The organism is Clostridium sp. YIM B02506 (assembly GCF_022324845.1).
GTDB classification, from domain to species: Bacteria; Bacillota; Clostridia; order Clostridiales; family Clostridiaceae; genus Clostridium_T; species Clostridium_T intestinale.
The window spans coordinates 1-57,671 of record NZ_JAKGTG010000007.1; the positions used below are offsets into that span (position 1 = coordinate 1).

The window sequence follows — 57,671 nt, forward strand, 5'->3', positions numbered from 1 at the left end:
GTTCAATACAGAAATCATCTTTTATGTGCTTAACACTCTTTTTTATATTGTCCTTGACACAGGTGTCAGATTACCCTCTCTATTGCTCTTTTTCATTCAATAAATATATTAATGTAAGTACACTTTCACTTAAGTGAACATTTTCTATTGTTATATCCTCTGGAGCATCTAAATCAATAGGAGCAAAATTCCATATTCCTTTAACTCCGCCTTGAACTAATTTATCACATACCTTTTGAGCATTATTTTTAGGTACACATATTACCCCTATATCAACTATATTATTTTTCAAATACTCAGGCACTCTATCTATATCTTGTATCTCTATGTCTCTTATTTTTATTCCTACAAGTTTAGGATTTGCGTCAAAAATACCAATTATATTAAACCCAAATCTATCAAATCTATAGTTAGCAATTGCCTGACCTATATTACCAGCACCTATTATTATTGTATTATAATCTTTATTTAATCCTAAAATAGAGCTGATTTGAGCATGAAGTTCTCTAACATTGTATCCGTAACCCTGTTGTCCAAAATCACCAAAACAATTCAAATCCTGACGTATTTGTGATGCTGTAAAGCCTATCTTTTCGCTTAATTCTTTTGAACTTATTCTATCTACATCGTTTCTTAGAAGCTCTCCTAAGTATCTATGGTATTTAGGCAATCTTTTTATAACTGCCATTGATATATTTTTTTTCTTCTCCATATTCGCACCTCTTTCAATATTTCTCTATACACTAAATGTCAAACTCTAAACTGTAAAATTCTTATATATTTTTACTCATATTTATATCCTTAAATATAATTATCCTTATATTAATTCTTAACTATACTATTTTATCATAAATACTGCATATTATCCAGTATTGTAAATGTTTAATATATATATTACTATATTAATAATTATATATCAATATCCATATAATAACAAAATTTTTGTTTTAAATTTATATTAATACTACTTTTTTCATAATCATTGAATAATAATTCTTCAAATAGTATAATTTAACTAAAGAATATTTTGGAGGTGTTTTCATGTTAATTGATAAATTACAAGCCGCTTTAAATGAACAAGTAAACTATGAACTTTATTCTTCTTATAGCTACTTAGCTATGTCTGCTTATTGTGAAACTTTAGATTTACCTGGTTTCGCTAATTTTTTCAGAGTTCAAGCCCAAGAAGAACTTTCTCATGCTATGAAGTTCTATGATTACATATTTCAAAAAAATGGAGAAGTTAAACTTAAAACTATTGAACAACCAATTTTAGGTTTTGATAGTGTAATCCATGCTTTTGAAACTGCCTATGAACACGAACAAGGTGTTACAAAAAGAATTTACAATCTAACAGATTTAGCTACAGAAGAAAAAGAACATGCAACTATAAGTTTATTAAAATGGTTTATAGATGAACAAGTTGAAGAGGAAGATACTTTTAACAAGCTTATAAAGAAGTTAAAAAGATCAATAGAAAATCCTGCTGCACTTTATATGCTGGATGATGAGCTTGCTCAAAGAGTGTACACTCCCCCAACTACTACTGTATAAAATTTAATTATTATATAAAAAAATGAGACTTATATATAGCTCAACCCTTGCTATATATAAGTCTCACAATTTTAATTAAGATTCAAACCTAATTGTTGATAATCTAAAACAGGAAATTCCTGTAGCTACTCCCTTATGCCTGAAAGTATTCTCAACCAAATAGATTATATTTAAAATATCATAGTTTGTCAATATAAATCGAATTATGACTTTTAATATTTATCGGCTCTTCTTAATCCCATAATAGTAAAAATGATTCCTAACATTATAATTATAATGCTCATATTAAATAACATAAAAACACCTCTATATTTAATTCATCTAAAGTATATTACTTACATTTATTTTCTTCAATAACTATATATTTAACTATTAAACTTTAAATCTTACTATAACTAGCTATTAAATCAAATACCTTCGTTTTTCTCAATATAGCAGTATTTTTCTATCTTTCTGAAAGACTATATAAAGAAGCATATATTCCATCATTTTTTATTAACTCTTTATGAGTTCCTTTTTCAGCTATTCCCTCTGGAGTTAATACAACAATCTCGTCTGCATTCTTTATCGTTGATAGTCTGTGAGCCACTATTAATGTTGTTCTACCTATTGTTAGTTCTTCTAATGATTTTTGAATTATCATCTCAGTTGTGTTATCAAGTGCAGATGTAGCTTCATCTAAAATAAGTATTTTAGGATTCTTTAAAAACACTCTAGCTATTGATAATCTTTGTTTTTGTCCACCTGAAAGCTTTAATCCTTTTTCTCCAATATAAGTATTATATCCCTCTGGTAAATTTATAATAAACTCATGTATATTAGCTCTTCTAGCAGCCTCAATTACTTCTTCTTCTGAAGCTTCTGGATTTCCATAAAGAATATTTTCTAATATAGTTCCAGTAAATAAGAATACATCTTGCTGAACTATTCCTATATTTTTTCTTAAAGATTCTCTATTAACAGTAGTTATATCTACTCCATCAATCTTAATTATACCTCCGTCTAGTTCATAGAACCTAGGAACTAAGTGACAAAGAGTAGTTTTTCCTCCACCAGATGGCCCAACTAATGCAACTGTTTGTCCTGATTTTATATTTAGATTTAAATCTTGTAATACATGTGTTTCTTCATCATCATATTTAAAACTAACACCTTCAAATTCTATATTTCCGTTTACAGTTCCCATCTCAATAGCTTTTTCAGAATCTTCCTCTTCTTGTTCAGCCATAAGTTCTTGGAATCTTTCAAATCCAGTCATTCCTGATTGTAACTGTTCAACAAAATTTATCAATCTCTTTATCGGATCCATAAAAAGTTTTATATATAATAAATATGCAACATAATCACCAATTGTTATATATCCTTTAAATGTAAAGAACCCGCCTATACTTAATACTATTAGATTAAGTATATCAACAATAAAAAACATTCCAGAATAAAATTCTGCCATAGCTTTATATGCATATTCTCTTGCTTTTCTAAATTTATTATTACCTACTTGAAATTTGTCTATTTCGTATTTGGTATTTGTAAAAGCCCTTGATACTCTTATTCCTGCAATAGAGTTTTCTAACGACGCATTTACATCCCCTATTTCTATTCTAGTTTTCTTAAAAGCATCATTCATTTTAATTCTTTTCTTTATTGCATACCATATTAAAACAGGTATAAATGCAAAAGTTATAAGTGTCAGTGGTATATTTATAGTACATAAAACTATAAATGATCCTATAAGCATTATTAATGATATAAATAAATCCTCTGGACCATGGTGTGCTAATTCTGATATCTCCATTAAATCATTCATTATTCTAGACATTATAACACCAGTTTTATTATTATCAAAATAATTAAATGGAAGCTTTTGTAGATGTTTAAAAATCTTTTTTCTCATGTCGGCTTGCATTCTTACGCCAACTACATGTCCCCAATATTGAATGAAATAGTTTAATACTAATTTTAATGCATATATAAATATTAAGGTTATACTCCAAACAACAAGTAACCTTAAATTTTGATTAGGTACATAATCATTTATTATATTTCTGGTAATCATAGGATAAAACAAATCACATATTGATACTAAAAACGCACAGAACATATCAATAGCAAACAATTTTTTATGTGGCTTATAATATTTTACAAATTCTTTAATCAAAATATCCCTCCTTAGTTAGATAATTTCATCATTCTATTATAGCATTTTGAAAATTTATTGCAAATTTCAACAAAATAAAAAAATAGCTATAAAAGCTATTTTAATAAATGTAATTATTCACATTTTCACATAATGATATATTGAGCTTATCATCTTTTAATATCTTTTTATATGAGCATAAAAATTCGTTTAATTCATTATCTGTTAAATCTATTTTTCCTGAGCTATTAATCATAACTTCATTATTATCTAAATATATTGTGATATCATTTTTACTATTTTTTATAGAATAATTTTGTATACTTTTAGTAGTAAGTCTATTTTTATACTTTTCCTGAAAACCTATTACTTTCCTAGCTTCTTCATAATTTGCTCCATTTAAATCTACTCCCATAGTCTTCATCTGCGCTTCTAGGTTTTCAGCATCAAAACCATATCTTTTCATAATTTCTTTTTGAATATTTACTAACTTTTCCTGAGATATGTTATTTTCAGCAGTATATTTATTAATTTCCTTCATCATATCTGCCATAGTTATTTTACCTTGCGTTAAGTCATAATATAATGAATAAATATATGTTTCAAATTTATCTATATCTTTATCTCTAGCTTTGTTCTTGAGGTCATTAAAGTCTATAATTCTATCATCCATAGCCATTCCTCCAATACTCTGTATACTAACTATTATAATAGATTTTTATGTATAATGGAACTAATTGAAATTTAATAACATTTAATTTAAGCCCTCTATTATATTATATTCCTTATTTGCTTCTGTTTTTAAAATTTCTTCAATATCTACAAAAACGATAGAAAACTTATTTTTATTGCCTTCACTTATCTTAATTGCCTTTGCTTCAACTTTCCCGCAATATACTATTACACCCTCGAATATATTATTTTTTATCATAGCCCCTATAAAATCCAATACCACTTCACTATCAACAGCTTCCTTACTGCATCTTAATAGTACTTTCTTATCTTCTTTTCTACACATAATCTCTTTTACTGTATTTTTATTATTAAGTATTCCAAAGTTCTCATATCCTAGTTCCTTAAAATAACCTTCACAAAATAATATATACTCGTAATCAGTTAATCTATTTATTTCCTTGATATTTAGTCGTTTATTCTTAAGCGATTCTAATCTCTCTTCTTTTCCTCTAATAACTTTTACAATATTAATAAAGTTTTGTAGCAAAATTATTGACTTTAAAGATACTATAACTAATAGCGTTCCATATATAACTCCATAAAAACTATCTAAAATACTCATGACACCCTCCTTAATACCACAATTGTCTTTTTTTATTGCATATAGAATCTCCATCAATTAAACTTATATTAAATTTATCTGATATTGATTTAATATACTCTTTAGATTCGTCATCAAAGGCACTCGATGTTATAAATACTCCTTGAATCAAATTCTTTGATGCCATAAACCCTACCTCTTGCTGTAAGGATTCTACCCCTATCTTACCAGAAGTACTATAGAGCATTTTCATCAAGCCTAATGAAGAGTTTTTTTCGTAAATAAACTTAGTTTCACTTTTATTTTTATTTGCATACTCACGTATGAACTTGTATCCCATTTTATTTACAAGCTCTGTAATCCAATCATAGAATTCATACTCATCTAATTCTTTTAAATCCTCTATAGATATAAAACCATACTCTAAAAAATCTCTGTTAAACTGCTTTTCTTTGTATATGTTAAAATTATTAAGACTTTTCTCTAACAGATTAATTATAAATATAGCAATTAATAAAATAATTATTTTAGTCATTTATTTTCTCCTTTTTCTGAATAGCTAACTTCACTCTCTCTATTCTCTTATCACCTAAAGTATCTACGTTTATTAGTAGATTATCATATTCTATTAAAGTATTTTCTGTTTCTTTAGGTATGTTTCCTAACTTCTCCAACATAAATCCACCAATAGTTTCTGCATATTGAGAAATTATCTCTGTATGTAGTTCTTCATTAATATCTTCTAGTGAACACTTGCCATCTATACTATAGGTATTCGCATCAAGTTTAATAATAGAATTTTCCTCATCATCATATTCATCAGATATATCTCCCATAACCTCTTCTATTATATCTTCTATAGTTACTATTCCCGAAAACCCTCCATACTCATCTATTAAAATAGCCATATGATTTTTACTTGTTTTCAATTCTTTAAACAATTCGTCTATGTTTTTATTCTCTGGTACAAAATAGGCTGGTTTTATAACTTTTCTAATATCTGTACTTTCTATGTCCCCTTTTAACAAATGAGTTAGTATATCTTTTATATTAAGGACACCTATTATATTATCTACATCCTCTTCATATATAGGTATCCTTGAAAATTTTTCATTTATTAACTCATCAATAATTTCTCTAAAATTTTCTTCTGCATTAATCATATATACTTCTGTTCTAGGCATCATTATTTCTCTTGCAACTTTATCATCGAACTCAAATATTCCATCTAACATGTCTCTTTCAGTCTTATTTATAACTCCATGCTCTTCTCCTATATTAATAAGAGACTTTATCTCCTCTTCTGTTACCTTCTCCTCCAAACCTTCTGTGCTTATCCCTAGTATTCTTATTAATAGATTTGTGGATGCCGAAAGAAACTTAACAAATGGCTTAGCTATTTTAGATAAAAATACAATTATATTAATTGAAAACATAGCAACAACTTCAGCCTTTTGCAAAGCTATCCTCTTAGGTAACAGTTCACCTAAAACCAAAGTCAAATATGATATGACTATAGTTGTTAGTATTAATGCTATTTGTTGACTATAGGGAATATTATAATAGCTTAATTTATTAGCAAAATTATTAGAAATGCCAGTAGCTGCTGAAGCACTAGCAAAAAATCCAGCTAATGTAATTCCAACTTGTATAGTAGCTAAAAAATTACTTGGTTCATCTAGTAGTTTTATTAATGCTTCTGCTTTTTTATTTCCTTCAGCTGCTAACATATTTATTTTATTTTTATTTAAAGAAACTATTGCCATTTCTGAGGCAGCAAAAAAGGCATTTATACACACTAATATCAAAATTATAATAATACTGCTTAACGAATTTTCTTCCATTAAAAACACTCCCTCATAATTGCATTTTACTATTTTAAGTATTGAACTATTTAGGCTTTGTTATTCAATATTATCGATTAATGTTATAATATTTATGTTAATAAGAAAGGGGCTTTAAAAATGTTAGGAACTATAGTTAATTTTTTTACTATTTTTGTTGGTGGAATAATTGGGGTGTTATTAAAAGGTGGACTACCTAAGAGATTTACCGATACTATTATGAGCGGTGTAGCTTTATGTGTAATATACATAGGTATTTCAGGCACTTTAAAAGGGGAGAATATGTTACTAATTGTAATTTCTATAGCCATTGGTTCATTACTTGGTGAATTAATAAATATTGATGAGAAATTAATTCTTTTAGGTAACTTCATAGAAAATAAAGCTAAGAGTTTTTCTAAAGATACGTCTATATCATTAGGTTTTGTCACTGCTAGTTTATTATTTTGCGTTGGAGCTATGGCAGTTGTTGGTTCACTTGAAAGCGGACTTTTAGGCAAATATGATATTTTGTTTACAAAATCAATTTTAGATGGGGTTACATCGTTAATTCTTTCTTCTACCTTAGGTATAGGTGTTATATTATCTGCTTTTAGCGTATTAGTTTATCAAGGTCTTATCACTCTAGCAGCATCATTACTGCAAAATATTTTAACTACCCCTATTGTAAATGAAATGAGCGCTGTGGGTAGTCTTTTAATCATTGGGATTGGGCTAAACATGTTAGGAATTACAAAAATCAAGGTAGCTAATATGTTACCTGCTATATTTATACCTATCATCTATGGGTTATTCTTTTAAAATTAAAAGCGAGCTATATTAGCCCGCTTTTATTATAATCCTAAAAGTTTAAGTATATTATCTATTCTTCTTAATCCAAAATCTACTGGTTTTATGTCTAAATATTTTACGCCTCTTTTGCTTAAATCCTCTTTTACCTTTGCTTGTACTAATATCATTTCTGGTGACATCAAAACCACATCTACACCGTCTAGCACGTCAACATATTCATTTTCATCAGCGAATACCCATTCAAATGGCAGATTATTATTTTCTCTATAAGCTTCTGCATCCTTTTTAAATGCCTTAGATTGTCCTGTTTTTTTGCACATTACTAATACTTTATTCATTTAAATCATCCCTTCTTGCTACTAAAATTATAAAAATATTTTACCCACTACTATTTTATCACTTATAATAACATTTACAAAGAGTTCCTGAATATTTTTTATTATTCTATTGAAATTATTAATTTCTTAACAATATCCTCAATAGATTGTCTTTCTTCTATAGTAATAATATTATTTTCAGCTTCACTTTCATTGTATATTTTTATAAACAAAGCCTCGTTTTCTCTTCCTTTATTACTTAACATCATGTAGCACATTCTTTTATCTGATTCCGAATATTTTTTTTCAATTAAATCATATCTTATAAGCTTATTTACTAACTGAGTTACTGTCGACTTATCTTTATTTATAAAAGAAGCTATCTCTTTCATACAAAGTCGTTTTTCTTTAGAAAATATTATTCCAATTAATATAGCAAAATGTGATGCTCCTAATCCAATAAAATTTTCTTGTTTTAATTTGTTTTCTATAGAATTATTATATTTGTCCAAGAATTTACTAAATAAAACACTTATTTCTCTATACACTACGCAACCCTCATATCTATATGTATTTATTTTCCTATAATACTATTATCGTACATGTAGTAGAAACTTTAGCGTAAAAATTAGCTATTACACCAACATTAAATAGCTAGTGTAATAGCCTCACATTATTTTATCAGCAATTAATTAAATATCTTAGGTTTTATTGTTTTTAATAATTTTCTTTTCTCTTTCTCTTGATAACAAATATCCCAGCCAATGTTGCCATCATTCCCAAAGCTAATAATCCATTCATGTCAAGGGTACCACCTGTTTGAGGAAGTACTTCACCATTATTACTATTGCTAGCCTTTTCAGCTACTATGAATTTTGAGAAGTGTGAAGTTGTAAATATAACTTTATTTCCATCAATCTTAGTATCCATAACTTCAAACTTGTTTGTTTCTTCATTATAATAGAATACAGCTAACTTTGATTTATCTAATCCCTTTAATTCTTCATCTGTTAATGTTATTGTTATCTCTGCAATCCCATCTTTAAAGTTATGCACTTCCAAAATACTATCTCCATTGACTATGGATAGGCTGAAGTTAAATACTTTCTTTAGCCCTTTGATGTTTTTAGTTAAATCATTACTATCTTCTATAGAAGTTTTAAATATAACTTTTGATCCATCCGTAAGAAGGCTTCTATCTATTAAGGTAAATGGTAAACTTATATTTACCTTATCGCTCTTTATTTCTAAACTTCCTTTACCATTTCTTATTGCTTCTATATCCGTTATTTCTACTATAACATCTTTGCCTTCATTTTTAACTTCCACAACATTTTTACCATCTTTGTTGCTTATCTTAGAAATTTCAACAACCATATTTCCATTTTCATCTATTATGATTGTTACAGGTTGTTTTACTGGATTTTCCGGATTTGTTGGGTTGCCTGGATCTGGATTTCCTGGCTCCTCTGGATCTGTTGGGTTGCCTGGATCTGGATTTCCTGGTTCTTCTGGATCTGTTGGTTCTGCTGACTTTTCTACTTTAACAGATCTTTCAAGAGTTACTACATTACCATCTTTATCTACTATTTTATATACTACTTTATATTCTCCAGCTTTTGATGTATCTACATTATTTGATAAAATTTCTATAGTAGAAGTTAAATCTTCCCCGTCTATATCATAAGCCTTAACATCTTTAAGTGGATCGAAAATTTCTCCAACCTTTATTGTAATGTTTCCTGCTTCAATAAACCCTTTATCAAGAACTCTAACTATAAATATTCTTTCTGATTTATTTCCTGCATTATCCACAGCCTCAACTTTTACTCTAAACACACCATTTTTTGACGTATCTACAACGTGAGTAACTACAGCCTTTGAAGTAATATCTCCATCTTTATTATCAGTAACTTTTAATCCTAAATCGGCTATTGGATCAAATTTAGATCCTAAAGCTATTATAGCATTGTGTCCTTCGATAACTGGTGCTGTACCATCTTCTCTTATTGTAAGTTTAAATATTTTTTCAGTTTTGTTACCAGATTCATCAGTAACTGATGCTGTAACCACATATTCTCCAACTGTATCATACTTAACTTTACTATCATCTATTATAACTTTAGAAGTTATATTTCCATCCATATCATCAATGGCTACAATCGATAATACTTTTAGTAAATCTACAGTTTTACCTTTTTCTATAGCTGCATCCTTACCTGTTAATTCTGGTGCTCCACTGTCCTTTACTGGTTCAAAAGTAACTGATCTATAATTATATCCATCACCATCTACATAAACTCTAATAGTTTGTACACCTTTTTCAAGAGATACATACATGGAAGTTGTTGTGTCAACAAATTTACCCCAGTCTCCTGTTGAGCTTAATGGCAATCTTCCTAATTCTTTACCTTCGCCAGTTTGTATAACAGCTACTGCTCCACCAACGTTTGTTGCATAATTAAGGTTTACCTTATACTTTCCTGCTTCTGCTACATTTACTGAATAGTCAAGATAAGTTCCTGCTACAGTACATCCAATATTCTTTATATTATTCTTAGTTTCAATAGCATATCCCTTATCCTTAGATGCACTATAGAAACTATCAGCTAAAATAGTAGATTTTTCTCCTAGAGTTCCACTAATAACTTTAGGTTGTGCTTTTTTCTCAATTTTAATTGAGCTTAATGTGAATCCTGGGTTTACAGCTTCAAATCTCAAAGTTTGAAGTCCAGACTCTAAAGTTATAGTATCCTTAAATTCATTTGTTCCTCCCCAGAAATTACCCATACTATAAGTTACTAGATTGCCTGCAATATTAGTTCCCATTCCTTGACTCACTTTTATCGCATTAGTTACTCCGCCATTATTATTGGCTGTGTAAGTTAATGTATAAGCCCCAGCATCTTTTACATCTAGATAATAATCCACTCTATTTCCTGCAACTACATTTGCTGCTAAAGAACCTTTTGTCCTATATGCATTAGTTTCAGTTAAAGTCACTGCAGTATTTTCTATTACATTTGCTGTAGGTAATTGAGTTCCCTTTTCACATGTAATGTCTGTAGTTAATGCATTATTGCCTGTAGAATCTGTATAAGCCTCAACTGGTACACTTACTGTTAAAATTAAATCTTCATAATAAGTTTTCCAGTCTTTTAATGTAACTTTTACATGAGTTGGATCCACATATTGAACTGAATCTAATTTAACATATCCGCTAGAGATTATATCTCCTGATAACGTAATGGTATTTACTTTATCCTGTACAAAAGTTCCACCATTTAAAGTAATAATTAATTCTTTTGCTTTAAGTTCTATCTTATTAATCGATGATAAAGATTCACCGTCGTTATTAGCAACTATAACAAAATCATCAGTTATGCTATAAGTTTTAGATTCTCCACCTACTAATTCTTTAGCTGACATTGAAACTGTAACAGTTTTATCTAAATCAAAATCAACAGTTCTTTCACCTAAAAGAGTTATTTTTGCATGAGTTGCATCTATCCGCTCTACGTCAAAATCTACTCCTGATGGAAGATTAGATATATTCCAATTGCTCTTATCTAAACTAGCTACAAAACTTGCATCTGTAAGATTAACTTTTATTTCTTTTCCATTTAAAGAATTTTCAGTAATTGTATTTTCTTCTAATTCAATTACTGGCCCTATAGAAAACCAATTAAGATCAAACCCTACTTTATTTACTAATTTAATTATCTGTTCCCCTTCTGTAAGACTTATACTTACAGTTTGAGTTTGCCAGTTATTCCATCCACCAGTAGTATTTAATTTAATATCATTACCTATCTTATTGCCATTTGAATATACTTCAAATGTAGGTTTTTCATTACCTGATGTAATATTTAAATTAAAACTATATTCTCCGGCTTCTTGAACATTAACTTTGTATTCCACAAAATCATTAGGATCAAAATATCCTACATGTCCATTTTCTATTACAACACCTTGTGAATTTACAACATTCTCAGCTTCAATCTTTCCTGGTAAAGATTGTACTTCCTTAACTTTTTCAAATTTAATATTTCTAATATTAAATTCTCCATCTATTTTAAGTCTTATTTTCTGAATTCCTGTTTTCTCAAATTTAATTAAATTTTGAGCTACAGAATAAACATTCCAATCATTATTCCATGATGTTTGAGCTACCTTTACAGTTGATAAGGTTTTTGTTCCATCTTCTGAAGAAACTACAATACTCTTATCTCCACCATATGGATTTGCCACCTCGAAAGAAACATTATACGATCCAGCTTCTTTGACATCAAGTAAATAATCTATAAAAGTATTTTCTTTAAGGTACCCAATATGATCTCCTTCTATTTTTACATTATCAGTTGCCTTAATAAAGTTTGTTGAACTAAATTTTCCTGAAACAGAATTAATTTTTGAAACGTCTACTGGATTCCATATATAGGTTGCAACATTTTTAGCTGGTATTACATCACCTATTTGAACTCCTTCACTTAACGCTTTAAACTTTTGAGCTTTATCAGTTTGATTAATAACAATCATAGCAATTGATCCATCTGGATTCTTAAATGCTACATTTGTAACAGTATCTGCTGATCCATAGTTAGTATCAATTCTTACAGCACCAGGTCTTATAAACTTAGAGAATTGACCAGAAATATAATATTCTGGAGTTGCCCAATAATTTTCTCTATCATTAGCATCTTGTACCCACATAGTTGGATCTGGAGTTCCTGTCCATTGTTCAGGAGCTATATTACTATCTAACATGGTAACCCATGAAGTATAAGTTTCAGCATAGTTTCTAAAATATTGAGCTATTCTATCAGCACCTTTAGTTCCCCATACCGATCTTTCTGTTAAATTCATTGATTTACTTGGAAATAGGTTGTGAACTTGAGTCATTGCTGTTGGCTCTCCACCATAATCATGGAATGCAACACCATCAACAGCAGCAAACCCTTGTAAATCATTTAATATAGGAGATACATAACTTACTGCACTACTAAAGTTATGGTCAAATGCCCAAACCTTAGGATCTATATTTTTTGCTTTAAGAACACTACTCTTTGCAACTTCAGCTTTAATAGCTATAGCTAACTTTCTTTCTTGTTCTGAAGTCATTTTACAGCTTGGATAGTTAATTTCTAATTCTGGTTCATTTTGAAGAGTCATAGCATACATAGGTATTCCTAACTTCGCATACTCTTCCATAAATCTTATATAATATTTAGCAAGATCATCTATATAATCATCATTTAATGCACCACCTTTTAAAAGTTTTGCATTATTTTCATAGCTTTTACTGCTTGATGTTTGAACCTTCATCCACCCTGGAGGTGTCCAAGAAGAAGCAAATATTTTAACATCTGGGTTTATAGCTAAAGATTCTTTTATTGTTTCTACTATCTTATAATCTATATCTTTTTGAATTGAGAATCCTTTACCAGTTTTATTATACCAATCTGGATTGCTCGGATCTTGAATATTGTCATAATAAGTGTAGAATTCTTGTCCAGTGAAGTCAGCTGTTCCTATAGTAACTCTTAATAAACTCATTCCTGCTCCATTTTCTGGATCTAAAAGTTTAGTTAAAAATTCAGTTCTTTTTTCTTTAGACATTTTAGCTAAGTTATTAACTGTAGATTCTTCCATAGATGTTCCCATACCTACAAATGTTTGATATTCTTTTGAAGTATCAACAGTTATAGTTGTAGCTTCTTGACCATCAGGTGAAGTAATATCTAAATTATCTTTTTGACTAAGTGTATTTGATATTTCCTTTGGAGAATCATACCAACTCATACTACCTGATTGCTCAGATGAACTCATATATACTTCAACAGCACCATCTTCAATAACTTGTCCTTGAGGATTATAAATCACATCGTCATCATCTGGAACTTCTGGCGCCTCATAGTCACCTATTTTAGTAAAGCTCATCCAATTGAAATTGAAGTTACCACTTCCAGCTCTAAATCTTAATGTCTGCTTCCCTGCTTTAAGGTTAGCTATGCCTTTTACAGTTTGCCAATTCTGCCATCCCGTTGTATCAGGCACGCTAGTCTTTGTTAATAATGTTGATCCTAGTAATAATTCAATACCTCCTGTTGACCCACCAGGACTTGCAACTCTAAATTCAACTTCATATTTAGCATCTTCAGCAACATTTACATAATAATCTAACCAATCTCCAGCATCAGTATAACCTGCATTTTGTCCACCGCCAGCATCGCTGGTAGTTTCAAACTGGAAACCACTTTGGGTTGAATAAGCTTCTGTTTCTACTTTTCCTGGTACTGCAATAGAAGGTTTATCTTGCTTCTCTGGTTTTGCTGGTAATTCTTTATTTTCACCTTTTTTAAGTCCAAAACCATAATTGAATAATGCTCTTCCATCTTCATGTTTTGAAGTTATATCTTCTGCATACCATGGCCATGTCATAGTAAGCTTTCCTGTAAAATCATAGTTACCAAATAACACATCAGCTACTCCTTGACCTTCAGTCCCTGGTAACCATGCTTCAACTAAACCGTCAAAATCTTCTACTTGATCAGCTATAGTAATAGGTCTTCCTGTTACTAAAACTGCAACTACTGGTAAATCAGGATTAGTTTCTTTTATATTTTTTAGTGTTAATAAATCATCTGCATCTAATGTCAGCTTATCTGGAGTTCTATCTCCATCTGTTTCTGCATAAGGTGTTTCCCCTATAACAACTATTGCTACATCATTTTCAGCTGATGCTCTACCACGTTTGTTATAACTTACCTTAACATCTGAGCCCACAGATTCTTGTATACCTTTAAGTATAGTTGTTCCTGGAGTAATATTACCTGTGCTTCCTTGCCAAGTTATAGTCCATCCACCACTTTGTATTCCTATATCATCTGCACTTTTTCCAGCTACAAGAATATTTTTCTTATTCTTCAACTGACCAACTATATCGTTATCATTTTTGAGTAAAACTAATGATTCTCTAACAGCTTGTCTTGCTATTTCTCTATTTTCTAATGAACCAACAGTACTTAATAAGTCTCTTTGAGCATATGGATCTTCGAAAAGCCCCATTTCAAACTTAACTGTTAGTATTCTTGTTACAGCATCATCTATTCTAGTTTCCGATACTTTACCCTCTTTTACTAAAGCAGTTAGATCAGTTATAAAGTTCTTCCATTCATTAGGTTCCATAGCCATATCAACACCTGCGTTTATAGCTACAGCTATCTTATCTTTCTGACTACTTATACCATTTCCTGTTATTTGTTTAATACCCTCATAATCAGATACGACAATACCTTTAAACCCTAAATCTTGCTTTAATACTTTAGTAATTAAATCAGCATTACCATGACACTTTACTCCATTTATACTATTGTAAGATACCATTACAGATCTTACTCCTGCATTAACTGCTGCTTGATATGGAGGAAGTAATTCTTCTTTTAATACTTTTTGGAATTCTTCTTCACTCATTACAACATTACCTTGATTAGTTCCGTTTTCTGTTATCCCTTCACCAATATAATGTTTAGCAGTAGCAATAACCTTATCATCCCTCTTAAGAGTTCTAGCAGGATTTTCTCCTTGGAGACCCTTAATATAAGCTTCACCCATCTTAGCTACTAATTCTGTATTTTCTCCGAATGCCTCATAGGTTCTCCCCCATCTTTCATTATGAGGTATACCTAAAGTTGGAGCAAAAGTCCAGTTTACTCCAGTTGCTCTTACTTCTTCAGCAACTGCTTGACCTACTTTTTCTACTAATTTTTCATTTCCTGTTGCACCTAACCCTATGTTATGTGGAAATATTGTTGCGCCATAAACATTATTATGTCCGTGCACCGCGTCTACTCCATACAAAATAGGAATTCTTAGTTCAGTAGATACAGCTGCCCTTTGATAATCATCAATCATGTCAGCCCATCCTTCAGCAGTATTATTAGATGGTAATGATCCTCCTCCACTTAACACTGAACCTAATTGATACTTCTTTAAATCCTCTGCTGTAGTAGTTTTTCTTTCCGATTGCACCATCTGAGCTACCTTTTGCTCTAGTGTCATTCTTCCAAGCAAATCTTTAACCCTATCTTCTACTGATGCTCTTGAATTAAGGTAAGTTGGCACATTTCCCTCAGCGGCACCTGCTGGAAAAATATTTCCTAAAAGCATTGTAGTTGTAAAAGTTGTGGTTACGAATCTGGATAACCATTTCTTTAACATTATATAGATTTCCCCCTTCAATTAATTTATTTTTCATGACTCACTTTTTTCTTTAGCTATTTCTTTATCAACTTCCAAAAGAAAATCCTCTATATTTTTTCCACCTAAGGCTAATTGGTAGCTTAAATCTTCAATGGAAGCCTTAAAATTTGGAGTTAAGCTATCATACCAAGGAGTTCCACTTTGAGATTCAGCATTATTAAGAATATTAACTATTTGTTTTTGTAATACACTTTCATTCTTATATCTGTTATCTTCATTTTTTTGTGCTGGAACTATAAGTCCATTTTCCCAACCCATTTTGGACCAGTTTTCTGGCTTCATCATATACTCCAATAACTTAATAGCCTCATCCTTCACTTCAGATTTTGATGAAACAGCATATCCACCTCCATTCCAAGCTACTAAACCTCCCCCATTACTTAATGGTAGATTTGTAACTCTAATATTTTGTTTGAATCTATCTGAAAGGGTAGGATTATTTTCCATTCCTACTTCCCAGGATCCCATATAGTACATTGCTGCCTTTTCTTGAGTAAATAAATTCATTGAAGCATTAAAATCTTCCTGAGATATCATTTCTTCTTTTCCATTAACTTCAATAAGCTTTTTTAAATCTTCAGCAGCCTTTTTTAAAACAACATTTTCAGAAAACTTTATATCTCCTTTTATCGCGTTATATATAAGATTTTGGTCTCCTCCCTCCATTAAAACTAAATTTTGATATAAAAGTGCTAAAGGCCATTTATCTTTAGCATTTATAGAAATAGGTATTATTCCTATTTTGTTAAGCTTATTACATACTTCTATTAACTCTCCAAAAGTATTAGGTACATCAATAGCATACTTTTCAAATAGCGCTTTATTATAATATAAAACCATATAATCACTGCTTTTTGGTACTCCATAAAGCTTTCTATTCAAAGTAAAACCCTTCAATGACTCTTCCATGAAACCAGTCTCTTTAAAACTATCCTTATTAAGTTCTGCTGCATAGCCACCTTTCATAATTGGGCTAAAAAAAGATGGTTGTCCCCAAGTAAAAAATATATCTGGCAAATCGTTACTTATGGCATAAGCTTTAAATCTCTGTTTATAAGGTTCATCCTGATAAGCTTCCACCTCAATAGTTACATTTTTATTCTCTTCCATGTATTTATCAATAAGTAGCTGCTCTAGCTTCCCTTGACCTGACCATCTCTCTGGCAAATTTGATAAAAATTTTATCGTTATGTTTTCTTTTCCCGAATTTTGCTCTTCAATACTGTAATTTGATCCCATGGAACACCCCCATAGATAAATAGGTATTAAGAACATAAAAACTACTTTAATTAGATAAGATTTTATTTTTTTCATTATTCTATCTCCAGTTAAAATATAACTTATTGCTTTGTAATAATCTTCTATAAATAAATTATATAAACCTTTACAAAGTTTTCATAGTATACAAATTTAATAAATAGGGTCATTTTTTCAGATGTTTCTAATAGTGGCTTTAAGCAAATTGAAATAATATTTCTTTTAATGTAGAATAAAGATATCCTACTATTTGGAGGTAGACATATGCAAAATTACTCACCTTTATACCATAAACTTAATGTGAAGTATATGAATTTAAGCATAAAAAATAAGATCTTGATTTTCTTTATTGCTATAATCATATTTATATCTACAATACTTGGTTTATACTCATATATGATTTCTTCAAAGTCGCTTAAAGATGAAGTTACCTCCATAAATGTTAAAGATATTAAGCAAATCAGTAGTAGCATCAATTTTTTACAGCAAGATGTAATCGATTTATCGACTTTTATATGCTTAAACCCATTGGTTCAATCTTTTACTAACTCCAAAGATTCATCCATAGAATATCAGAACTTTACTAAATACGGTCTTGAACCACTAAATATCCTATTAGCATCTAAAGATTATATAAGTTTTATGTCTATATATGGAAATGAAGGATCTAAATATTATCTAAGTAAAGATGGTAGCAATGGTGCTTACTCTTATGAAAAAATAAAAGAAAGTGCAATATATTCAAAGATAAAAGAACTTAAAGGTTCTCCATTATGGATTAATTTAGATGATGAAAACAATGTTTTTATAGCTGATAATAAAAATCCTAAAATAGCTATGGTTCGTTCAATTATAGATACTAACACCTTAGAAGAATCTGGACTTATGTTGATTTGTATAAACACTTCATTTATACAAAATCTTTACTCCACTGATTTTAATACAAAAAATAGTGGTATTTTTTTGCTTGATAATTATAATAAAATAATTACTCAAAGTGATGCAGAGAATATACTTCATAATGGTGAAAATATACAATCAATAATTCCTTATATACACGATAAAAAAAGCTACAACACAATCTGGATAAATGGAGAAAAATATTTAACAACATTTAGTAAAGTTTCTAAAAGCGATTGGACTATTGTATCTATGACAAGAGAAAGTACCTTGTTTCATAACTTAAGATCTATAATGTTTATAACTTTAGCTGTAATTATTAGCTGCTTCGTAATGTCATTTTTAATATCAATTTTCCTTTCTTCAAAAGTTACACAACCCATTAATCAGCTGCTTTCTTCTATGAAAAAAGCTAAAGAAGGTAACTTTAGAGAAAAAGTAAACTTTAAATATACTGATGAACTTGGAATGTTGGTATACGAATATAATGACATGATAGACAATATAAAGACTCTTATAGATAAAGTGTACAAACTTCAATTAAAAGAAAAAGAGGCCGAGCTTAAAGCTCTCCAGGCACAAATAAATCCACATTTTCTTTATAACACCTTAGATATGATTTTTTGGAAGGCAGAAAAAAGTAACCAGCAAGAAATAAGTGACATGATTTATGCTCTTTCTCATCTTTTTAGAATTACTCTAAGTAAAGGAAATGAGTTTATACCTGTAAAATCTGAAAAAGATTTTATAGAACACTATTTACTACTTCAAAGTAAAAGATATAGAGGTAAATTAATCTATGATATAGATATAAGTGATGACATATCAAACTACCTTATACCAAAGTTAATTATTCAGCCATTTGTAGAAAATTCTATAATTCATGGTACCGAAACTGATAATGATCTCAGTATAATTAAGATAGCTGGATGCTTATCAAATAACTACTTAGATTTTACAATTGAGGACAACGGCAAAGGAATAGATGAAAAAACTATTAACACATTAATAAATTCTTCTATAAATCAGGATAGAAATATCCCTAACTTCCAAAAAGGATATGCAATAGGTAACGTAAATCAGCGCCTATCTCTTTACTACAACGACGATTATAAATTAAATATAGTAAGTTGTATAAATGAGGGTACAAAAGTAAAATTATCGATTCCAATATCCCCTCACAAAATTGATACTAACTAATTGTTTATGGAGGTACTCTTAATATGTACAAATTATTTTTAGTTGATGATGAAATTGATTTAATTGAAGGTATTAGATCATCAATCGATTGGACTTCTTATGATATAGAAATTTGTGGTGAAGCAGATAACGGAATTACAGCTTTAGAAAAAATACTTTTACTTAATCCAGATATAATAATAATGGATATAAGAATGCCTAAAATGAATGGTCTTGAGCTTCTCCAAAATATAACTTCACATAAATTAAAGTCTAAATGTATAATACTAAGTGGCTATGATGATTTTTCTTATGCTAAGAAAGCTATAGAATTAAACGCTTCCAATTATTTATTAAAACCCTGTAGGCCTAAAGACATATTAGAGTCTGTTTTAGATATCATAAAGGTTATAGAAAAGGAAAATATAAAAGAAGATCTACTAAAAAAATATCAAATAGAATTTAATGAAAATCTACCTACTATTAAAGAAAACTTTTTAAAAACAATACTTAAAAACCCTATTGGAGATAGCTACGATATATTAAATAAATTTGAATCTTTTAATATAAATCTTAGAAACAGTAATTTAGTTGTAAATATAATAACACTAGATTACTCTACAGTCCTCCATGAACTTTATAGCGATGTTGATATTTATAATATAAAAATCTCAATAAAAAATTTTATAAAGCTCTGTATGAATGAGTTGAATTTTTATGAAGTATTAGAAGATGAAGATGATATAATACTTGTGATTTCATTGGATAAAAAAGAGGATTTTAATAGCTACCTATTAGAGGTATTAATTAATATAAAAAATTCTATAAAATTAAGCTTAGGATTTTCAGTTACAATTGCTGTCGGTAGCTTAGTAGACTCACTTACTAATATTAATGAATCTTATAGCTCAGCAAATATTGCAATTGGCTCTAAATTCTTTTTAGGAGATGACAGATTAATTACTCCAGATGATATTAATATCATTGATTATAAACCTAACTCCTATCCTGTAAATGAAGAATTAGAAATAATAAACTCACTAAGGATCTTAGATGAAAGTTCACTTAAAGAAAGTATAGAGAGATTTTACACTTATCTATTCTCAAATGGAACTCCTTCTAAAAGTCATATGAAAAGTGCAACTCTTTCTTTATTAGGAAGTGTTTATAAATTTTGCATAGAGAGTGATATTGATATAAATTCATCTTCTAATAGAGAACTTTCTGCCTTTGATAAAATACTCCAGTGTTCAACCCTTTCAGAAATTAAAGACCAGATTAGACTTATATTAAATAGTATATTCTATAAAATTAATGATATAGAAAAGCACAACTCTTTAGTTAAAATAGCTGTTAATTACATTACACAAAATTATAATAAAGATATATCTTTAGAGAGCATATCAAAACAAATATATATAACCCCAGGCTACTTAAGCCAACTATTTAAGCAAGAAATAGGAATAAACTTCTTAGAATTTGTTAATAAATATCGTATAGAAAAATCAAAAGAATTCTTAAAAGATAAGACATTAAAAAATTATGAAATCGCAACACTTGTAGGATATAGCAATGAAAAACATTTTTCTAAGACCTTTAAGAAATACACTGGTTTAACCCCAACAAAATATAAAGATAGTATAAATAGTTAACTTTTTTATAAAATAAGCTGTATAGAACTTTAATTAGTTTATACAGCTTAAATATTAAAATTATAAAATTTGTTTATATATATTAATGTCTCCCTCTTCCTCACGGAATTGTCCAAGCATAGGAACGTATTTAACAAAATGTTTTGACTCCATATGTCTTTTTAATGCTTCTTCATCTTTCCATTCTTCTATAAAAGTCAACGTACTAGGGTCATTTATATCTTGAAATAAATCATAGGATATGCAACCATCTTCCTTTCTTGTTTCATCAATTAAAAACTTAACTAATTCCTTATATTTTTCTAACTCATTTGTTTTAACTTTACTTTTAGCAACTACCTTAACCATTTATAATCTCCCTTTCTATGTCATTTTCTTTATTTTAACATAAAAGGTTGTGGATATAAAATCCACAACCAAATTATAAATAATCCTTTAAATTATCTTCTTTACCAATTGTATTCAATAAATGCTTTATTTCTTGATCTCTGTTTTTATCCATTACTAGAAGTACATCTCCAGCATCTACTACTACTAAATCCTTGATACCAAAACCTATTATAAGTTTATTTTCATTTCCAAAAACAGAGCAGTTTTCACATTCTTCTAGAAATACACCATGACTTACAGCATTACCACCATTTTTATTTAAAAATCTGCTAAGTGCACCAAAACTGCCTATATCGTCCCAAAAAAAATCTCCCTTTATAACATAGGCTTTTCTAGTCTTTTGCATTACTCCAAAATCTATAGATATTCCGTCAATAAGCCTATATTGCTCGGTAATTACGTCTTCTTCATTTTCTTCACCTATATTTTTATAAATCTCCATTAATGACTTATACATTTTAGGTAAATATTTTTCTATTTCTCTCAATATAGTATCTGCTCTAAAGATAAACATACCGGAGTTCCATAAATAAGTTCCTTTTAATAAAAAATCCTTAGCAACTTCTACATTTGGTTTTTCTGTAAATCTTGCAACCCTATAACTTGCAAAGTTTCCTATAATTCTTTCTCCCATTTCTATATACCCATAGCCAGTTTCTGGTCTTGTGGGAGATATTCCTAGAGTTATTATCCCTCTTCTTCTTTCTGCTATTTCAACAGCTTGTTTTAAAGTCTCTAAATAACTCTTCTCATCCCCTATATAATGGTCCGATGGAAGAACTATCATTACTGCATCTTTATCTTTTTTAAGGAGTTTAATTGCAGACAGCCCTATACAAGTTGCAGTTTCCTTATTCTCTGGTTCTGTGAATATATTGTCTTCCTTGATATCATTTAATTCCTCTATAACTTTTTCTCTATATTCTTTATTTGTAACGATATAAATATTCTCTTTATCTACAATAGGTGATATCCTATCCACAGTATTTAACAAAAAGCTTTTATTATTAGTTAACTTTAAGAATTGTTTTGGATTACTCCCTCTTGAAAGTGGATAAAGCCTTGTTCCTTTTCCTCCGGCTAATATTAGTGAATATAACAATGCCTTCACTCCATAAATTGCTATATAACATTTTATGATATTTCCATATTTTATGTGCTTGCTATGAACTTTATATATTTTATAGAATTTATTTAAATTTTATTAAATTTATAATTAAATTCATTCTAGATATAATTAAGATTATATAAAACATTACGATAAATTTACCATAAAACAAAATTTATTGATGTAAAAGGGGAATTTAGTATGTCTAAACTTATTTCTGTATTAGAAAAGCTCAATGTTGTAGAAAAAGTTCAGCAGGAAGTATCAAATAACGATTCTACTAATAAAAACATTATAAAAAAAGAAACTTCTCCAAAAGAAGATTCAAAAGTCTCTGTTTCTAAACACCAAGAAGCTGAAGTATTTACCGACCCCACTCCTCCTAAAAATAACTTTGAAAGTAGTACAATAGATAAAAGTCTAGACATCTTAGAAATATATTCATTATTTGGAATAGACTCTAATAAAACAAATACTATATTTATGCTTGGACAATTTATAAATGCTATTCCTGAAAGTTTACCACATGATATAAGAAAAGAATCAGTAATGAATATATTAACTGCTGCTAAATCTAATTTTACTGATCTTATAAAAGATGGCGAAATTAGATTAAACACATTAAACGACTTTACAGAAAAATTCCATCATACTGTCAACAGCAAAATAGATGAGTATAATATGGAAATATCCAAACTTAAATCTTTAATTTCTGATTATGAAATTAAAATTGAAAACAAAAAGAACATGTTATCTAAACAAGATAGCACTGTAAAATATGAATTGCAGAAAATCAACAGCATAATTAATTTTTTTAAATAAAACTTACTATAAAGTGTGTATATTTTTATCTAATATAGTATAATTTCTTTAGTTATTAATTTAACTAATATTTTTCCAGTAGGAGGAATTATGCAAAATATTGATTTATCAAATGAACATATTTATAATTTAGAGCTTATAGAAAAAGCTAAAGAAACTCATGAGCTTACTAAAGATGAATTAATTTCTATCTTAAAAGATGGCTCAATAAATGAAGCTTTATTTAAAGCAGCTGATGAAACACGTCAAAAATATCTTGGTGATTTTGTTCACCTTAGAGGCCTTTTAGAATTTACGAACATATGCAAAAGAAATTGTCTATACTGCGGTCTTAGAAGGGACAATAAAAATATAAAAAGATATAGATTAAGTTATGAAGAAATAATGGATTTTGCTAAAAAGGCTGTAAGCTATGGTTATAAAACTATAGTCCTTCAAGGCGGAGAAGATGATTACTTCACTGTTGAAAGAATTACTAAAATAATTAAAGATATAAAAGCTTTGGGAGTTGCTATAACCTTAAGTATAGGTGAAAGAAGCTTTGAGGAATATAAAGCCTTTAAGGAAGCTGGTGCTGATAGATATCTTATAAGAATCGAAACAACTGATAAAAAACTTTATGAAGATATGGACCCTGGTATGAGTCATGAAGAAAGAAAAAGATGTCTTAAAGATTTAAGAGATCTAGGTTATGAAGTTGGATCTGGTGCCTTACTAGGACTTCCTGGACAAACTATTGAATCTTTGGCAGATGATATCCTATTTTTTAAAGATTTAGATGCAGATATGCTAGGAATAGGACCATTTATACCTAATGAGGACACGCCTTTAAAAGATGCCGATGGTGGTGACTTTGACTTAGCCTTAAAAATGATGGCCTTAGTAAGATTAGTTCTTCCTGATATAAATATTCCAGCAACTACTGCAATGGAAACACTTAATAAAAATGGAAGAGTTATTGCTCTTCAGTGTGGAGCAAATGTTGTAATGCCTAATATCACAGAAGGAGAATATAGAGCTCTATATGCACTATATCCTGGCAAGATATGTATCAGTGATACCCCAGCTCACTGTAGAGGATGCATAACTGGAAAAGTAATTAAACTAGGTCGTAAAATTTCTGATGGTCCAGGCTTTAGAGCCAATGGTATAGCTCCTAAAATGAGGGCTTAAATCTTTTAAATATTTTAAGGAAGGAATAATATTCCTTTCTTTTTTATTTATATCTTTCTTTCACTCTATCATACCACTGTTTCGCTGTTGTTATTCTGCACTATTCCTATGCTCCACTTTTCTACTTTTCCTATTTTCCTATGCTCCTATGTTTCACTTTTTTACTGCTCCGCTGTTTCTATGCACTTTTGGCATTTTAAAGCCTGCCTAAACTTCATTAAATCTCTTTTAATATTACTGATTCTTCACAACAATAGAAAAAACTCAGCTATACTGAGTTTTCACCTAAACTATTCACTCTTATCTATTGCCTTTTAGCTTCTTAATCATTAAGTGCTGTCATTTCTTTATTCGAAAACTTCATTCTAAATGAAGCTATCAATAGCAGTGTCACAGCAAAGGCTATAAGAGTTATTATATTAATATATAATTTATCTATGGTCACACTTGAGGTTTGATATTTTCTAAAAATATCTAGTACCCAAGTTTGAGGAAATAGAAAGGATATCTTCCTAATATTTTCAGGAATAAATTCTATAGGGAAATAACATCCGCTGGCCATACAACTTATGTTTATAAATAAGTTACTTACTATAGATGCTGTAGAAAAATCCTTAGAACTCACCATTACCATTGTGCTAAATGCAACTGCTACAAAAGCTATCAAAACTAGGAAAAATAATAATACACCAAAAGGAATATCCGTTTCAAGTTTTAATATCCATTTCATAGAAAGCAAGGTTACTACTGCCTGCATAACCAATACTAAAAGATTAGCTACTACATTTGCACTGATAAACTTAATAGGTGTAATTGGTGATGCAAATATTCTACTGTAGCAATTGCTCCTCTTTTCTTCTAACATAATATAAGATGTGGAGTTTGCCCTAAGCATCATAAAAAATATTAAAAGTCCTATAGACATCTGAGTAACCTGATACACTGAAGATTTATCATCTAATCTAGCTTCTTCAACCTTTATAGTTTTATTTTTTGTTTCTTCTATTATTTTTATATAGTTGTCTTTATTATTTAAGGCTCCTGTAGAAATCTGCTCTAATGTAGTTACTGTATCATTTATATTAGCCTCTAGACTTTTTTTGAAATTATTATTTGTTCCCATGTAAATGTCTACATTTTTTATATTTCCACTTATTATACTTTCTTGAAATCCTTCAGGAACTAAAAATCCCCCACTTATATCTCTGTTGGTTATATCCTTTATTAATGTCTCTTCATTGTCATAGTATTTTATTGTAGATCTATTTACTTCAAACTTACTTATTAAAAACTTTGAACTTACACTACTATCTTTATCTACTACCCCGTAGGTTAAATTACCTCCCATGCCTGTAAATAATTTTAGTATTAAAAGAGATACTGCAACAGGTGCTAGTAGTTGTATTATTGAAAACTTCGATTTGAATATTAATTTTATATTTTTTCTAACTAAATAATAAAACTCACTCATGCTACTCTCTCCTCCCCTTTTATTTTTATATATGAAATCAATATCAATAAAATTGTTAATCCTAAATTAATAGCTATAGATATTCCAACTTTCCCATAATCACCAGCATATATGACATTTATCATTGCTCTATTAGCCCATCTTAATGGAGATATTTTTGTAAATAAATCAAATATATAATTAATATCCTCGCCTAAATACACATAGCTTCCACCAAGCAAACTTAAAGTTGGAACTACAGCAGCTTGCAATATTGTATCTCCTACATTTTCATCTTTAACTAAAAATCCAACTGCTACTCCTATAGCTGATGAAAGTAAATTTAAAGTACCCATAATTGCAATGAATGTAAGATAATCTGTTCCATATTCTACTCCAACTATAAACTTCAAGATCAAGAAAGGTATAGTCATAATCACGAAATTAAATATAGCCATACTTAATGTTCTTGCTATTATATATTGGATTTTAGATACTCCTGCTATAAAAACTCGTCCTTCTGTACCATTTCTTCTCTGTGCATTTATTAAGTTAAATGAAAACATTGATATATATAATATCATCATTGTAAATTCTGCTACTCCATAATAATCATAAGATGTCATCTCTTTTTTTAACTCTATCTGCTTAAAATTGGCAAATTCTTTTTGAACTTCTTGAAAGTTAATTTTACTCAATCCTTCTGGTGATACTTTCCCTATAGAATAAGCTACATTAAATTTATCTACTATAGTGTTTAAAACACCATAAACAACTTCACTAGAAATACTAGCCCCATCATTTTTATATATCTTTATATTATCTTTGAGCTCGATAAATACCGTATCTGTATTTCTTTTTACTAGCTCTTTTGCTTCATCCTGATTTTCCTCTTCACTAATACTAATATCAAGTTCATCTTCTAAACTCTTGAAAACATCTATAATTTGTTTACTTTGCTCACTTTTATCACTTAAATAAACTATATTTACATGTTCCATATCAAAGCTTGAACTAAATACACTTTTTAATAAAAATCCTAAAATTAAAGTGAATATAACAGGATAAATAATCATTTGAATAACATATTTACTAGATTTATTGGCTAAAATATCATATTTTATTATGGCTGCTATTTCTCTCATAAGATTTATCCTCCTAATCCCTTAAAGTTCTTCCTGTAAGATTTAAAAATACTGTTTCTAAGTCTATTTCTTTATATCCTATATTTTTGATATTAATGTTTTTAGCTGTAAGAAATTCTATGATGAGATTAAGATTAGTAACCTCTCTTTGAGAGTTAATGGTAACTATATCCTCTTTTACAGTTATATTTTTTACACCTTTTATAGCTTTTAATTCTTTTTCGTTAATTAAAGAGATGTCCCCAACCTGTACCTCTAGACTTTGTATATCAGATATTAAAGATATCAGTTCTTCTTTAGTCCCTTCCGCAATTATTTTACCTTTATCTATTATGGCGATCCTATCGCATATATTTTCTACTTCCTCCATGTAATGAGAGGTATAGATTATAGTACATCCATTTCTGTTAAGCTCCTTAACTGACTCTAAAATATGATTTCTGGATTGTGGATCTATTCCTACTGTTGGTTCATCCATTATTACTAACTTAGGTTTATGAGCTATTCCGCAGGCAATATTTAATCTCCTCATCATTCCACCAGAAAAATTCTTTGCCTTAGTTTTTCTATGCTCAATCAGTCCTGTAAACTCAAGTGCATATTCTACAGCCTTTTTTAGTTCCTCACCTTTTACACCATATATAGATGCAAAAAACTTAATATTCTCTTCTGCTGACAATTCACTGTATATGGCAAGAGTTTGAGGTACTACCCCAATCTTCTTTTTTATCTCTTTTTCAAACTTTTTTAAGGGTTTATTAAATATATTAACTTCTCCAGCACTACTTTTTATTAATCCACTTACAATATTTATGGTTGTGCTTTTCCCAGCTCCATTAGGTCCTAAAAATCCAAATATCTCTCCTTCATTAACTTCCAAAGTTATATTATCTACTGCTGTAAAATCACCATATCTTTTTTCTAAATTATTTATTGATAATATCTTCATATTAATCTCTCCCTATTTAATACTTTAAAATAATTATAAAAAAAATCCTCCTCCATTGTTAGTGGAGAAGGTCATAATTATTTTATTACTTTAGTCATATTACATTCTGCCTTTTAGATAATAAATAGCTATTTGTGTTCTATGATTTAAAGAAGTCTTGCTTAAAATACTACTTATATAATTTTTTACAGTTCCTTCGGATATAAATAACCTATTAGATATTTCCTTATTAGATAATCCCTCAGAAATAAGCTCCATTATCTGAAGTTCTCTTTCTGTAAATAAAGTTTTATCTATGGAAGTTTTATTTTCTAACGATTCTTTGAGTTTATCTATTATTTCTCTTCCATATACATTGTTCCCTCTATAAACCAAGTTTATAGCATCAACAATTTCCTCTGGAGGTGTATTTTTTAATAGATATCCCGAAGCCCCATTTCTTATTCCTTCTCTAACATATTCATCTTCATCAAAGGTTGTAAGGATTATAACTTTTGTATTTTTAAATTTTACAAATTCCTTAGTAGCCTCTACCCCATTTATAATAGGCATTCTAACATCTAATAGAACAATATCTATTGGCTGCCTTTTACACTCATCCATAGCTTTTAGTGCATTATCAAAAGTTCCAATTATATTTAAATTTTCCTTCATAGACAAGATTATTTTTAAGCTTTCCCTTATTAAAGCATCATCATCAACTATAACTATATTTATCATACATCCTCCATTAAACAGGTAGTAGCATTATAACAGAAAAACCATAATCTCCATTTATAACAAGCTTTCCACCTATATCTTCACATCTTTGTTCCATACCTTTTAGTCCCATACCTTTTACTACTTTCTCTTCTCCCTTTCCATCATCTTTAAGCTCAACTCTTATCATCTTATTCATAACATTAATATTTACCCAAAAACCTCTGCAATTTGAATACTTTAAACTATTAGTTAAAGCTTCTCTAGTGTTTTCTATTATTGCTTTCCATTTTGTATAATTTATTTTCCCTAGGTCTCCATTGATATTCACATATCCTTTTATTGATGATTCTTTTAACGAATTTTCGACCTGAAACTTCAACCTATTTATTCCTAGTTCTTCTTCTATAGGCTTTAGTCCTCTTAAAGTTAACCTAATATCATCTACCCCGTTTCTTAATACTGAAATAGAACTCTCAAGTAACGTTTTTGATTTTTCACTATCTGAATTTATAAGAAGTTTGGCAGCTTCAAGCTGCATTATACTACCTGCTATAACATGTCCAACTTTATCATGCATCTCTTGAGCTAGTTTATTTCTATCCTCTAAAAGAGATGTATATATCGCTTGTCTCTCAAATTCCTTAGAATTTTCTATTATTCTTCCATATTCATTTAATATTTTTTTATGACCTTGTATTTCTTGAAGAAGCTTTTTATTCTCTTCATAATAAAAAGAAATACTCCTAGAAGATAGATAGGTTATACTTAACAATAAATAATATATTGCTCCATATTCTACTCCAATAAAAAATCCAACTGTTACTAAAATAAGAGTTCCTACCTTATCTAACTTATCATCTATTTCATATAATTCCCCTGTTATCTGAGAAAGCAAAATAATAAACATATAATTTATATTTAAGGCAAGATATAAAATCAAGGCTATATCTAAGAATAAACAACTTAGTTTTATTAACCTATTGCTATTTATATAAAAGATTAAATTAATAGACATATAAAACAGTAAATATAAAGTAATATTTTTATTATAATCTTCTATAGATAAATTTATATAGATAACTAAAATAAAAACACCTATTAATACTTTAAAAATTAAATGACAATACTTAAAAAGCTTAATCTTAATCACCTCAAACTTGTCCTAATATTATAACATTGTAATATTAGGACATTATAATATTAGGATATTCTAATATTATAATAACACAATGAATGCTTCTTAAACATCCATTGTGTTATCACTTTAAATCAATCCATCTTTTAAAAGGCTTTTAGGAATATTAAAGGTTGGTATACCCGTAACATATGGAGCAATTTCATATTGCTGAAAGTATATAGTAATTTCTTTATCATTAAAAGTAAATGCTTGATTATCGCTTATCCCTTTAAAACCATTTTTATCTGTAAAATAGTTTTCTTTATTCTTCTGAATTTGATTACCTATTTCTTTATTTATTATATCTTTGTAATTATATCCTTCTTTGAATAAATCTTTTAATGTCAACTCCTTATTATCGTTTAAGTTATAATTATAGGTTTTTCTAGTAGTGATGCCATGGGCACCTCCTGTGAATTGATAATAATCAATATAAAAACTTAAATATGGACATTTCTGATTTTGTATAGAATAAACACTATCAACCTCAAAAGGACGAAATGGAATGTTATCCTCCTTTGAGTCTTGTGCATACTTTTGAGCTAAATCTTCTAAATCCTTTAACCAACTATCATTCCATTCTTTTAATTTTTGATTTATATCTTTAGTAAAATTATTATTTGGAGCTGTAATTGTAGGTGTTTTTATTTCTCCTTTTATACTCTCCATATTTATGTCTTTCTTATTTTCCTCAATTACTATTTTTTCACATTGAAATGACATATCCACATTTTTTTCCACAGCCCTAGCAATATTAGAAGTACTCATCATTAGACATAATAGAGTTAAATTCAATATTTTTTTCATTTATTGCCCTCCTTATTAACATATTCATAGGTTAGTATTTGCAGAATTCTGTAGATTATTAACACTATAATCAACAAGTTTTCCACAATTAATCCACAGATTTTGTGGATTATTATTCATACTATTTAATTTTTTCTTCATATTTTTATGTTATAATCTTTTTAGATACAAATTAGGAGGACATACTTTTATGAAAAAAAAGAATTTGCTCATAGTATACATAATAGCGTTATTAATATTAGCTATTCCTGTTACAATATATGGAGTTATGCACTTCAGTACTTATACAAGCTCATCAACAAATAAAAACGATAACAAAACTCCAAGTGATGACTCTTCTACTTCTGATGAAACTAATAACAAACCAGTAGAAGAACCTAAGGTAGTAGATAGATTTGAAGGAAAGACACTCATTAATCCTAAGGGAATTCCTGTACTATGTTACCACACAATAGGTGATGTTCCTGGAAATACTTTGTATGTTTCTCAAGAAAAATTTAGAGAACAGATGAAATATTTAAAAGATAATGGATATTTTACACTAACTATAGATGAATTTAATGACTACATACTTACCCATAAAGCTATTCCTGAAAAATCTGTTTTAATAACATTTGATGATGGATATAGAGATAACTATACTTTGGCATATCCAATACTAAAAGAAAATTCTCAAAATGCTACTATTTTTGTAATTACTGATACCTTTAATAATCCTTCTAATCTATCAAAAGATCAGATATTAGAGATGCATGGTAACGGTATAGATTTTGCATCACACACAACAAAGCATCAAGCTTTAAATGAGTTTAGCTATGAAGATCAGCTTAATATTTTAAAAGACTCGAAAAAGGCTTTAGAGGATCTTCTTGGAAAAGATATAGTAACCTTTGCATATCCTTATAGTAAATATAATACAGATACCGATAAGGCTGTTAAAACAGCTGGATATAAAGTTGCATTTGATCTAGATGGAGGAATTACTTATCAAAATAACGATCCTATTCATATAGATAGACAATATGTAAATGGAAATTATAACTTAGAACAATTTAAAACTCTTCTTATTGTAAAATAATAAAGCAGGACTTTTCCTGCTTTTATTGCATTAGCTCTAAAGTTTTTTCAAGTATGAAATCTGGATCAAAGGGCTTAGTTATATATAAATAAATATTATATCTATTACTCATCTTTATCTCTTCAGTACTTCCTTTCGCTGTTAAAAGTATTATTTTAATATCTTTTAATTCAGCCTTATCTCTAATTTTATCCAATACCTCATATCCAGTTAATCCTGGCATCATAACATCTAGAAATACTATATCTGGTTTTTCTTGAACTATTATTTTCAATCCCTCTTCTCCATCTTTCGCTCTATAAAGTTCAAACTCTTCTTCTATCTCTTCTAAGGTTTGTTCTAATAACATTCTAATTGGTGCTTCATCATCAACTATCAATATTTTTGTTTTCATAATTCTTCTCCTTTATTATTGGTAATGTAAAGAAAAAGCAGCAGCCTTTTGTCTCATTATTTCTTACGCCTATTGTTCCCCCATGTTGTTCAACTAAATTTTTAGTTATATAGAGTCCCAATCCTGTCCCCTTAGGTTTATCCCCATCCTTGCTTTCAACCTGCTTAAACTTATTAAAAATTAAATTTTGATATTTTTCTGGAATCCCTATCCCAGAATCCTTTACTTCTATAATTATAAACTCTTCATCTTGCTTTTTAGCAGAAATTACAATTTCACCTTCGTTAGTAAATTTGAATGCATTACTTAATAAATTAATAAGTATTTGCATTATCTTGTGTTCGTCTCCATATACGTAAGGTATATTAGCTTCAATTAAATCAAATACTTCTATATCTCTTTCTCCTATTAAGGAATATGTTGAAAGAATTACCTTATTTATAATAGTTTCTATACTTAATTTTTCACATTTTCCAAGTTCATTTCCAAAATCTATTTTAGTAGTATCTAATATATTCTCTATCATTAATGCTAGTCTTTCCGATTCTGATATTATTATTTCTAGATTTCCTTTAATAAGTTCCACTTGGTAACTTAACTTTTCATTTGATTCCATTAATTTTTTATCTTCAAGAGCTGGAATTACATGTCTTGAGAATTTCTTTCTTATTATTTTAGTAAATCCCATTATTGATGTCAGTGGAGTTCTAAATTCATGGGAAACTAGCGATATAAACTCGTTATTATCACTATTTAACTTTTTATATTCATTTTCGTCTAATATAATTTTATTTTCAAGTTTTTCAACTTTTAATCGCAATTCATTATTATCTTTTTTAAGTTTGATTGCCTTTGTTTTTAAATATATAAAAGTAATAGTAAAAATTAAAGCAATAATTAACTCTCTATAATTTAATTTAACAAAATTAAACATACAAACCCTCTTTCTAAACCTTATTATACCTTTTAAAATTAATGAATTAAAGAGCCTCTATTTTATATTATCGTATTATAATAAATAAACTAAAATAATACTAGATTAAAAGCTGTGCATTATAAATACACAGCTTTTAATCTAGTATTATTTATTTCCTTTTAAATCAACATACATTTCTATCATTTCTCTAACTAATTCTTTTATAGTTTCTGCACTAAGCATTTGATCTTCAGCATGCATCAAAATTAAAGAAAATTCAACCTTCTCTCCTGACGCTTCCTTTTGAATTAAATCAGCATGAGAATGGTGAGCTTCTACCATATAAGTATCAGCTTCTTTTAACTTTTCCTTTGCAACTTCATAGCTTCCGCCTCTTACTTCACGTAATGCTTCCATTGCTAAAGATTTAGACATTCCCACATTACTAATGATATTAAATGCAATTAACTCCATTTCTTCCATACAATATGTCCCCTTTATTTTTATTTTACTGCGTATTAACTAAAACTTATTGTCAATACTGGGTGTTAAATTATTATCTGTATTATAAAAACCAGGGACGCTAACGCAGTCCCTGATAGATTTTTTATAATTACATTGTAGCTTCTTCAGATCCACCTACAGTTTTATTAGCAGCCATTATAAATGGTAAGTATACTACTGTTGCTGCAGCTAAACATAAGAAACCTACTAGTAATGCTCCAAAGTTTGCACCTGAGCCTAGGAATGCTATTAATGGTCCTGGAGTAGTCCATGGCACACCATAAGCTATTGGAGGAATAATTCCAAGTGATATAAATGTATATCCTATAAGTATATTAACAACTGGTGCTAATATAAATGGTATTATTAACATTGGATTTAATACAACTGGAAGACCAAATACTATTGGTTCGTTTATATTAAATAATCCTGGAGCAACTGAAAGTTTGATTATATCTTTATAGTCAGCTCTCTTAGAAACTAAGAATACAGCTATTATTAATCCTAAAGTACATCCTGAACCACCATAGTTAGCAAAAGCATCATTTAGTGCCCATGTAGCTGTGTAAGGTGCTCCCCATGCTGAACCGTGAGCATTAACATATGCTAAGTTAGCATTGTTAGCTTCTGCAAACATAGTATCTCTGATTGCAGCAATTGTGTTTGGACCATGTATACCTAATATCCATAAGAAGTTAGATACAACTGCAAGGATTATAACTGTTACAACACTGTTACTTAATCCAGTTAATGGTGCTTGTATAACTTTATAAACTAAAGCATGAAGACCATCAGCGTATACTAAAGTAATTAAGTAGTTGATTACAGCAAATAATACTGTTACCATGATTATTGGAATTAATATCTTAAATGATCTTGCAACTGCTGGTGGCACTTGCTCTGGCATTGTGATTTGTAACTTTTCTGATTTACCAAGTTTAGTTACAAGTTCACCAACAATAAGTCCTACTATTAATGCAACGAATAAACCTTGTGCATTAAAATATTGAGTTGAAATATAGTTTCCTGCTACACCTTCAAAAGATTTAGCTGGTTGATATACTATAAAGTAAACTGAGAATGAAGTTAGTCCTGCTAACAAATCATCTCCCTTAAGAGCTAAAGCAACATTTCTTCCTACTAGGAAAACAATCATAAGAGCTAATATATCATTAGATCCTCTTAAAACTGGTGAGAATATTGCTTGTGCTGAGCTTAAGTTAGGGAATATATCACCTAAATGTAGTAAGCTAGCTATAAATCCATCTGGTGACAAAACAACGAAGTTTAATAATACTATTATTGCTCCCGCCATAGTAATCGGGAAAGTTAATATGAACGCATCACGTACGGCACATACATGTCTTTGCGCATTAAGTTTAGTAGCTATTGGAACTAGTAATCTTTCCATTACAGCTTCAAGTTTATTCAATTTGATCCCCTCCATCATTCTAATCTTTAAGATTAGTTAAAATAATTTACCCAATTATAAGTTCTTAGATTTTTGATAATGCATTTTCTAAAACAGCTTTTCCATTCATAGTTCCATAAAGTCTCATGTCGATAACTTCAACAGGAATTCTGCCTTTAACTAAAGCATCAACTTGTGGCTTTTGAAAACGAACTTGTGGTCCTAAAAGCACTATGTCCACTTCATCAGTAAGCTTATCTGCTTCTGAAACTGGCAGAGCTGTTATTTCTACTTCCACCCCCTTTTCTTTTGCAGCATTATTCATTTTATTAACTAAAAGACTTGTTGACATGCCTGCTGCACATACTAATAAGATTTTTTTCATAATAAAAACCCCTTTCGATATATAAATTATAATTGCTGACCATTTGTTTTTATTACATTCTTGTACCAATGAAAGCTCTTTTTCTTTATTCGTCTTAGGTCTTTTTCATCATTTTCATCTCTATCTACATACACGAAACCATAACGCTTTTGGTATCCATTTAACCAACTCAATAAGTCTGTGAAAGACCATGTGCAGTATCCTATTAATTCAACTCCATCAGTTATAGCTTCTTGACATGCTTCTATATGTTTCTTTATATACTCTATTCTATAGTCATCGTTTACATTGTCATTTTCAAGAGTATCGAATTCACCTAAACCGTTCTCAGTTATAAGTATAGGCAATTTGTATCTATTTGTCAATCTCCTCATTCCAATTCTTAGTCCTTGAGGATCAATTTCCCAATCCCAATTTGTAGCTTCTAGATAAGGATTGTTTTTACTTTTAAACACTCCAGGAACGCCACTTTCAGCAGTAGTACCTTTTTTCCCAGTAGTATTCATCTTTGCAACAGCTTCTTCAACTCCACCTTCTAAAGGATTCATTTCAACTGTTCCACTTCTATAATAGTTAACTCCCATAAAATCTGGTTTACCTGCTTTTAATAACTCTATATCTCCAGCTTCTATAGTTGGCGCTAATCCTAACTTACTTAAATATTTCCATGCTATCTTAGGGTATTCTCCCCAACAATACACATCGAGCCACCAATAATTACTTATTTCCTCAACATTTTCTAATGCTAGTACATCTTCTGGTTTTGAGCTAAATGCATATATTGGTGAAAATGCAAAACTTGGTCCAATCTTTCCATTTGGCACATATTTTCTAAAAGATTGAATAGCTTTAGCATTCGCTAAGCTTGCAATATGGTTTGCTTCATACATTCTTTTCTTATCAGTAACTTTCGGTGGATGTACAGCTTTCTCATATCCATGAGTTATAAAAACATTTTGTTCATTTAATGTTACCCAATATTTAACTCTATCCCCATATCTCTTATATAGAGTTATACAATATTCATTAAAATCATCAATTATTTTTCTTGATTCCCATCCTCCGTATTGATCTTGCAAACCTTGTGGTAAATCCCAATGGTAAATAGTTATGATAGGTTCTATATTATATTGTATTAATTCATTTATCAAATTATCATAAAATTTTAAACCTTCTTCATTTACCTCACCATTACCTTGAGGATATATACGACTCCAGGCTATCGAAAATCTATAAGCCTTTAATCCCATGTCAGCCATAAGCTTAACATCCTCTTTATATCTATGGTAATGATCTACTGCTACATCTCCATTGGTATCTTTATATGTAGTACCGGGAATTCTAACATACTCATCCCATACGGATGGTCCTTTGCCATCTTCGTTCCATGCTCCTTCTACTTGATATGCTGCTGACGCAGATCCCCATAAGAAATCGGGACTAAATTCATCAAGCTTTCTATATATCATTCTGATCTCCCCCTCTCACCACTATAGTATTCGTTTCCAAAACATTTGTAAATGGTTTTAAGGGTTAAAAAAACTAGTTTTTTACCTAAAAATAAGTTACCTTAAAAAAACAAGTTGTTTTTTATTATAGTTGCTTATTTTTATCCTTTTGAGTTAAATTAAATACACGCTTTGCTAATGTTTCTAATATATACATTACAGGTAATTGAGTTGTTATATCAAAGTACTTATAAGTTTCATATTGCACATAATAAGATATGTTTATATCAGACATCTGAGCTAAAGTACAACTTTTACTATTTGTTATACTTATAATAGTACTATTTTTTTTCTTTAATCTTGTTACATGATTTATTATAGTAGGAGTTTCCCCTGATACTGATAAAGCAATTGTTACCCCATTATCTAAGTATTCTCCACTTACAGGATAAAATGGATCATCTATATATACTGCAAATTTATTTAAAGATGCAAAATAACGAGAACCATAAGTAGCAATAGCCCCTGAATTCCCTATTCCTATAATTAATAAATTACTTGATTTGTATATTGCATCACAAGCCATTTTCATTGAGTCCTCAAAATCCTTTGTTGCTGCTCTATTCATAAATTCTATAAAAGTACTTTTATCATCATTTAAAAGTTTGCCTTCTTCTTCCTCAATAAACATCTTTAGTTTAACTTTAAACTCTGCAAATCCATTACAATTCATTTTTTTGCAAAATCTCAATATTGTTGTTGTTGATACATGAACTTCATCAGCTAAATCTCTTATTCTCATATATATAACTTTATCTTTATTTTTACTTATGTAGTTATATAGTAGGAACTCTAATTCATTTAAAGATTGTATTTCCTCTGGACTAAACATTATATCACTCCTATTTAAGTTCATTTTGGAATTGCATTACGTATATTTTAACATATTAGTATCATTGAAACAATTATTGGATGAAATAGATATAATTTAAGACAACAAAAAAAGAACTATGTTAACATAGTTCTTTTCTGGTGCACCATCACGGGTTCGAACCGGGGACACCCTGATTAAGAGTCAGGTGCTCTACCAACTGAGCTAATGGTGCATAAAATGGAGCGGGTGATGGGAATCGAACCCACGTAACTAGCTTGGAAGGCTAGGGCTCTACCATTGAGCTACACCCGCAATAACACAAGAATTATTATACATATTATGCATAATCTTGTCAAGTTTTTTTGGCTGGGATGGCAGGATTTGAACCTACGAATACCGCAGTCAAAGTGCGGTGCCTTACCGCTTGGCGACATCCCAAAAAAACTGGTGCGTCTTAAGGGATTCGAACCCCTGGCCCACGCCTTAGAAGGGCGTTGCTCTATCCAGCTGAGCTAAAGACGCAACTCACATTGTTTATTATATTTACTCATAAAATAAATGTCAAGTTTTTTATAATATTTCAGTAAGCTTTTTAGCTAGGATATCCTTAAGCTCTTCTCCACTCTTTTTAATAGAAGATGCTGTTTTACAGACTCTTATGAAATTGTTTTCATCCATACCTATTTTATCCTCAATTTTATTATCAGTATTTAATAATTTCCCAGTTTCTAATACAAAAGATCCTAAGTCCTCAGCTTTAGAAAAAGTCTTTAAATATATGAACTCAGTATTGTCCCCTAGCCACGTCTTATTAAAATCTATAGAGAATTTTCTAAGTTCTAAAAGAATCCTATCTTCACTTAAATCCCAGCATTTTTTTATCATATTTAAATGCCTTCTCATATTATTTTCTTCTTTACTTGTTATTTTTTTATCTCTAGCAGCTTTATTAATCACTTCTTCGGTTGTATTGTATGGAATAAAGTTGATCTTTTCTTCCCTACTGTATATCCACTTATAAAAAGCTTCTTGCAAAAAAGAATATTGTATATACCCTAATAATGCTTTAGCATTTGGAAATGGTGCCCATACATTCTCTATACCAGTATTTTTACAAAAAATAAGGCTATGGAGATATACAGTTTTCTTATTTATAGGTTCATCTACAAATACATGACCTCTTATAGTTCTGCTTTTGTTTATCTGTTCTTTCCAGTAGTCAAATGAATTAAATTGCATCCTCAAATTCATCACCCTCATTTTTAATATATCTATAACTTTAGTATATAGTATTATTTACCCTATTTCAAGCTCTCCAATTACTTTTAGTTTATCCTATCCAATCTTTAATGTTCATATTTTCATATTCACTTCTATAGATTGAACTTTTACTCCCAATATCATATAATATTAGTAAATAAAATATTTTGAATAGGAAGGTGTTAGTTGATTGTATTATTGTGAGATTTGTGGAAAAAAAGCTGATATTCATCACATTGTTCACAGAAGTGAAGGTGGATTAGATTTCCCTCTAAATTATAAATATCTATGTCAAGAGCATCATCGAGGTAAAAATGGTCCACATAGATGTGAGGAAACAGACCTTAAGTATAAGTTAGAGTTACAGAATAAGCTTTTAAATATATTACCAAAAGAATATTATACGGTCTATGAGTTATCAAATATTCTTAACATCTCCAATAACTCCTTTAAAAAACTAACTAAAAGTTTAAAGTTATATAAAGAAGGTTACCTAAAAGAGGATATTGTATTCTATCTTATGGGCAATTACTTTTACACCTACGAAATGTTAGAAGATTTGAAATTAGCTCAATTAGCATTAAAATTATCGTAAAAAAAGAAACAGCTTTAGCTGTTTCTTTTTTTGGAGCGGAAGACGGGATTCGAACCCGCAACTTTCACCTTGGCAAGGTGACACTCTACCATTGAGTCACTTCCGCATATTTGGTGCAGATGAAGGGAGTCGAACCCCCACGCCGTAGGCGCTAGATCCTAAGTCTAGTGCGTCTGCCAATTCCGCCACATCTGCAACTTCTACATTTAATATTATACATGTATTTAACAAGAAATCAATAATAAATTTACTAATTTAATGGAAAAATTATAAATCGGTGATTATCTTATATAATAACCACCGATCTTGATCCTTCATTAGTTTCTTTATTGAATTTAATATAGTATTTTATACATGTATTCTTTAGTATTTATTAATTATCTTTTGTATAGTTAAATTATATATTTTTCACCATATTTCGTCAATATATTTGTAACAATTTTCTATTAATTATTTTTCGACATTGATTTTAATACTATCTATATATAATATTAAAATATTTATTTCAATTCTATAGCTTTCACTTCACTTTTATCCTCTATAATTTTCATTAATTTATAATTATCTTCCGATTTAGAACTTGTTAGTATTCCTGAACTATTCCATATAGATCCATCTTTAAACACTAGAGTAAACTTATGCTCCTTCCAGCTATACTCTTCAACTATAATTCCTATATCATCATAACTATACTTTTTTTCTAATATTGAAAAGTAATTATTAATAATGATACCTTGGTTATTTATATTAGAATAATAAAGCATACCTAAAAAAATATACACGGATAATACAGTAAGTATAACTTTAGAGTAAATCCTGTATATCTTAGAGCTAAAATATATTCTTATTATCATTTCCTTTAAAGTAAAACATCTTTGTTTACAGAACATAAAAATTATAAATTCTTCATAAGATTCTTCTAGTATTGCTTTAAAAAGTCTTTTAACTATTATGTTTGAGAGATGTAGAGAAAAGATTAACGCTGGAAATATCCAATATTCTTTCCTTACAACCATGGTATTCATCATATCAAAACCTGCATTTAACCCAATCAAATCAAAAAAATTAACTATTATCAAAAATAACACTAGATATATTAACCACGCCATTAAATAATATACAATTAAATAGCTGCTATACTTTTCTTCTAAATCTTCATATATATACTTTTTAGTGAAGTTTGGTATATATAATATAACTAACTCTCTATACTTAGATAGTAAAAAACTAAGTATTATTGTAAACACACCAGCTACTAGCCCTCTTAAAAGAATCAATATTTCTTCCTCCAGCAATTATATGATTTATTATATGAGACAATCTATAAAAGATTGCTTTTAATTTTTCTAATCTATTGACATACAAAATTTTTAAAACTATAATTATCTAAAACAATATTGAAATTCTATGATGAGAAGAGTAAGCTTTTTTATATTTTCAGAGAGAAGATACATTGGTGTGAGTATCTTTAAATATGTTCAGCTGAAAACCACCTCTGAGTGACTCTAATAAAGTCCGTTATAATCACGTTACGATTTTCTTAAGTGGCTATTAGTTAGCAATTTAGGGTGGAACCGCGGGAATTAATACTCTCGTCCCTTTATTTTTATTGGGACGGGAGTTTTTTTGTTATTTAAATTTGAAAGGAGATATAAAATAAAATGGTTAAAATTACTTTAAAAGATGGATCTATAAAAGAACTTGAATCTGGTTTATCAGTCTATGAAATAGCTAAAAGTATTAGTGAAGGTTTAGCTAGAGCTGCATGTTGTGGTATTGTTAATGGAAATGTGGTTGATTTACGTTATGTAGTTAATGAGGATGTTGAATTAAGTATATGCACATTTGATTCCGAAGAAGGGAAAGCTGCTTTTAGACACACTGCTTCTCATATGTTAGCTCAAGCAGTTAAAAGATTGTATCCAGACACAAAACTGGCTATAGGACCTTCTATAGAAAATGGTTTCTATTATGATTTCGATAAAGATGGAAACTTTTCTCAAGATGAGTTAGACAAAATAGAAAAAGAAATAGCTAAAATAGCTAAAGAAGATTTAAAAATAGAAAAGTTTGAACTTCCAAGAGCAGAAGCTTTAAAACTAATGGAAGAAAAAAATGAACCTTATAAAATAGAACTTATAAACGATCTTCCTGAAGATGAGGTTATATCTTTCTATAAGCAAGGTGAATTTGTAGACCTTTGTGCTGGTCCTCATCTTTTATCCACTAAGACAGTTAAAGCAGTTAAATTAATCAGATCTGCTGGAGCTTACTGGAGAGGAAACGAAAAAAACAAGATGTTATCTAGAGTTTATGCTACTGCCTTCCCTAAGAAATCTGAGTTAGATGCTCACTTAGAGGCTTTGGAAGAAGCTAAAAGAAGAGATCATAACAAACTTGGCAGAGAGCTTGGAATATTCACTACTAATGAAAATGTAGGTCAAGGACTTCCACTATTAATGCCTAAAGGAGCTAAAATAATTCAAGTTCTTCAAAGATGGATTGAAGATGAAGAAGAAAAAAGAGGTTATTTATTAACTAAAACACCTTTAATGGCAAAAAGTGATCTTTACAAAATATCTGGTCACTGGGATCATTATAAAGATGGTATGTTTGTTTTAGGAGATGAGGAAAATGATGTTGAGGTTTTTGGGTTAAGACCTATGACTTGCCCATTCCAATATACAATCTACAATGCTGAACAACACAGCTATAGAGATCTACCTAAAAGATATGCAGAAACTTCTACTTTATTTAGAAATGAAGCTTCTGGTGAAATGCATGGACTTATAAGAGTTAGACAATTTACTTTAGCTGACGGTCACTTAATAGTTACACCTGAACAATTAGAAGATGAATTTAAAGGAGTTGTAGATTTAATAAAATATGTAATGACAACTTTAGGAATTCAAGATGATATAACTTATAGATTCTCTAAATGGGATCCAAAAAATAAAGAAAAATATATAGATGACCCTGAAGCTTGGGAAAAAACTCAAAACTTAATGAGAGATATTTTAAATCATCTAAATATTGATTTTTATGAAGCTGATGATGAAGCTGCCTTCTATGGTCCTAAGCTAGATATTCAGTTTAAGAATGTTCATGGTAAAGAAGATACTATAATAACAGTTCAAATTGATTTTGCTATTGCTGAAAGATTCCAAATGACTTATGTTGATAAAGATGGAGAAAAGAAAACTCCTTATATAATCCACAGAAGTTCTATAGGTTGTTATGAAAGAACTCTAGCTATGCTTATAGAAAAGTATGCTGGTGCTCTACCAACTTGGCTAGCTCCAGTTCAAGCTAAAATACTTCCTATATCTGATAAGTATAATGACTATGCTGAAGAAGTTAGCAAAACTTTATTAAACAAGGGTGTTAGAGTTGAAGTTGACTATAGAGCAGAAAAAATAGGTTATAAAATAAGAGAAGCAAGATTAGAAAGATCTCCTTATATAATAGTAGTTGGAGAAAAAGAAGCTGAAAACAAAGAAGTTTCTGTTAGAAGTAGAAAAAATGGAGACGAAGGTGCTCTATCTTTAGAATCTTTTGTTAACAGAATAACTCAAGAAATAGCTAGTAAAGAGAACTAAAAAAGAGGCCTAGGCCTCTTTTTTTATTTAAACTGCTCTAAGTAACTTTTTAAAAGAAGTTATATTCCCATCAAGTTTTAGTCTCTCTAAAGCCTCCTGTATTTTGCTTTCACCTAAAGTATTTATATATAATGCCAGCTCATCTCTCTTTTCCCCTACTAATTGTAGATCTGGGAATTCTAATCTTAACTTTTTAATAACATTTTTCTTTTCCTCTGTTTTTATCCTTATTAAAACTCCTACCTCACTATCTATATATCTATTTACTAATATTTCATTAAGATAATTCTCAGAAGTTTCTTTTCTTCCTCTAATTATATCTAAAACATCCCCAAAAACAGCTGAGCCTGTTGGAAGCATTCCAGCTCCTTTTCCAGTAAAGCTAACCTCTCCCACTGCATCTCCATGGAACACAACTCCATTAACTTCATTATTAATAGTAGAAAGTATACTTCCTTCTTTAACTAAGGCTGGTCTTACAGAGGCATACACCTGATCCCCTTCCATTATACTTTCAGCTATTAACTTTATTCTATACCCAAGTTCCTTTGCATATATAAAATCTTGTCTTTCTAAGTTATTTATACCCTCTATATTTATGTTCTTCCATGATATTCTATTCTTATAGGCTATAGTTGATAATATAGCAAGCTTTCTTGCAGCATCATATCCTAAGACATCTGAATCAGGATTAGCCTCAGCAAACCCTAAAGCCTGAGCTTCTTTTAAAGCCTCTTCATAATCAATATTTTCATTGTACATTTTAGTTAAAATATAGTTAGTAGTACCATTTAATATTCCTCTTATACTTTTTATACTATTTCCTTCTAAAGATTCTATCAGTGGTTTTAAAATAGGAATTCCTCCACCTACAGAAGCTTCAAACTTCAGAGTCACTCCACTCTCTTTAGCTAAAGATAATAGTTCTCCTCCATACTCCGCTATAAGGTCTTTATTTGCTGTTACCACATGTTTTTTAGCTTGTAGTGCCCTTTTCACATATTCATAGGCTGGATGTAATGAGCCCATAACCTCAACTACAATATCGCTTTCTTGACTAAAAAACTCCTCAACATTATCAGTTAAATATTCACTATACTTTTTACCCTTATGTTTGCTTAAACATCGTACAAGTATAGAAGACACTTCTAAATTGTCTATCTTGCTTTTGTTATTATCTATTAGTTCTATTAATCCGCTTCCTACTACTCCATAACCCATTAATGCAATTTTTGCCATAAAAAAAGCCCCCTTATTATTTAAAAGTGGCCTTTTACCAAATATAAAAACAGCTAAAGCTACACTATTAAACAGCTTACTTATAGCGAAATAAAAAAACTACTTCTACTATAAGATAAGCAGAAATAGCTAATAAAGCACATTAATATATGTATGCAAAATTATTATTCCTCTTATCTATCAGGATATACCTGCAGGATTTAGCACAATTCCAACATAATGAGTGTTAGCTGTTGCTAGGTTTCATAGGGCCAGTCCCTCCACCATTCTTGATAAAAGACCATTTTGTATTTTTCATTACTTTTATTATACTTCTACCATATAAAATTGCAATGATTTTTAAATAAATAATTATTTTTAAATATAGTAACCTTTTTCATTGTACTTAATAATATATTAAAAAGAAAAGGTTTTCCATCTCTTTCCATCACATTTTAAGGAGTTGATATTCAATGAAAATTCTTCCTAACAACAGTTGCTACACATTGGAAGAAATAAAACAACAGCCTAAGTTATGGCAAAAAATATATTATTCTATTAAAAGCAAAAAGGATGAAATTAATAATTTTCTAACGCCCTTACTAAATAACACTATATCTAGAATATTATTAATTGGTTCAGGTGCCTCTGCCTATGTAGGAGATACACTTATGCCCTATTTATCTGAAGAACTTAAAATTCCTGTAAATTCTATTCCAGCTTCAGAGATTTTAAACAATCCATATACTTATTTAAAAGACTTATCGAATATACTAGTAATCTTATATTCTAGATCAGGAAATACTAAAGAAACTTTAGATGCCTTAAATACATGCACAAAGCTATTACAAAATTCTCATTTTATACTAGTAACAAGTAACAATGAAGGTATATTCTCAAAAGAATACTCAGATAAATCAAACTTTTATGCACTCACACTGCCAGAAGAATCAAATGATAAAGGATTCGCTATGACCTCTTCTTATTCCTGTATGGTTTTATCCTCAGTCTTACTATTTAATATTAATAATTTAGAAACCCAAAAATTATATTTAGAAGAAACATTGGTTAATTCAAAATATATACTTAATACAATTTGGAGTGATACACTAAACATAGTTAGAAGAAACCCAAGTAGAGTTCTTTATGTAGGTACTTCTGAACTAAAAGGAATGAGTAATTACTGTGCATTAAACACCTTAAAATTAACAAACGGAACAGTATACTCATTAAGCTGGTCTCCTTCTGATATCAATCAAAGTATAAAACCTTTTATAAATGACAATACATTAATATTTTTATTTAAATCCGTAAGTAATCCTGATATAGATTATAATAAGCAATTTCTAGATATCATAAAAACTCAAGATAAAAAACCATTTGTTATAGTTGTATCTGAAAATTCCTCTTATTTAGATTCCTGCAATAAATGCTTTTATGTAAACTATAAAGATTCTATATTACCTAACATATACTTGGCACTTAACTACGTTTTATATGCTCAAATATTTAACTACATGTATTCCTTACATCTTGGTTTATCTCCAGATTTACCTTATTCGTGACACTTATATGTAAAGTCCTCAGTGACTATATGATCTACAATTTTATCATAACTTTCTGTAGGAATGAAATCTATCACTTGTATGGAGTAGGCAATTGCTATTTTTAAAGTATTACTATTATATTGTGCTAAATATTTATCATAATAGCCTCCTCCATAACCTAATCTTTTTCCCTCCTTAGTAAAAGCTACTCCTGGCATAAGTATAAGATCACAATCAGCCTTAAGCTCTTCTCCATCTTCAGGCTCAAGTATTCCAAAAACTCCAGGTTTTAAGTTGTCTAGTGAATCTATCTGTATAACCTTCATTTCCTTATTTCTAACTCTAGGAACATATACTTTTTTCCCATCCTTTAATGCATCCTCTATTATACCAATAGTGTTAACTTCACTTCCAAATCCAATAAAACAAAAAATACTTTTAGCTTCTTTATAAAAAATATTACTTAAAATTTTATTTTTTATTTTTTCACTAAATTTGTTTCTTAAATCCGAATTAAGAGCATCTCTCTTCTCTATCATTGTTTTTCGTATATTTATTTTATTCAAAAAAATCACCTCATTATAAAAGTAAGGCAAGAATAAATTCTTACCTAATTATTTAACCCTAAATATTTATTTAAAATATCTTTAAACCCATTATCTATTAAAGCTTCACTAACTAATCCTTTTATCTCATAAGATGAAGTATTAGAATTATCTTTTCTTAAGTTTTTAATCATATTTTCAATATATCCTACAAGAAAATTTAAATCTGATTCATTTAAATATGTTTCATTATCTCTGGCTGAATTTTCAATGCTAGTAGATAATTTCTTTTTATTAAAAATCTCTTTTCTTCCGTCTTTTTTTATAATTTCCATAAAAACACCTCTTTTCTTTTATTATAACATTTAATTTAATATTTATTTAGAAATATTTTCTTGTTTCAAGTTTCTTCATAACAAAAATAAGGAGCTGCCTATTATTAAAGGCTGCTCCCTATAATTTTTATGATTCTACATAGTTACTTATTGTATCTTGAGCTTTTGTTAAAGCACTTTGTACTGCATCACAAGTTTGTTGTATTCTTGCTTTGTTTTCTTGTTTTTCTACACTTTGTAGAGCCTGATCCAAATGTTGTTTAACCTTCTGTAAATCATCTATTGAACATTCTACATTTTGTCTTGCATTTTTCATTATAAATCCCTCCAAGAAAATAATATTTGTGATCGAACACAATATTATTATTATCTTTTATAAGATTAAAATACTACTAAATACTTAACTAATTTAACATAAATTTTATAACATTAAATTATTATTTTTGATTAATTATATCATTAACATGAACATAGGGATTTATGTATCTTTTTCTATTAACCGTCTTTTTACCTATATTTATAGACTTTTTAGGGCAGGCTTGTATACATGCCATGCATTGTTGACATTGATGTTTCCAGCTTGGAACTCCATTCACTAGATATATATTATCAACAGGGCATATCTTTTGACACAAACCACACCTTGTACAATTTCCATCTATAACAAGTTTTTGATCTTTAAAATTTACGTTTCTGATAAGACTTCTATAAAGAGGTGAAATAATATAATAATATAATCCTTTTTTTATAGGTTTTATTTTATTATCCTTAACTAAGTTTAATTCTCTTAATAAAATTCTTTTTTCTTTTTCGATTAGATTTTTAATATATTCATCATTTTTAACCTTATATATTTTAATATAATTATCCGGCATAGTAACATAATGGCTAAAACTTAATTTATTATTTTGTTTTTTCAATATAGAATCAATTTGCTTCATAGGTACACCTTCTGTACCACCTTTAGTGCTAATAGCAAATACATATGTATTTTCTTTAACTTTTAATTTTTCCATAAACTCCACAACAATTTTAGGTAACCCTCCATAATACATTGGAAAAATTACACCTACTTTATCATAATTACATTCTATGTTTTCTTCATTTATTAGCTTAGCTATAGGAACTATTTCGCAATCACCTAAATAGCAAGCCGTTTCTCTAGCTATATAGAGAGAATTACCTGTTCCAGTAAAATAGTATATAATTGTATTCATTTCTTTTCTCCCCATAAAAATTATCCCCTAGAATAAGTATAAATAAATTTATAGAAAATACAAATACAAATTCTTTCATTTTATGTTAATAAAAACAAGGTAGATAAATTTTTAATATTTATCTACCTATTTAATCTTACTTATTTTTCTTTTTACCTTTTTTATTATTTTTATTATTTTTGTTCTCTATAACAGGCTCTTTAACTTCTTCAACTTTTGGAGCTTTTTTCTTTTTTATAAAATAAAGTACAACCTTTACTGCACCTATAGCTAAAAGTAAAATCCCTATTCCAGATTCAACAGTTATAGTTCCACCATTTTTCATCTTACCTGAAAAATATAAAATAACTCCTAAAGAAAGATAAAATAATGCAGGTAGTTGAGTACTTTGTTTCTTTTCTTCATTATTGTTTTTCTTATCCTTTTCCATCTATTTCCCATCCTTTTAAACTATATAATATTAACATTATATCACAGCAATTTATTTTTAAAAGGTTTTCATGTATTTAATTTTACTTATAATAAACCTTCACATTTACTTTTACAAGTCTTAAAATTATGTTTAATCCTTAAACTTAGAAACTTGTAAAATTTTAGTTCTTTTTGTATTCTCAATACTTCCCACACTAAATTAGTTAAATTATTTTTTAAATTTAATCAAATTTTCATAATAATCTTAATACTATTTTTCCTTTTTTTATGATATAATTGTACTTAAAATTACATATATTTCATCTTTAGGAGGATTTTATTATGAAAGCAGCTTTTTGGTACAATAAGAAAGATATGCGAATTGAGGAAATCGACGAACCAAGTGTCCCTAATGATTCAGTAAAAATCAAAGTAAAATGGTGTGGAATTTGTGGATCAGATTTACATGAATATGTAGCAGGTCCTATTTTGATTCCTACAGAACACCCTCATCCACTTAGCGGAAAAACTGCTCCTGTAGTTCTTGGGCATGAGTTTTCTGGTGAAATTGTTGAAGTAGGCAGTAATGTATCTAAACTTAAAATTGGTGATAGAGTTGTTGCTGAACCTATGATAGTTTGTGGCAAATGTCCATCATGTCTTGAAGGTAAGTATAACTTATGTACAAGCTTAGGATGCCATGGACAGTGTGGTACTATAGGAGGATTTTCTGAATATAGTGTACTACCTGAAAGATTTGTACATAAAATTCCTGATGAATTATCTTATGAAAGAGCAGCCTTAGCTGAGCCAGTAACTGTTGGAATGCACTCAATAGATAGAGCAAACTTCAAAATCGGACAAACTGCCTTAGTTCTTGGAGCTGGTCCAATTGGTCTTGGAACTATAGAATGCTTAAAAGCAGCTGGAGCAAGTCTTGTAATTTGTTTTCAAAGAAAATCAGTAAGACAAGAATATGCAAAACGTGCTGGAGCAGATATAATTCTTGATCCAAACGAAGTTGATGTTGTTTCCAAGATAATGGAGATTACTGGGGGAGTAGGAGTAGATGCTGCTTTCGAAACAACAGGTTCTGAAATAGGCTTTACAACTGCTTTTAACAGCATTAAATCCGATGGAACACTTGTTATTACAAGCCTTTGGGAAAGCGAAGTAAAATTCAATCCAAACTTCTTAGTATTTTTCGAGAAAAAAATTGTAGGTACAATGGGTTATAGAAATAATTATCCAACTACAATAGCTCATATGAATAATGGAAATATAAAAACTGAAGGATGGATAACTAAAAAAATTCACCTTGATGACATAGTTGAAGAAGGATTCGAAACACTATGTGGTCCTGATAAAAAGAACCATGTAAAAATCCTTGTTACCCCAGATAAATCATTGTTATAAAAACTTACTAAAAGAAAAATATAATAATAAACGTGAGGTGTCGCATAATGGAAAATAATCAAAAATTTCTTAATGTAAATATAATAGGAGTAGGAACTTATCTTCCTGATAATAAAGTAGATAATGAATATTATATTAATCACTTTAAAGAATTAAAAGGAATAGACATTACAGGCGCTTTAGAATCTATAGGTAGAGATTACAGACATATCTCCACAGATTTAGATGAAACAGTTATAACTATGAGTACAGAAGCAGCTTTAATTGCTCTTAAAGAATCAAATACTAATCCAGAAGAATTAGATATGGTTGTTTTCTCTACAGATAGTCCTGAATTTACAACTCCTACTAATGCAATTAAATTAGTAAATGCTATTGGTGCAAAAAATGCTAAGTTAGTATATGATATTAACGCAAACTGTTTAGGTATGACTCTTGGTTTAGATCAAGTAAGCAGGACTATGAAAACTAATAAAAGATTTAAAAAAGCATTAATAGTAGGAAGTGTTCTAATAAGTTCAATAGCTAGAAAAGATGATTTCCTTACATATGCAACCTTTGGAGATTCAGCTTCCGCAGTGGTATTAGAAGCTGTTGAAGAATCTTACCAAAGAGGAGTTATTGACTCTGTTTCTTATACAGATTCAGATCAACATGCAACATCTCAAAGCCCAATTAATGGATTCTCAAGATATTTAAGAACTGATGTTACTGATAAAGAAGAGTTAAAATGGTTCTCTTATCCTGTAGAGTCTGCTAATTATCCAAGCATATGGTCAGACATGATAAAAGATTTACTTTCTGAGCATCAAAAAACACAATTTGATATAGATTTTTTTGCTCTTCCTCAGTTTACTGAACCTCTAATAACTGATACATTAAAAGCATTAGATATAGAAAATATAGAAGAACACTATAACTTTGTTTCAAGAAATATAGGTTATACTGGTACAAGCTGTGTTATTTTCTCAATTAAAGATGCTTTAAATAAAGGAAAAGTTAAAGAAGGCTCTAACGTAATATTTGTAGGATCTGGTGTTGGTTTTTCAACTATGGCACTATACTATAAATTCTAATTAGATATATATGAAAAAAGAGAACCAAGATTCTGGTTCTCTTTTTTTATGTATGATTTTATTAAATCTTAGCTATAGCATCTTCATAAGATTTTACAAGTATAACTTGTCCCATGAAATCATTAGAATCAGCTCTCTTATTTTGCATGTTAGTTATAGCACTTTCTGGAACTACAAAGAATTTATTCTTAAATTTAGTTACTGTGTATATTTCCATTACTGATTGTAATACATCAACAGCATCTGCAGGAGTAGTTTTTACTTCTTTTGAATCGATTATTAAATTGTATGATGCTGTGTTTACACTTCCAAAAGTATCTTTTAACTTTTGAAGTATTTCTAAAGCTTCTGCTCTAGCGATCATTCCTTTACAAACTACATAGATTACACTTTTCTCTTTGTTTAATTCGATATTATTCATTTAACTCTCTCCTTTTAATTAGCAAATTATTTATATAAAATATATTTTAATATATTTTAATTCTTTAATGATTTAAGTCTATCCATAATTGGAGCTGGTTCAGTTCCATCTGTTATTATCTCAATAACACAAGGCCCATTTAAATCTTTAGTAAAATCATCAATCTTTATTATGTCCTCAATGCTCTCAATTCTCATAGATTTTACTCCAACTGCATTCATCATATCAGCTATTGAAACTCTCTCTTGTTTAAATACTTCTAAACTTCTGCCATATAAAAACTTATGACCATGATCAACATAAGCAAGCATTGAGTTGTTGATTATAAAATATATAATCGGCATATTATTTTCCTTAGCAGTTAAGATTTCTGTTCCATTCATAAAGAATGAACCATCGCCTGAAAATACAGCCACAGGTCTGTTTTCTTCTACTAAATATGCTCCAACTGCTCCACCTATTGCTGACCCCATAGCAGCATAGTTAAGATTCACTTCAAAATTTCCTTCTTCAGGTATGTTTAAATATTTGAACACAAAGTTCATATGCTCTCCTAAATCAGATAGATAAAGGGTATTTTTAGGAACAAATTCTGTGATTCTATCTAAAAATAATCTTAAAGAAACACCTGTATGATTTTTTACATAATCACCATTAAGTTCTGGTCTAATCGCAGGCTCTTCAGCGGATTTTTGTGTATTTTTAATTAACTCAGGTACTACTTGTCTTAGATCTCCATGAATTTTTAAATCTTCATCAAAAACTTTACCAAGTTCTTTCTTATCCCAATCAACGTGAATTACTTTTTTACCTTCTATAAGTTTAGTATTAAAGTTACATGTTGCTGATTCACCAAGGCTTGTTCCAAGAATTAGTAAACAGTCAACATCTTCTGAATAAGCTAGATTTAACGCTGCATCAGTACTTGAATATCCAAAATTACCATAATTCAATTTATAGGTAGAAGGTATAACCCCTTTTCCTTCTGGTGTAGTTATAATTGGCCAATTAAGATGTTTACTTAATTCAACTACTTCATCTCCAAGCCTTCTACATCCTTTACCTACCATTATTACTCCATGTTTAGAATTATTTATTATGTCCCTAGCTTCCTTAATATCATTAAGATTAGCTTCGATAATCTTATCACTTGGATTCGAAAAATCCCAGTTTATATCTTCTTCAAACTGCATAAGCTGAATATCTAATGGTATAGAAATATGCACAGGTCCATGTGGCGGCGTAAGTGCAATAGTTATAGCTTTCTTAAGACCCTCTATAACCTTATTTTCATCAAGAATAGTTTCACTATATTTTGTAATAGGTTTTAATATGTTTTCTGTATCAAGTTCTTGCAGTGCTCCTTTACCTATTTGCCAGCGGTTAACATAGCCTGAAATAATAAGAACTGGTGCTTTTGCTCTTGCTGCATCTGCAATCCCATTGATCATATTATTAACTCCTACTGCTCCCGCTACTATGCAAACTCCTAACTTTCCTGATATATTTGCATATCTAGCAGCTGCATATGCTGCCCCTGCTTCATTTTTTGTTACTATAGGCAATATATCTTCATCATTCATTGCATCGTAAATTGGACTTACTGTTCCCGCAGGAATACCAAAAACATGCTTAACATCAGCTGCTTTTAAACACTTCAATATTGAATTACTTATTCTCATCTCAAATTCTCCTAACTTATAGCTTATCCTTGTAGTCATTTACTAATTTTACACACTCATCTATTTCTTCTTGAGTAAAATTATGAACTTCATTAATAGATACTGTACATACTATTCCTTCAACTTCATCATTTTTGATTACAGGTATAATTAAATTGCTATCTAATCCAAAGAAAAAGAAAGCTTCTGAAGATCTAGTATCATTTTTTGTGTCTGAAATAGCAACATAATCTTTAGTTCTTACAATTTCCTGTAATATAAAAGTATCTTTTATATATACGGGATTTCCATAATGACCACTTTTCCATTTATCAATACTTAAAGTATCAGTACTTGTCTTATGAATAGGATTAAGTTTTCCTTCTTTGATTTGATGGTACGCAACATCCTTTAAACTTGTTACTTTGCTTATTTTCTCAAATAATTCATCTAAAATATCATATGCCATAATCTAACCCTTTCAACTACCTTTTTATGTATTAATTATTTTTCATCTAACAGTACCATAAGCTCTTTCCATCTTCCTGATATAGCTGATGTAACTGTAGTGATTTCCTCTGTTCCTGCGGCTAATTCTTCTATGCATCCTTTAACCTCTTCAACACCTGATGCTATCTGTTGTATGCTTGCAGATTCCTGCATTGTTGTAGCAGATATTTCTTGAACCACACTAGTTAATTCGTCTACAGATTCCATAACTTCTCTACGAGACTCATCTTGAAGCCTTGTGCTTTCTGTTACTGAAACCGCATATTGGTTAGTTTTGTCTACTACAGATAGTATCTTACTAATAGAATCTCCACTAGCTTTAACTAGAGACATTCCAGTTTCTAGCTCCTCAAGTCCTTTATTTGACTTGTCCACTGCTTCTTTAATATCTAATTGTATTTTTCTAATTATATCCGCAATGTTTGTTGTTGCATCCTTACTTCTATCTGATAATTCCTTTATAGATCTTGCAACAACTGCAAAACCTCTACCATATTCTCCAGCTCTAGCAGCCTCAATACTTGCGTTTAGTGATAACATGTTAGTTTGATTAGCTATATTTTTTATAACTTCGATTATTTTACCTATTTCCTCAGCTGATTTACCTAATACAACTATAGAATCAGCCAAATCTCTTATTCTAGTTGAAACATTATTCATTTCACTAATTGCAGTAGTAATTATCTCATTACCATCGTTAACGGCAACTCTTGCATTACCTGATTCCTTAGTAAGAACTTCTGCTGCTTCTGCAACCTCAGCTATAGAATCAGTTAATACGCTTATTGTTGCATGTATGGTTGATACAAAATCTGAAGCTTGTTGAATATTCTCTGCTGTCTGTTCTATTCCACTTGACATCTCTTCCATAGAAGCCGATAACTGTTCAATACTTACTGCTTGGCTTTCTGTGAAATTTGATAACTCACTAATTGAAACACTAACTTCTTCTGTACTACTATTTAATTCCCTACAAATTTCTAAAGCTTCATCATTATTTTTTGCTTTCGAAATATCACTTATCTTTTGCTCTTCTAACTTTTCTTCTTCATTTTCTTTATTAATCGATTTATTATTTTTCTTATTTGAGATAATCATAAAACAAACATAAAAAATAATTGCTATTAAAATACTAACTAATAAAGAACTAACAGATATGTTTCTTAATCCAATGCCTGATTCTGCATTAAAATATCCTAAATCCTTAAGCATAGCCATTCCTCTAAGATAATTAAAAACAGCTTGAATTAAAATGATTGCAAATGTACTACCTATCCAAAGTAAAATCATAGACTTTTTTGAATTTTTCAAGTTATTTCCTCCCATAGCCAATTTATTTTAATTGTATATTTTAATACAATGACCTTTACTTAACATTCCAAATTTTCATAAACTTTGAATTTAAAAATCAAAAAAAAGATAACACTAAGAAATGCTATCTTTGACATGCATTAACTTAGCAACCTGGCAATCATAGGATAACCCGTTAGACCCATAGCTTTGCGTCCTTACTTTTCAATAAGTTTGCCTTTTTAAGTTTTTAAAGAATTTCACTATTTAAGTATACCACAATTTCTCACAATTACAATAAATTACGAAGGATATTTTGGAATATTAAGTATTATTTTGTCAGTATTTAATATTTAATGTAAATTTGTCGATTATTTATCATTTATTTTAGGTTAAAGTCTTATTTACATTCATCACCAAAAGTAATATTATTTCTTTCTTCGTAAGCATTATTATATACTTTAATCTCTCCATATGCTCCAATAACTAAGCTTACTGAATTAGATTTATTTTTTATTCAACTAAAAGGATTAGACTGACGCTGGGAAGAGCGTCTACCGAATATAGGTTAAAAGGAATCTAATGAAGGCCGAGGAGCGCCTTCTACAGAATAGTAGTGTACGCTTTCCTTCTTTACTTCTCTATGGTTATTCTACTAGTTAAAAGGATTTTAATGAAGCTGGGGAACGCTTCTACAGGGCATAGGTGCAGTTATTCTACTTTATGGTTATTCCACTATACAGCTATTCCACTTTATGGTTATTCCACTATACAGTTAGTCGACTTTATGGTTATTCTACTATACGGTTCTTCTACTTTATGGTTATTCTACTATACGGTTCTTCTACTATATAGCCTATAGCCTAATTGGATTTTATGATGCTGAGGAAGATAAGGAATCTAATGAAGGCTTAGGGGCGCCTTCTACAGAGCAGAAGTTAAAAGGATTAGACTGACGCTGGGAAGAGCTTCTACAGATTAGCGGTGCAAGTCTCATTAAATTCCTTCTTATTTTATTCAAATAAATGATTTGATGAAGCTGGGGAACGCTTCTACAGGGCATAGGTGTACATCTCTACTTCCCTACGGCTCTCCTTCTCTAAAGTTCTCCTTCTTTCCTTCTCTATTCCTCTACTTCTTTACTCCTCTACAGTTTCATAAAATTCCTTTAGATAACTAATTTTAATTTACATACAAAAATATCCCTATACTGTATCTGCGATTTTACAGTATAGGGACTTTTCATTTATTAATTAAATTATATTAATTCCACTTTCATCAAGTATTTTAATTATACCTTTATCAGGTTTTTCTTCAGTAATTATAGTGTCTATATCTTCAAGCTTTGCGAAGTTATAGGAGCCATCTAAGTTAAATTTCTCATTTTCTATTAACGCATATACCTTTTTTGAGTGATTCATTATTGCCTTTTTTGTATTTCCTTCTTCTAGATCAAAATTACTTAGAGTGCCTTCATGTACATTAACCCCACAGCTTCCTATAAAAGATTTATCAGCTCTGTATCTAGAGATATTTTCAATAGCTGTAGAACCTATTACCCCTCCTAGGGTTTTATTATATGTGCCTCCAATACAAAGTAGTTCAGTCTCCACATTATCATTAATTAATGCAGATATCTCTACCATATTTGTTACTAGAGTAACTTTTTTATTTCTTTCTATTATTAGTTTTGCTAAAAGATAATTAATACTTGATATGTCTAAAAATATTACTTCTTCATCTTTGATTTCATTGAATGCTTTCTCTATCAATGTATTTTTTATGCTGGTATTTTTTATAAGTCTTGTTTGGATACTTGAACTCTCACTTTTTCCTCTTTCAAGAATAGCTCCACCGTAAGTTCTCTTCAACTTTCCTTCCTTCTCAAGTCTTTGCAAATCCTTTCTAATTGCAGGTTCAGACATATCAAATCTTTCGCTTAAATCTTTGACATATACTCTTCCCTCTTCTTTTAATATATCTATAATCTTATTTAATCTCTCTTCAATAAACATTTTCCAACCACCTTAATTGATACTAAGTAATAACAATTGATATACCCTATATTTTATAGCATAAGCAAGCAAAAATAAAGATTTTTCTCTATTTATGAATATTGACCTTTGGTATTATATAACGTAAAATGATAATAAATAGTAATAATTGATACCAAATATACTGTAAAGGAGATGAATTGTTTTGAGGAGTACTCTAGTATGTGAAATAGAACATTATGCTATCCATGATGGACCTGGTATTAGAACCGTAGTTTTTCTTAAAGGTTGCCCACTTAGATGTCTTTGGTGTAGTAATCCTGAGACTCAGAGAAAAGAAAACGAGCTCTATTACAACAAATCCAGCTGTATAAACTGCGGTGCTTGTATTAAGGTATGCAAAGAAAACGCCTTAAATATTTCAACTGAAGGTATGATTATAAACAGAGATAAATGTACAGGCTGTAATCTTTGTGTAAAGGTTTGCCCTACTTCTTCTTTAAAACTTGTAGCTAATACTATGACTGTTGATGATGTTTTTGATGAGGTTATGAAAGACTCCTTATTCTATAACCAATCTGGTGGAGGCGTAACTATTTCTGGTGGTGAGGCTTTAATGAATGTCGACTTTGTTTTAGATCTTTTTAAACTTTTAAAGGAAAATTATGTGCAT

Annotated in this window: 51 protein-coding genes, 6 tRNA genes, 2 riboswitches and 1 other annotated feature (1 of these 60 running past the window's edge); of the genes, 13 read left to right on the plus strand and 44 right to left on the minus strand. The window is 29.4% G+C overall.

Going from position 1 to position 57,671, the window contains the following annotated elements; genetic code table 11:
• Window positions 1-79: 79 nt before the first annotated feature.
• Window positions 80-712, minus strand: a complete 633-nt coding sequence (locus tag L1S49_RS07445) for a redox-sensing transcriptional repressor Rex (protein ID WP_238903328.1) — start codon at window positions 710-712, stop codon at window positions 80-82.
• 329 nt (window positions 713-1,041) lie between these two features.
• On the opposite strand from L1S49_RS07445, the gene L1S49_RS07450 reads away from it, so the two are divergent.
• Window positions 1,042-1,554 (plus strand): ferritin, encoded by a 513-nt coding sequence (locus tag L1S49_RS07450; protein WP_238903329.1) that lies wholly within the window; start codon window positions 1,042-1,044, stop codon window positions 1,552-1,554.
• 445 nt (window positions 1,555-1,999) lie between these two features.
• Here L1S49_RS07450 and L1S49_RS07455 read toward each other — a convergent pair whose 3' ends face one another.
• The 5 genes from L1S49_RS07455 to L1S49_RS07475 form a co-directional block, all read right to left on the minus strand.
• Complete coding sequence (locus L1S49_RS07455; protein ID WP_238903330.1) at window positions 2,000-3,712, minus strand: ABC transporter ATP-binding protein; 1,713 nt, start codon at window positions 3,710-3,712, stop codon at window positions 2,000-2,002.
• Between the two features lie 100 nt (window positions 3,713-3,812).
• On the minus strand, window positions 3,813-4,364 hold the full coding sequence (locus L1S49_RS07460; protein ID WP_238903331.1) for a DUF3867 domain-containing protein: 552 nt from the start codon (window positions 4,362-4,364) through the stop codon (window positions 3,813-3,815).
• Between the two features lie 81 nt (window positions 4,365-4,445).
• Window positions 4,446-4,988, minus strand: a complete 543-nt coding sequence (locus tag L1S49_RS07465) for a restriction endonuclease (RefSeq protein ID WP_238903332.1) — start codon at window positions 4,986-4,988, stop codon at window positions 4,446-4,448.
• A gap of 10 nt (window positions 4,989-4,998) precedes the next feature.
• Entirely contained in the window at window positions 4,999-5,502 is a 504-nt protein-coding gene (locus L1S49_RS07470; RefSeq protein ID WP_238903333.1) for a restriction endonuclease, read from the minus strand.
• Window positions 5,495-6,811: a hemolysin family protein gene (locus L1S49_RS07475; protein ID WP_238903334.1), complete on the minus strand. Its 1,317-nt coding sequence runs from the start codon at window positions 6,809-6,811 to the stop codon at window positions 5,495-5,497. Before L1S49_RS07475 ends, L1S49_RS07470 begins: the two co-directional genes overlap by 8 nt.
• 120 nt (window positions 6,812-6,931) lie before the next feature.
• Here L1S49_RS07475 and L1S49_RS07480 point away from each other — a divergent pair, with 120 nt between their 5' ends.
• The gene (locus L1S49_RS07480) at window positions 6,932-7,612 is read left to right on the plus strand and encodes a DUF554 domain-containing protein (RefSeq protein ID WP_073021551.1); all 681 of its coding nucleotides are present in this window, start codon (window positions 6,932-6,934) and stop codon (window positions 7,610-7,612) included.
• 32 nt (window positions 7,613-7,644) lie between these two features.
• Here L1S49_RS07480 and L1S49_RS07485 read toward each other — a convergent pair whose 3' ends face one another.
• From L1S49_RS07485 to L1S49_RS07500, 4 genes are all read right to left on the minus strand, one after another.
• Complete coding sequence (locus tag L1S49_RS07485) at window positions 7,645-7,941, minus strand: hypothetical protein (protein WP_073021549.1); 297 nt, start codon at window positions 7,939-7,941, stop codon at window positions 7,645-7,647.
• Between the two features lie 101 nt (window positions 7,942-8,042).
• Window positions 8,043-8,468 (minus strand): MarR family transcriptional regulator, encoded by a 426-nt coding sequence (locus L1S49_RS23390; RefSeq protein WP_238903335.1) that lies wholly within the window; start codon window positions 8,466-8,468, stop codon window positions 8,043-8,045.
• Window positions 8,469-8,637: 169 nt separating this feature from the next.
• Window positions 8,638-16,140: a glycoside hydrolase family 3 N-terminal domain-containing protein gene (locus tag L1S49_RS07495; RefSeq protein WP_238903336.1), complete on the minus strand. Its 7,503-nt coding sequence runs from the start codon at window positions 16,138-16,140 to the stop codon at window positions 8,638-8,640.
• 33 nt (window positions 16,141-16,173) lie between these two features.
• On the minus strand, window positions 16,174-17,496 hold the full coding sequence (locus tag L1S49_RS07500) for an extracellular solute-binding protein (protein ID WP_238903337.1): 1,323 nt from the start codon (window positions 17,494-17,496) through the stop codon (window positions 16,174-16,176).
• Between the two features lie 207 nt (window positions 17,497-17,703).
• Between L1S49_RS07500 and L1S49_RS07505 the strand changes: the two genes are divergently transcribed.
• Window positions 17,704-19,539: a sensor histidine kinase gene (locus L1S49_RS07505; protein ID WP_238903338.1), complete on the plus strand. Its 1,836-nt coding sequence runs from the start codon at window positions 17,704-17,706 to the stop codon at window positions 19,537-19,539.
• Between the two features lie 23 nt (window positions 19,540-19,562).
• Window positions 19,563-21,170: a response regulator gene (locus tag L1S49_RS07510; protein WP_238903339.1), complete on the plus strand. Its 1,608-nt coding sequence runs from the start codon at window positions 19,563-19,565 to the stop codon at window positions 21,168-21,170.
• A 60-nt stretch (window positions 21,171-21,230) separates the two neighbouring features.
• Here L1S49_RS07510 and L1S49_RS07515 read toward each other — a convergent pair whose 3' ends face one another.
• Together L1S49_RS07515 and L1S49_RS07520 are read right to left on the minus strand one after the other, a co-directional pair.
• Entirely contained in the window at window positions 21,231-21,518 is a 288-nt protein-coding gene (locus L1S49_RS07515) for a putative quinol monooxygenase (protein WP_238903340.1), read from the minus strand.
• Window positions 21,519-21,591: 73 nt separating this feature from the next.
• Window positions 21,592-22,662 (minus strand): mannose-1-phosphate guanylyltransferase, encoded by a 1,071-nt coding sequence (locus L1S49_RS07520; RefSeq protein ID WP_073021533.1) that lies wholly within the window; start codon window positions 22,660-22,662, stop codon window positions 21,592-21,594.
• A 207-nt stretch (window positions 22,663-22,869) separates the two neighbouring features.
• Here L1S49_RS07520 and L1S49_RS07525 point away from each other — a divergent pair, with 207 nt between their 5' ends.
• Both L1S49_RS07525 and hydE read left to right on the plus strand, forming a co-directional pair.
• On the plus strand, window positions 22,870-23,490 hold the full coding sequence (locus L1S49_RS07525; RefSeq protein ID WP_238903341.1) for a hypothetical protein: 621 nt from the start codon (window positions 22,870-22,872) through the stop codon (window positions 23,488-23,490).
• Window positions 23,491-23,580: 90 nt separating this feature from the next.
• The gene (gene hydE, locus L1S49_RS07530; RefSeq protein ID WP_238903342.1) at window positions 23,581-24,663 is read left to right on the plus strand and encodes a [FeFe] hydrogenase H-cluster radical SAM maturase HydE; all 1,083 of its coding nucleotides are present in this window, start codon (window positions 23,581-23,583) and stop codon (window positions 24,661-24,663) included.
• A 322-nt stretch (window positions 24,664-24,985) separates the two neighbouring features.
• On the opposite strand, the gene L1S49_RS07535 is transcribed toward hydE, so the two are convergent.
• The 6 genes from L1S49_RS07535 to L1S49_RS07560 form a co-directional block, all read right to left on the minus strand.
• Complete coding sequence (locus L1S49_RS07535) at window positions 24,986-26,134, minus strand: ABC transporter permease (RefSeq protein WP_238903343.1); 1,149 nt, start codon at window positions 26,132-26,134, stop codon at window positions 24,986-24,988.
• Window positions 26,131-27,258, minus strand: coding sequence for an ABC transporter permease (locus L1S49_RS07540; protein ID WP_238903344.1), 1,128 nt, complete (start codon window positions 27,256-27,258; stop codon window positions 26,131-26,133). Before L1S49_RS07540 ends, L1S49_RS07535 begins: the two co-directional genes overlap by 4 nt.
• Before the next feature lie 13 nt (window positions 27,259-27,271).
• Entirely contained in the window at window positions 27,272-28,207 is a 936-nt protein-coding gene (locus tag L1S49_RS07545) for an ABC transporter ATP-binding protein (protein WP_073021521.1), read from the minus strand.
• Window positions 28,208-28,306: 99 nt separating this feature from the next.
• A complete protein-coding gene (locus tag L1S49_RS07550; RefSeq protein ID WP_238903345.1) occupies window positions 28,307-28,927 on the minus strand; it encodes a response regulator transcription factor in 621 nt (206 codons plus the stop codon).
• A gap of 10 nt (window positions 28,928-28,937) precedes the next feature.
• A complete protein-coding gene (locus tag L1S49_RS07555; RefSeq protein ID WP_238903346.1) occupies window positions 28,938-29,816 on the minus strand; it encodes a histidine kinase in 879 nt (292 codons plus the stop codon).
• A gap of 357 nt (window positions 29,817-30,173) precedes the next feature.
• A complete protein-coding gene (locus tag L1S49_RS07560; RefSeq protein WP_238903347.1) occupies window positions 30,174-30,893 on the minus strand; it encodes a DUF3298 and DUF4163 domain-containing protein in 720 nt (239 codons plus the stop codon).
• Between the two features lie 190 nt (window positions 30,894-31,083).
• Between L1S49_RS07560 and L1S49_RS07565 the strand changes: the two genes are divergently transcribed.
• Complete coding sequence (locus L1S49_RS07565; RefSeq protein ID WP_238903348.1) at window positions 31,084-31,971, plus strand: polysaccharide deacetylase family protein; 888 nt, start codon at window positions 31,084-31,086, stop codon at window positions 31,969-31,971.
• A gap of 22 nt (window positions 31,972-31,993) precedes the next feature.
• Here the strand turns inward: L1S49_RS07565 and L1S49_RS07570 are convergent, their stop codons facing one another.
• The 12 genes from L1S49_RS07570 to L1S49_RS07625 form a co-directional block, all read right to left on the minus strand.
• Complete coding sequence (locus L1S49_RS07570; protein WP_238903349.1) at window positions 31,994-32,365, minus strand: response regulator; 372 nt, start codon at window positions 32,363-32,365, stop codon at window positions 31,994-31,996.
• Window positions 32,340-33,299: a HAMP domain-containing sensor histidine kinase gene (locus L1S49_RS07575; RefSeq protein ID WP_073021507.1), complete on the minus strand. Its 960-nt coding sequence runs from the start codon at window positions 33,297-33,299 to the stop codon at window positions 32,340-32,342. Before L1S49_RS07575 ends, L1S49_RS07570 begins: the two co-directional genes overlap by 26 nt.
• A gap of 147 nt (window positions 33,300-33,446) precedes the next feature.
• Window positions 33,447-33,764 carry a PTS lactose/cellobiose transporter subunit IIA gene (locus L1S49_RS07580; RefSeq protein WP_021800293.1) on the minus strand — a complete coding sequence of 106 codons (318 nt, stop codon included), beginning with the start codon at window positions 33,762-33,764 and terminating at the stop codon, window positions 33,447-33,449.
• A 130-nt stretch (window positions 33,765-33,894) separates the two neighbouring features.
• Window positions 33,895-35,217, minus strand: coding sequence for a PTS transporter subunit EIIC (locus L1S49_RS07585; RefSeq protein ID WP_238903350.1), 1,323 nt, complete (start codon window positions 35,215-35,217; stop codon window positions 33,895-33,897).
• 64 nt (window positions 35,218-35,281) lie between these two features.
• Entirely contained in the window at window positions 35,282-35,581 is a 300-nt protein-coding gene (locus L1S49_RS07590) for a PTS sugar transporter subunit IIB (RefSeq protein ID WP_021800291.1), read from the minus strand.
• 26 nt (window positions 35,582-35,607) lie between these two features.
• Window positions 35,608-37,050: a glycoside hydrolase family 1 protein gene (locus L1S49_RS07595; RefSeq protein WP_238903351.1), complete on the minus strand. Its 1,443-nt coding sequence runs from the start codon at window positions 37,048-37,050 to the stop codon at window positions 35,608-35,610.
• Window positions 37,051-37,174: 124 nt separating this feature from the next.
• Entirely contained in the window at window positions 37,175-37,921 is a 747-nt protein-coding gene (locus L1S49_RS07600) for a MurR/RpiR family transcriptional regulator (protein ID WP_073021498.1), read from the minus strand.
• A gap of 138 nt (window positions 37,922-38,059) precedes the next feature.
• Window positions 38,060-38,135 (minus strand) — tRNA-Lys (locus tag L1S49_RS07605).
• A 6-nt stretch (window positions 38,136-38,141) separates the two neighbouring features.
• Window positions 38,142-38,215: transfer RNA gene (locus tag L1S49_RS07610), tRNA-Gly, on the minus strand.
• A gap of 51 nt (window positions 38,216-38,266) precedes the next feature.
• Window positions 38,267-38,341, minus strand: a tRNA-Gln gene (locus L1S49_RS07615).
• A gap of 7 nt (window positions 38,342-38,348) precedes the next feature.
• Window positions 38,349-38,425, minus strand: a tRNA-Arg gene (locus L1S49_RS07620).
• Window positions 38,426-38,473: 48 nt separating this feature from the next.
• Entirely contained in the window at window positions 38,474-39,142 is a 669-nt protein-coding gene (locus L1S49_RS07625; protein ID WP_238903352.1) for a hypothetical protein, read from the minus strand.
• Window positions 39,143-39,353: 211 nt separating this feature from the next.
• Here L1S49_RS07625 and L1S49_RS07630 point away from each other — a divergent pair, with 211 nt between their 5' ends.
• Window positions 39,354-39,758: an HNH endonuclease signature motif containing protein gene (locus tag L1S49_RS07630; RefSeq protein ID WP_238903353.1), complete on the plus strand. Its 405-nt coding sequence runs from the start codon at window positions 39,354-39,356 to the stop codon at window positions 39,756-39,758.
• A gap of 31 nt (window positions 39,759-39,789) precedes the next feature.
• On the opposite strand, the gene L1S49_RS07635 is transcribed toward L1S49_RS07630, so the two are convergent.
• The 3 genes from L1S49_RS07635 to L1S49_RS07645 all read right to left on the minus strand — a co-directional run bounded on the left by L1S49_RS07635 (window position 39,790) and on the right by L1S49_RS07645 (window position 41,035).
• Window positions 39,790-39,864 (minus strand) — tRNA-Gly (locus L1S49_RS07635).
• Between the two features lie 5 nt (window positions 39,865-39,869).
• Window positions 39,870-39,953 (minus strand) — tRNA-Leu (locus tag L1S49_RS07640).
• A 305-nt stretch (window positions 39,954-40,258) separates the two neighbouring features.
• Window positions 40,259-41,035, minus strand: coding sequence for a hypothetical protein (locus L1S49_RS07645; RefSeq protein WP_238903354.1), 777 nt, complete (start codon window positions 41,033-41,035; stop codon window positions 40,259-40,261).
• 121 nt (window positions 41,036-41,156) lie between these two features.
• Window positions 41,157-41,361, plus strand: a binding site (T-box leader).
• 58 nt (window positions 41,362-41,419) lie between these two features.
• Between L1S49_RS07645 and thrS the strand changes: the two genes are divergently transcribed.
• Window positions 41,420-43,357 carry a threonine--tRNA ligase gene (thrS, locus tag L1S49_RS07650; RefSeq protein ID WP_073021489.1) on the plus strand — a complete coding sequence of 646 codons (1,938 nt, stop codon included), beginning with the start codon at window positions 41,420-41,422 and terminating at the stop codon, window positions 43,355-43,357.
• Window positions 43,358-43,384: 27 nt separating this feature from the next.
• Here the strand turns inward: thrS and L1S49_RS07655 are convergent, their stop codons facing one another.
• Complete coding sequence (locus L1S49_RS07655) at window positions 43,385-44,596, minus strand: homoserine dehydrogenase (RefSeq protein WP_238903355.1); 1,212 nt, start codon at window positions 44,594-44,596, stop codon at window positions 43,385-43,387.
• Window positions 44,597-44,766: 170 nt separating this feature from the next.
• Window positions 44,767-44,875, minus strand: a riboswitch (SAM riboswitch).
• A gap of 173 nt (window positions 44,876-45,048) precedes the next feature.
• Here L1S49_RS07655 and L1S49_RS07660 point away from each other — a divergent pair.
• Window positions 45,049-46,140 (plus strand): SIS domain-containing protein, encoded by a 1,092-nt coding sequence (locus L1S49_RS07660; RefSeq protein WP_238903356.1) that lies wholly within the window; start codon window positions 45,049-45,051, stop codon window positions 46,138-46,140.
• Here the strand turns inward: L1S49_RS07660 and L1S49_RS07665 are convergent.
• The 5 genes from L1S49_RS07665 to L1S49_RS07685 all read right to left on the minus strand — a co-directional run bounded on the left by L1S49_RS07665 (window position 46,131) and on the right by L1S49_RS07685 (window position 48,649).
• Window positions 46,131-46,688, minus strand: a complete 558-nt coding sequence (locus L1S49_RS07665) for a 5-formyltetrahydrofolate cyclo-ligase (protein WP_238903357.1) — start codon at window positions 46,686-46,688, stop codon at window positions 46,131-46,133. The genes L1S49_RS07660 and L1S49_RS07665 overlap by 10 nt on opposite strands.
• Before the next feature lie 44 nt (window positions 46,689-46,732).
• Window positions 46,733-47,002 (minus strand): ATP cone domain-containing protein, encoded by a 270-nt coding sequence (locus L1S49_RS07670; protein WP_238903358.1) that lies wholly within the window; start codon window positions 47,000-47,002, stop codon window positions 46,733-46,735.
• A gap of 127 nt (window positions 47,003-47,129) precedes the next feature.
• Entirely contained in the window at window positions 47,130-47,318 is a 189-nt protein-coding gene (locus L1S49_RS07675; RefSeq protein ID WP_021800281.1) for a hypothetical protein, read from the minus strand.
• A gap of 121 nt (window positions 47,319-47,439) precedes the next feature.
• The gene (locus L1S49_RS07680) at window positions 47,440-48,234 is read right to left on the minus strand and encodes an EFR1 family ferrodoxin (protein ID WP_238903359.1); all 795 of its coding nucleotides are present in this window, start codon (window positions 48,232-48,234) and stop codon (window positions 47,440-47,442) included.
• Window positions 48,235-48,355: 121 nt separating this feature from the next.
• Window positions 48,356-48,649 (minus strand): hypothetical protein, encoded by a 294-nt coding sequence (locus tag L1S49_RS07685; RefSeq protein WP_238903360.1) that lies wholly within the window; start codon window positions 48,647-48,649, stop codon window positions 48,356-48,358.
• A gap of 323 nt (window positions 48,650-48,972) precedes the next feature.
• On the opposite strand from L1S49_RS07685, the gene L1S49_RS07690 reads away from it, so the two are divergent.
• Window positions 48,973-50,046, plus strand: a complete 1,074-nt coding sequence (locus tag L1S49_RS07690) for a 2,3-butanediol dehydrogenase (RefSeq protein WP_073021463.1) — start codon at window positions 48,973-48,975, stop codon at window positions 50,044-50,046.
• 47 nt (window positions 50,047-50,093) lie between these two features.
• Window positions 50,094-51,122, plus strand: coding sequence for a 3-oxoacyl-[acyl-carrier-protein] synthase III C-terminal domain-containing protein (locus L1S49_RS07695; protein WP_181601570.1), 1,029 nt, complete (start codon window positions 50,094-50,096; stop codon window positions 51,120-51,122).
• 61 nt (window positions 51,123-51,183) lie between these two features.
• Here L1S49_RS07695 and L1S49_RS07700 read toward each other — a convergent pair whose 3' ends face one another.
• The 5 genes from L1S49_RS07700 to L1S49_RS07720 form a co-directional block, all read right to left on the minus strand.
• A complete protein-coding gene (locus tag L1S49_RS07700) occupies window positions 51,184-51,543 on the minus strand; it encodes a hypothetical protein (protein WP_238903361.1) in 360 nt (119 codons plus the stop codon).
• Between the two features lie 56 nt (window positions 51,544-51,599).
• Complete coding sequence (locus tag L1S49_RS07705) at window positions 51,600-53,225, minus strand: thiamine pyrophosphate-binding protein (protein ID WP_238903362.1); 1,626 nt, start codon at window positions 53,223-53,225, stop codon at window positions 51,600-51,602.
• Window positions 53,226-53,241: 16 nt separating this feature from the next.
• Window positions 53,242-53,673, minus strand: a complete 432-nt coding sequence (locus L1S49_RS07710; protein WP_238903363.1) for a GAF domain-containing protein — start codon at window positions 53,671-53,673, stop codon at window positions 53,242-53,244.
• Between the two features lie 35 nt (window positions 53,674-53,708).
• A complete protein-coding gene (locus tag L1S49_RS07715; protein WP_238903364.1) occupies window positions 53,709-55,025 on the minus strand; it encodes a methyl-accepting chemotaxis protein in 1,317 nt (438 codons plus the stop codon).
• Between the two features lie 144 nt (window positions 55,026-55,169).
• Window positions 55,170-55,253: riboswitch (cyclic di-GMP riboswitch) on the minus strand.
• Between the two features lie 1,004 nt (window positions 55,254-56,257).
• Complete coding sequence (locus L1S49_RS07720; protein WP_238903365.1) at window positions 56,258-57,019, minus strand: DeoR/GlpR family DNA-binding transcription regulator; 762 nt, start codon at window positions 57,017-57,019, stop codon at window positions 56,258-56,260.
• A 184-nt stretch (window positions 57,020-57,203) separates the two neighbouring features.
• On the opposite strand from L1S49_RS07720, the gene L1S49_RS07725 reads away from it, so the two are divergent.
• Window positions 57,204-57,671, plus strand: partial view of a glycyl-radical enzyme activating protein gene (locus L1S49_RS07725; protein WP_238903366.1) — the 5' portion only. The gene runs 435 nt beyond the window's last position; the window shows 468 of its 903 coding nt (coding positions 1-468); the start codon lies at window positions 57,204-57,206; its stop codon lies beyond the right edge, outside the window.

Coding starts and splice junctions, on each gene's coding strand:
- L1S49_RS07545 (WP_073021521.1), bottom strand. CDS start 28,207: ATGAAGATATTATCAATAAATAATTTAGAAAAAAGATATGGTGATTTT.
- L1S49_RS07695 (WP_181601570.1), top strand. CDS start 50,094: ATGGAAAATAATCAAAAATTTCTTAATGTAAATATAATAGGAGTAGGA.
- L1S49_RS07710 (WP_238903363.1), bottom strand. CDS start 53,673: ATGGCATATGATATTTTAGATGAATTATTTGAGAAAATAAGCAAAGTA.
- L1S49_RS07600 (WP_073021498.1), bottom strand. CDS start 37,921: ATGTTTAGTCCAGAGGAAATACAATCTTTAAATGAATTAGAGTTCCTA.
- L1S49_RS07540 (WP_238903344.1), bottom strand. CDS start 27,258: ATGAGAGAAATAGCAGCCATAATAAAATATGATATTTTAGCCAATAAA.
- L1S49_RS07510 (WP_238903339.1), top strand. CDS start 19,563: ATGTACAAATTATTTTTAGTTGATGATGAAATTGATTTAATTGAAGGT.
- L1S49_RS07655 (WP_238903355.1), bottom strand. CDS start 44,596: ATGGCAAAAATTGCATTAATGGGTTATGGAGTAGTAGGAAGCGGATTA.
- L1S49_RS07475 (WP_238903334.1), bottom strand. CDS start 6,811: ATGGAAGAAAATTCGTTAAGCAGTATTATTATAATTTTGATATTAGTG.
- L1S49_RS07525 (WP_238903341.1), top strand. CDS start 22,870: ATGTCTAAACTTATTTCTGTATTAGAAAAGCTCAATGTTGTAGAAAAA.
- L1S49_RS07515 (WP_238903340.1), bottom strand. CDS start 21,518: ATGGTTAAGGTAGTTGCTAAAAGTAAAGTTAAAACAAATGAGTTAGAA.
- L1S49_RS07505 (WP_238903338.1), top strand. CDS start 17,704: ATGCAAAATTACTCACCTTTATACCATAAACTTAATGTGAAGTATATG.
- L1S49_RS07460 (WP_238903331.1), bottom strand. CDS start 4,364: ATGGATGATAGAATTATAGACTTTAATGACCTCAAGAACAAAGCTAGA.
- L1S49_RS07565 (WP_238903348.1), top strand. CDS start 31,084: ATGAAAAAAAAGAATTTGCTCATAGTATACATAATAGCGTTATTAATA.
- L1S49_RS07625 (WP_238903352.1), bottom strand. CDS start 39,142: ATGCAATTTAATTCATTTGACTACTGGAAAGAACAGATAAACAAAAGC.
- L1S49_RS07675 (WP_021800281.1), bottom strand. CDS start 47,318: ATGAAAAATGCAAGACAAAATGTAGAATGTTCAATAGATGATTTACAG.
- L1S49_RS07700 (WP_238903361.1), bottom strand. CDS start 51,543: ATGAATAATATCGAATTAAACAAAGAGAAAAGTGTAATCTATGTAGTT.
- L1S49_RS07690 (WP_073021463.1), top strand. CDS start 48,973: ATGAAAGCAGCTTTTTGGTACAATAAGAAAGATATGCGAATTGAGGAA.
- L1S49_RS07705 (WP_238903362.1), bottom strand. CDS start 53,225: ATGAGAATAAGTAATTCAATATTGAAGTGTTTAAAAGCAGCTGATGTT.
- L1S49_RS07535 (WP_238903343.1), bottom strand. CDS start 26,134: ATGAGTGAGTTTTATTATTTAGTTAGAAAAAATATAAAATTAATATTC.
- L1S49_RS07560 (WP_238903347.1), bottom strand. CDS start 30,893: ATGAAAAAAATATTGAATTTAACTCTATTATGTCTAATGATGAGTACT.
- L1S49_RS07470 (WP_238903333.1), bottom strand. CDS start 5,502: ATGACTAAAATAATTATTTTATTAATTGCTATATTTATAATTAATCTG.
- L1S49_RS07500 (WP_238903337.1), bottom strand. CDS start 17,496: ATGAAAAAAATAAAATCTTATCTAATTAAAGTAGTTTTTATGTTCTTA.
- L1S49_RS07670 (WP_238903358.1), bottom strand. CDS start 47,002: ATGGAAATTATAAAAAAAGACGGAAGAAAAGAGATTTTTAATAAAAAG.
- L1S49_RS07680 (WP_238903359.1), bottom strand. CDS start 48,234: ATGGGGAGAAAAGAAATGAATACAATTATATACTATTTTACTGGAACA.
- L1S49_RS07580 (WP_021800293.1), bottom strand. CDS start 33,764: ATGGAAGAAATGGAGTTAATTGCATTTAATATCATTAGTAATGTGGGA.
- hydE (WP_238903342.1), top strand. CDS start 23,581: ATGCAAAATATTGATTTATCAAATGAACATATTTATAATTTAGAGCTT.
- L1S49_RS07465 (WP_238903332.1), bottom strand. CDS start 4,988: ATGAGTATTTTAGATAGTTTTTATGGAGTTATATATGGAACGCTATTA.
- L1S49_RS07445 (WP_238903328.1), bottom strand. CDS start 712: ATGGAGAAGAAAAAAAATATATCAATGGCAGTTATAAAAAGATTGCCT.
- L1S49_RS07485 (WP_073021549.1), bottom strand. CDS start 7,941: ATGAATAAAGTATTAGTAATGTGCAAAAAAACAGGACAATCTAAGGCA.
- L1S49_RS07720 (WP_238903365.1), bottom strand. CDS start 57,019: ATGTTTATTGAAGAGAGATTAAATAAGATTATAGATATATTAAAAGAA.
- L1S49_RS07685 (WP_238903360.1), bottom strand. CDS start 48,649: ATGGAAAAGGATAAGAAAAACAATAATGAAGAAAAGAAACAAAGTACT.
- L1S49_RS07450 (WP_238903329.1), top strand. CDS start 1,042: ATGTTAATTGATAAATTACAAGCCGCTTTAAATGAACAAGTAAACTAT.
- thrS (WP_073021489.1), top strand. CDS start 41,420: ATGGTTAAAATTACTTTAAAAGATGGATCTATAAAAGAACTTGAATCT.
- L1S49_RS07480 (WP_073021551.1), top strand. CDS start 6,932: ATGTTAGGAACTATAGTTAATTTTTTTACTATTTTTGTTGGTGGAATA.
- L1S49_RS07590 (WP_021800291.1), bottom strand. CDS start 35,581: ATGAAAAAAATCTTATTAGTATGTGCAGCAGGCATGTCAACAAGTCTT.
- L1S49_RS07660 (WP_238903356.1), top strand. CDS start 45,049: ATGAAAATTCTTCCTAACAACAGTTGCTACACATTGGAAGAAATAAAA.
- L1S49_RS07575 (WP_073021507.1), bottom strand. CDS start 33,299: ATGTTTAATTTTGTTAAATTAAATTATAGAGAGTTAATTATTGCTTTA.
- L1S49_RS07595 (WP_238903351.1), bottom strand. CDS start 37,050: ATGATATATAGAAAGCTTGATGAATTTAGTCCCGATTTCTTATGGGGA.
- L1S49_RS07550 (WP_238903345.1), bottom strand. CDS start 28,927: ATGATAAATATAGTTATAGTTGATGATGATGCTTTAATAAGGGAAAGC.
- L1S49_RS07555 (WP_238903346.1), bottom strand. CDS start 29,816: ATGTTTATTATTTTGCTTTCTCAGATAACAGGGGAATTATATGAAATA.
- L1S49_RS07495 (WP_238903336.1), bottom strand. CDS start 16,140: ATGTTAAAGAAATGGTTATCCAGATTCGTAACCACAACTTTTACAACT.
- L1S49_RS07570 (WP_238903349.1), bottom strand. CDS start 32,365: ATGAAAACAAAAATATTGATAGTTGATGATGAAGCACCAATTAGAATG.